This is a genomic window from Pseudomonas sp. OV546 (genome assembly GCF_900116845.1).
Lineage (GTDB): Bacteria > Pseudomonadota > Gammaproteobacteria > Pseudomonadales > Pseudomonadaceae > Aquipseudomonas > Aquipseudomonas petroselini.
Genome location: NZ_FPCE01000011.1, coordinates 1 through 57671, shown reverse-complemented (window position 1 = coordinate 57671; position 57671 = coordinate 1). Strand labels below are relative to the sequence as shown.

52 protein-coding genes and 1 rRNA gene (1 of these 53 running past the window's edge) are annotated in these 57671 nt (G+C 60.8%); 28 read left to right on the top strand and 25 right to left on the bottom strand.

Annotated features, from left to right (window positions below; genetic code table 11):
* The 9 genes from BM403_RS22845 to codA all read left to right on the top strand — a co-directional run.
* Nucleotides 1-439: the 3' end of a hypothetical protein gene (locus tag BM403_RS22845; protein ID WP_093544999.1), read on the top strand. Its footprint begins 641 nt before the window's first position; only the last 439 of its 1080 coding nucleotides appear in the window; the start codon falls outside the window, past its left edge; it ends in the stop codon at nt 437-439.
* 1115 nt (nt 440-1554) lie between these two features.
* The gene (gene queD / locus BM403_RS22840) at nt 1555-1911 is read left to right on the top strand and encodes a 6-carboxytetrahydropterin synthase QueD (RefSeq protein ID WP_003190259.1); all 357 of its coding nucleotides are present in this window, start codon (nt 1555-1557) and stop codon (nt 1909-1911) included.
* 125 nt (nt 1912-2036) lie between these two features.
* Nucleotides 2037-2411, top strand: coding sequence for a hypothetical protein (locus BM403_RS22835; protein ID WP_043205127.1), 375 nt, complete (start codon nt 2037-2039; stop codon nt 2409-2411).
* Nucleotides 2408-2605: a helix-turn-helix transcriptional regulator gene (locus BM403_RS22830; protein ID WP_012723357.1), complete on the top strand. Its 198-nt coding sequence runs from the start codon at nt 2408-2410 to the stop codon at nt 2603-2605. The genes BM403_RS22835 and BM403_RS22830 overlap by 4 nt, the downstream gene beginning before the upstream one ends.
* 26 nt (nt 2606-2631) lie before the next feature.
* Complete coding sequence (locus BM403_RS22825) at nt 2632-3078, top strand: GNAT family N-acetyltransferase (protein WP_064055462.1); 447 nt, start codon at nt 2632-2634, stop codon at nt 3076-3078.
* Between the two features lie 3 nt (nt 3079-3081).
* Complete coding sequence (locus BM403_RS22820) at nt 3082-3705, top strand: NUDIX hydrolase (protein ID WP_093544997.1); 624 nt, start codon at nt 3082-3084, stop codon at nt 3703-3705.
* A gap of 191 nt (nt 3706-3896) precedes the next feature.
* Nucleotides 3897-5165, top strand: coding sequence for a cytosine permease (gene codB / locus BM403_RS22815; protein ID WP_093544994.1), 1269 nt, complete (start codon nt 3897-3899; stop codon nt 5163-5165).
* The gene (locus tag BM403_RS22810) at nt 5162-6367 is read left to right on the top strand and encodes a PucR family transcriptional regulator (protein ID WP_093544991.1); all 1206 of its coding nucleotides are present in this window, start codon (nt 5162-5164) and stop codon (nt 6365-6367) included. Before codB ends, BM403_RS22810 begins: the two co-directional genes overlap by 4 nt.
* A 27-nt stretch (nt 6368-6394) precedes the next feature.
* On the top strand, nt 6395-7630 hold the full coding sequence (gene codA, locus BM403_RS22805) for a cytosine deaminase (RefSeq protein WP_046036762.1): 1236 nt from the start codon (nt 6395-6397) through the stop codon (nt 7628-7630).
* Between the two features lie 9 nt (nt 7631-7639).
* Here the strand turns inward: codA and BM403_RS22800 are convergent, their stop codons facing one another.
* The 5 genes from BM403_RS22800 to BM403_RS22780 all read right to left on the bottom strand — a co-directional run bounded on the left by BM403_RS22800 (nt 7640) and on the right by BM403_RS22780 (nt 14720).
* On the bottom strand, nt 7640-9790 hold the full coding sequence (locus tag BM403_RS22800; protein ID WP_093544988.1) for a lipase family protein: 2151 nt from the start codon (nt 9788-9790) through the stop codon (nt 7640-7642).
* A 14-nt stretch (nt 9791-9804) separates the two neighbouring features.
* Nucleotides 9805-10584, bottom strand: a complete 780-nt coding sequence (locus BM403_RS22795; protein ID WP_093544985.1) for a hypothetical protein — start codon at nt 10582-10584, stop codon at nt 9805-9807.
* Nucleotides 10577-11413 carry a DUF4123 domain-containing protein gene (locus BM403_RS22790; protein WP_093544982.1) on the bottom strand — a complete coding sequence of 279 codons (837 nt, stop codon included), beginning with the start codon at nt 11411-11413 and terminating at the stop codon, nt 10577-10579. The genes BM403_RS22795 and BM403_RS22790 overlap by 8 nt, the downstream gene beginning before the upstream one ends.
* Nucleotides 11413-13431, bottom strand: coding sequence for a type VI secretion system tip protein TssI/VgrG (tssI, locus tag BM403_RS22785; RefSeq protein ID WP_093544979.1), 2019 nt, complete (start codon nt 13429-13431; stop codon nt 11413-11415). The genes BM403_RS22790 and tssI overlap by 1 nt, the downstream gene beginning before the upstream one ends.
* 302 nt (nt 13432-13733) lie before the next feature.
* A complete protein-coding gene (locus BM403_RS22780) occupies nt 13734-14720 on the bottom strand; it encodes a diaminopimelate epimerase (RefSeq protein WP_093544976.1) in 987 nt (328 codons plus the stop codon).
* A 349-nt stretch (nt 14721-15069) separates the two neighbouring features.
* On the opposite strand from BM403_RS22780, the gene BM403_RS22775 reads away from it, so the two are divergent.
* Nucleotides 15070-16221 (top strand): MFS transporter, encoded by a 1152-nt coding sequence (locus BM403_RS22775; RefSeq protein WP_093544973.1) that lies wholly within the window; start codon nt 15070-15072, stop codon nt 16219-16221.
* 58 nt (nt 16222-16279) lie between these two features.
* Here the strand turns inward: BM403_RS22775 and BM403_RS22770 are convergent, their stop codons facing one another.
* From BM403_RS22770 to BM403_RS22715, 11 genes are all read right to left on the bottom strand, one after another.
* A complete protein-coding gene (locus BM403_RS22770) occupies nt 16280-17209 on the bottom strand; it encodes a hypothetical protein (protein WP_012723345.1) in 930 nt (309 codons plus the stop codon).
* 644 nt (nt 17210-17853) lie between these two features.
* Nucleotides 17854-18663 carry a hypothetical protein gene (locus tag BM403_RS22760; RefSeq protein WP_080943356.1) on the bottom strand — a complete coding sequence of 270 codons (810 nt, stop codon included), beginning with the start codon at nt 18661-18663 and terminating at the stop codon, nt 17854-17856.
* 269 nt (nt 18664-18932) lie between these two features.
* A complete protein-coding gene (locus tag BM403_RS22755) occupies nt 18933-19577 on the bottom strand; it encodes a CGNR zinc finger domain-containing protein (RefSeq protein ID WP_012723342.1) in 645 nt (214 codons plus the stop codon).
* A gap of 96 nt (nt 19578-19673) precedes the next feature.
* Nucleotides 19674-20288, bottom strand: coding sequence for an adenylyl-sulfate kinase (cysC, locus tag BM403_RS22750; protein ID WP_012723341.1), 615 nt, complete (start codon nt 20286-20288; stop codon nt 19674-19676).
* Entirely contained in the window at nt 20285-21514 is a 1230-nt protein-coding gene (locus tag BM403_RS22745) for an MFS transporter (RefSeq protein ID WP_012723340.1), read from the bottom strand. The genes cysC and BM403_RS22745 overlap by 4 nt, the downstream gene beginning before the upstream one ends.
* 9 nt (nt 21515-21523) lie before the next feature.
* Entirely contained in the window at nt 21524-22294 is a 771-nt protein-coding gene (locus tag BM403_RS22740) for a class I SAM-dependent methyltransferase (RefSeq protein WP_093544970.1), read from the bottom strand.
* 7 nt (nt 22295-22301) lie between these two features.
* Nucleotides 22302-23438 carry a Rossmann-fold NAD(P)-binding domain-containing protein gene (locus BM403_RS22735; protein ID WP_012723338.1) on the bottom strand — a complete coding sequence of 379 codons (1137 nt, stop codon included), beginning with the start codon at nt 23436-23438 and terminating at the stop codon, nt 22302-22304.
* On the bottom strand, nt 23435-24160 hold the full coding sequence (locus tag BM403_RS22730; protein WP_093544967.1) for an SDR family NAD(P)-dependent oxidoreductase: 726 nt from the start codon (nt 24158-24160) through the stop codon (nt 23435-23437). The genes BM403_RS22735 and BM403_RS22730 overlap by 4 nt, the downstream gene beginning before the upstream one ends.
* 10 nt (nt 24161-24170) lie before the next feature.
* Nucleotides 24171-24899 carry a sulfotransferase-like domain-containing protein gene (locus tag BM403_RS22725; protein ID WP_012723336.1) on the bottom strand — a complete coding sequence of 243 codons (729 nt, stop codon included), beginning with the start codon at nt 24897-24899 and terminating at the stop codon, nt 24171-24173.
* Nucleotides 24896-26119 carry a transaldolase family protein gene (locus tag BM403_RS22720; protein ID WP_093544965.1) on the bottom strand — a complete coding sequence of 408 codons (1224 nt, stop codon included), beginning with the start codon at nt 26117-26119 and terminating at the stop codon, nt 24896-24898. Before BM403_RS22720 ends, BM403_RS22725 begins: the two co-directional genes overlap by 4 nt.
* A gap of 25 nt (nt 26120-26144) precedes the next feature.
* On the bottom strand, nt 26145-26849 hold the full coding sequence (locus tag BM403_RS22715) for an HAD family hydrolase (RefSeq protein ID WP_093544962.1): 705 nt from the start codon (nt 26847-26849) through the stop codon (nt 26145-26147).
* A 253-nt stretch (nt 26850-27102) separates the two neighbouring features.
* Between BM403_RS22715 and BM403_RS22710 the strand changes: the two genes are divergently transcribed.
* The 3 genes from BM403_RS22710 (at nt 27103) to BM403_RS22700 (ending at nt 30761) form a co-directional block, all read left to right on the top strand.
* Nucleotides 27103-27903 carry a glucose 1-dehydrogenase gene (locus BM403_RS22710; protein ID WP_012723333.1) on the top strand — a complete coding sequence of 267 codons (801 nt, stop codon included), beginning with the start codon at nt 27103-27105 and terminating at the stop codon, nt 27901-27903.
* Nucleotides 27896-29722 carry a glycoside hydrolase family 15 protein gene (locus BM403_RS22705; protein WP_043205120.1) on the top strand — a complete coding sequence of 609 codons (1827 nt, stop codon included), beginning with the start codon at nt 27896-27898 and terminating at the stop codon, nt 29720-29722. Before BM403_RS22710 ends, BM403_RS22705 begins: the two co-directional genes overlap by 8 nt.
* A 124-nt stretch (nt 29723-29846) precedes the next feature.
* Nucleotides 29847-30761, top strand: a complete 915-nt coding sequence (locus BM403_RS22700) for an alpha/beta fold hydrolase (RefSeq protein WP_093544959.1) — start codon at nt 29847-29849, stop codon at nt 30759-30761.
* Here BM403_RS22700 and BM403_RS22695 read toward each other — a convergent pair.
* Complete coding sequence (locus tag BM403_RS22695; protein WP_043205119.1) at nt 30695-31699, bottom strand: GlxA family transcriptional regulator; 1005 nt, start codon at nt 31697-31699, stop codon at nt 30695-30697. The genes BM403_RS22700 and BM403_RS22695 overlap by 67 nt on opposite strands.
* Before the next feature lie 90 nt (nt 31700-31789).
* On the opposite strand from BM403_RS22695, the gene BM403_RS22690 reads away from it, so the two are divergent.
* Nucleotides 31790-32470, top strand: a complete 681-nt coding sequence (locus BM403_RS22690) for a DJ-1/PfpI family protein (protein ID WP_093544956.1) — start codon at nt 31790-31792, stop codon at nt 32468-32470.
* A 635-nt stretch (nt 32471-33105) separates the two neighbouring features.
* On the opposite strand, the gene BM403_RS22680 is transcribed toward BM403_RS22690, so the two are convergent.
* Nucleotides 33106-33735 (bottom strand): LysE family translocator, encoded by a 630-nt coding sequence (locus BM403_RS22680; protein ID WP_093544953.1) that lies wholly within the window; start codon nt 33733-33735, stop codon nt 33106-33108.
* A 167-nt stretch (nt 33736-33902) separates the two neighbouring features.
* Here BM403_RS22680 and BM403_RS32605 point away from each other — a divergent pair, with 167 nt between their 5' ends.
* The 13 genes from BM403_RS32605 to BM403_RS22615 all read left to right on the top strand — a co-directional run bounded on the left by BM403_RS32605 (nt 33903) and on the right by BM403_RS22615 (nt 49832).
* Complete coding sequence (locus BM403_RS32605; RefSeq protein WP_093544950.1) at nt 33903-34175, top strand: TonB-dependent receptor; 273 nt, start codon at nt 33903-33905, stop codon at nt 34173-34175.
* Between the two features lie 292 nt (nt 34176-34467).
* Complete coding sequence (locus tag BM403_RS22670; RefSeq protein ID WP_046036744.1) at nt 34468-35907, top strand: undecaprenyl-phosphate glucose phosphotransferase; 1440 nt, start codon at nt 34468-34470, stop codon at nt 35905-35907.
* On the top strand, nt 35907-37367 hold the full coding sequence (locus BM403_RS22665; protein ID WP_012723326.1) for a mannose-1-phosphate guanylyltransferase/mannose-6-phosphate isomerase: 1461 nt from the start codon (nt 35907-35909) through the stop codon (nt 37365-37367). The genes BM403_RS22670 and BM403_RS22665 overlap by 1 nt, the downstream gene beginning before the upstream one ends.
* 1 nt (nt 37368) lies before the next feature.
* Nucleotides 37369-38280: a glycosyltransferase family 2 protein gene (locus BM403_RS22660; protein ID WP_012723325.1), complete on the top strand. Its 912-nt coding sequence runs from the start codon at nt 37369-37371 to the stop codon at nt 38278-38280.
* A gap of 29 nt (nt 38281-38309) precedes the next feature.
* The gene (locus BM403_RS22655) at nt 38310-39086 is read left to right on the top strand and encodes a polysaccharide biosynthesis/export family protein (protein WP_093544947.1); all 777 of its coding nucleotides are present in this window, start codon (nt 38310-38312) and stop codon (nt 39084-39086) included.
* Between the two features lie 15 nt (nt 39087-39101).
* Nucleotides 39102-41093, top strand: coding sequence for a GumC family protein (locus tag BM403_RS22650; RefSeq protein WP_046036743.1), 1992 nt, complete (start codon nt 39102-39104; stop codon nt 41091-41093).
* The gene (locus BM403_RS22645) at nt 41093-42283 is read left to right on the top strand and encodes a glycosyltransferase (RefSeq protein ID WP_093544944.1); all 1191 of its coding nucleotides are present in this window, start codon (nt 41093-41095) and stop codon (nt 42281-42283) included. The genes BM403_RS22650 and BM403_RS22645 overlap by 1 nt, the downstream gene beginning before the upstream one ends.
* Entirely contained in the window at nt 42273-43601 is a 1329-nt protein-coding gene (locus tag BM403_RS22640) for a GH39 family glycosyl hydrolase (RefSeq protein WP_093544940.1), read from the top strand. The genes BM403_RS22645 and BM403_RS22640 overlap by 11 nt, the downstream gene beginning before the upstream one ends.
* 8 nt (nt 43602-43609) lie before the next feature.
* On the top strand, nt 43610-44827 hold the full coding sequence (locus BM403_RS22635) for a glycosyltransferase family 4 protein (RefSeq protein WP_093544937.1): 1218 nt from the start codon (nt 43610-43612) through the stop codon (nt 44825-44827).
* A complete protein-coding gene (locus BM403_RS22630) occupies nt 44818-45921 on the top strand; it encodes a glycosyltransferase family 4 protein (RefSeq protein WP_093544934.1) in 1104 nt (367 codons plus the stop codon). Before BM403_RS22635 ends, BM403_RS22630 begins: the two co-directional genes overlap by 10 nt.
* A gap of 2 nt (nt 45922-45923) precedes the next feature.
* The gene (locus tag BM403_RS22625) at nt 45924-47351 is read left to right on the top strand and encodes an O-antigen ligase family protein (RefSeq protein ID WP_093545243.1); all 1428 of its coding nucleotides are present in this window, start codon (nt 45924-45926) and stop codon (nt 47349-47351) included.
* Nucleotides 47351-48760 carry a lipid II flippase MurJ gene (locus tag BM403_RS22620; protein ID WP_093544931.1) on the top strand — a complete coding sequence of 470 codons (1410 nt, stop codon included), beginning with the start codon at nt 47351-47353 and terminating at the stop codon, nt 48758-48760. The genes BM403_RS22625 and BM403_RS22620 overlap by 1 nt, the downstream gene beginning before the upstream one ends.
* A 22-nt stretch (nt 48761-48782) precedes the next feature.
* Nucleotides 48783-49832 (top strand): acyltransferase family protein, encoded by a 1050-nt coding sequence (locus tag BM403_RS22615; protein WP_012723316.1) that lies wholly within the window; start codon nt 48783-48785, stop codon nt 49830-49832.
* A 59-nt stretch (nt 49833-49891) separates the two neighbouring features.
* On the opposite strand, the gene BM403_RS22610 is transcribed toward BM403_RS22615, so the two are convergent.
* From BM403_RS22610 to BM403_RS22590, 5 genes are all read right to left on the bottom strand, one after another.
* Complete coding sequence (locus BM403_RS22610; RefSeq protein ID WP_093544928.1) at nt 49892-50467, bottom strand: DUF4174 domain-containing protein; 576 nt, start codon at nt 50465-50467, stop codon at nt 49892-49894.
* Nucleotides 50468-50631: 164 nt separating this feature from the next.
* Nucleotides 50632-51264: a glutathione S-transferase N-terminal domain-containing protein gene (locus BM403_RS22605; RefSeq protein ID WP_012723314.1), complete on the bottom strand. Its 633-nt coding sequence runs from the start codon at nt 51262-51264 to the stop codon at nt 50632-50634.
* A 12-nt stretch (nt 51265-51276) separates the two neighbouring features.
* A complete protein-coding gene (locus BM403_RS22600; RefSeq protein WP_093544925.1) occupies nt 51277-51855 on the bottom strand; it encodes a GNAT family N-acetyltransferase in 579 nt (192 codons plus the stop codon).
* Nucleotides 51856-51924: 69 nt separating this feature from the next.
* Nucleotides 51925-54282, bottom strand: coding sequence for a DNA polymerase II (locus tag BM403_RS22595; RefSeq protein ID WP_012723312.1), 2358 nt, complete (start codon nt 54280-54282; stop codon nt 51925-51927).
* A 131-nt stretch (nt 54283-54413) separates the two neighbouring features.
* Nucleotides 54414-54881, bottom strand: coding sequence for an SRPBCC family protein (locus BM403_RS22590; RefSeq protein ID WP_012723311.1), 468 nt, complete (start codon nt 54879-54881; stop codon nt 54414-54416).
* Between the two features lie 98 nt (nt 54882-54979).
* On the opposite strand from BM403_RS22590, the gene BM403_RS22585 reads away from it, so the two are divergent.
* Nucleotides 54980-55381: a GFA family protein gene (locus BM403_RS22585; RefSeq protein ID WP_093545240.1), complete on the top strand. Its 402-nt coding sequence runs from the start codon at nt 54980-54982 to the stop codon at nt 55379-55381.
* Nucleotide 55382: 1 nt separating this feature from the next.
* Here the strand turns inward: BM403_RS22585 and mrdA are convergent, their stop codons facing one another.
* Together mrdA and rrf are read right to left on the bottom strand one after the other, a co-directional pair.
* On the bottom strand, nt 55383-57275 hold the full coding sequence (gene mrdA, locus BM403_RS22580) for a penicillin-binding protein 2 (RefSeq protein ID WP_093544922.1): 1893 nt from the start codon (nt 57273-57275) through the stop codon (nt 55383-55385).
* A gap of 303 nt (nt 57276-57578) precedes the next feature.
* Nucleotides 57579-57671 (bottom strand): 5S ribosomal RNA (rrf, locus tag BM403_RS22575); the annotation flags it as partial.

The following is a 57671-nucleotide window of genomic DNA, read 5'->3' as shown; positions in this document are numbered from 1 at the left end:
GGCACTGCTGGCATCGGGCTCAATCCCGATGGTCATGCAAGGCGTGCGCGACCTGCCCGGCGCGGGCGCCGGCACCTACCGCGACGGCGGCCTGCTGGACTACCACCTCGACCTGCCCTACCACGGCGATGACATCGTGCTGTACCCGCACTTCACCGACCGGGTCATCCCCGGCTGGTTCGACAAGGGCCTGCCGTGGCGGCGCAGCAATCCACAGGGCCTGCAGGACGTGTTACTGCTGGCGCCATCCAAGGACTACCTCGCCCGTCTGCCCCACGGCAAACTCCCGGACCGCAGCGACTTCAAGCGCTTCATGGGCGACGACCCAAGCCGCAACAAATACTGGCAGACAGCGATGAGCGAAAGCCGGCGGCTAGGGGATGAGTTTCTGGCATTGGCGGATAACGGTGCATTGGGCGAGAGACTACAAGTCTTGTAGACGGCGGCTTACCAGCGATAACCAACGTTATCGACACAACTGTGCAGCCCCTCAACCACTAACCACGATGCGAAGCGAGCCGCTCTTGATCGTGATCTTGATCTCGCTTTTGATCTCAGGCGCCCCGTCAAACACGCTGGCCGGAATTCGACAGGGATTTGGGGGGTAAACCGGCAGGGATGCCGGTTTAGCCGCCCCGCGCCATGGATGGCGCGTGGCGGCGGCCCCCCAAATCCCTGTCGGATTACGGGCACACCGAGCCTAGGCGAGGTGCCGAGTGTTGGGGCGAAGCGTTTTTGGTTACTTTTGGCGCTCTTCCAAAAGTGACCCGCTGTAAAAGCGGAACCCATAGTGGCCGTTACCCAAATAACGGATATGTACCCGGTCTGATCCAACATCCTGGTCGTCTGCCAGGCAGCCAGCGGGAGCAAGCTCCCTCGCCACAGGTCCTGCGCCATAGCCAGAATTGTGTAGATACCGAGGCCCCGATGGCGCTGAATCAGTCGCCTGATGAATCGACTGACACAGCGCTATCGGGGGCAAGCCCCCTCCCACATTTGGATCGCAGCCTAACCGTTAGATGGCGCTCGGCTGTCAGGCCGTCAGCGGGAGCAAGCTCCCTCGCCACAGGTCCAGCGCCATAACCAGAATTGTGTAGATACCGATGTCCCGATGGCGCTGAATCAGTCACCTGATGAATCGACTGACACACCGCTATCGAGGGCAAGCCCCCTCCCACATTTGGATCGCGGGGTTACAGTTAGATGGCGGTCAGCTGTCAGGCCGCCAGCGGGAGCAAGCTCCCTCGCCACAGGTCCAGCGCCATACCCAGAATTGTGTAGATACCGAGGCCACGATGGCGCTGAATCAGTCGCCTGATGAATCGACTGACACAGCGCTATCGGGGGCAAGCCCCCTCCCACATTTGGATCGCGGGGTTACAGGTAGATAGCGATAGGCTGTCAGGCCGCCGGCGGGAGCAAGCTCCCTCAACACAGGTCCAGCGCCATACCCCGAGTCGTGTAGATACCTATACAGCGAGGGACGGTATGCGCGCCAAGGGATCAAGCTGTTAAACTCGCCGCCTGCCAGACACCGACCGAGCTGAAAACACTGTGGAAATCTTCAAGGAATTTACATTCGAATCCGCCCACCGCCTGCCCCACGTACCGGAAGGCCATAAATGCGGGCGCCTGCACGGGCATTCGTTCAAGGTGGCGATCCACCTGAGCGGCGACCTCGATCCCCATACCGGCTGGATTCGCGACTTCTCGGAGATCAAGGCGATTTTCAAACCGCTCTATGAACGTCTCGACCACAACTACCTCAATGACATCCCAGGCCTGGAAAACCCGACCAGCGAAGTGCTGGCCAAGTGGATCTGGAATGAGCTGAAACCCCTGCTGCCTGAGCTCAGTGCGATTCGCATCCACGAGACTTGCACCAGCGGTTGCATCTATCGCGGCGAGTAAGCGATTGCGCGTTGAAGAACCACCTGCGGGTGGTTTTTTACGTCTGCCACCCCCAATGTAAAGCACCCTTGACACGGCAATAACCCAAACCTAATGTAAAGCACCCTTTACTTGTGGAGATGGTCATGTCGGTCAAACGCTTTCTGGTGGAATTCGCGGTGATAATGCTGGCGTACATGCTGTGCGTCGTCATTTCCAGCGCCTATGTGTCGTCCATGTCCGACGGCGCCGCAAAAATCGCCTTGGCCTTGCTGCCAGTGATTCCGATGATCGCGATGGCGGTTACGATCATCCGCAGGCTGAACGCCATGGATGAAATGGGCCGCAAGATCCAGTTGGACGCGCTGGCCGTGGCGTTTGTGTGCACGGCGCTCACGACCTTCAGCTACGGCTTCCTGGAAACTGCCGGCTTCCCACGCTTGTCGGCCTTTATGGTGTGGCCGATCATGGGTGGCGTCTGGTGCGTGGCCACGATCATCGGCACAAGGCGCTACCAATGAATAACCTGATGCGTCAGTTACGCTCGGAACTGGGCTGGTCCCAGGCCGACCTTGCCGAGCGCCTTGGCGTATCGCGCCAGACCATCAATGCCATCGAGACCGGCCGCTACGACCCAAGCTTGCCGTTGGCGTTCAAGATTGCCAAGGTGTTCGAACGGCCTATCGAAGGGATCTTCGAAGCGCCGACAGATTGATCGACTGTCCAAAGGAGCACATTGCAATGATGCGCCTCGCCACTGCTGCTGATGTTGCTGCCATCGAGGCTATCGTCCAGGCGGCCTACTCGCCGTACATCGAACGGATCGGCCGCAAGCCAGGGCCGATGCTGGAGGATTATCACCAACAAGTGAAAGCCGGAGGCGTACACGTGCTGGAGAATGCCGGGCGGGTTCAGGGTTTTATCATCCTGCTGGATGCTGATGGCGCACTGCTGCTGGATAATCTGGCCGTCGCCCCGGATGCCCAGGGCCTGGGCCTCGGGCGGTTGCTGATGGATTTTGCCGAACAACAGGCGCTCGCCGCAGGCTTCGCCGCCATTCGCCTGTACACAAATGAAACCATGGCCGAGAACATCAGGCTGTACACGCGCCGTGGCTATGTCGAAACCCACCGGGCCGAAGAACATGGCCTGCACCGCGTATACATGACCAAACAACTCCAGGAGTAACCCATGGAAAACACCTGGCTGGCCCAGGCCAAACGCCTGCAGGCGCTGGCCTCCACGGGCCTGCATTTTTGCACCGACGATTTCGAGCGCGAGCGCCTGGAAGAAATTGCCGAGATTGCCCACAGCATGCTCGCGCAATTGGGCAATGTGCCCTTGGAGCGCATCACCGGGTTAGTCACCGACTTTGCCCAGCGCTATTCGACACCGATGATCGACGTACGGGGCGCAATCATCGAGGACGACCGAATTCTGCTGGTGCGCGAGTTGACCGATGGCTGCTGGGCGTTGCCGGGCGGTTATGCCGATATCGGTTTGTCGGCAGCGGAAAACATCGTCAAGGAGATTCGCGAGGAAGCCGGGTTGACGGTCACCGCGCGGGCGCTGTACAGCGTCACGCACAAGGCCAAGGGCTTGTATCGGCCGGACGTGCGGGACTTCTACAAGCTGTACTTCCTGTGTGAACCGGTGGATCAGTGCGCACCGATGGCGGGGTTCGAGACTACGGAAGTGGGCTTTTTCCGCCTCGATGCGCTGCCGCCGCTGTCCCGTGGGCGCACCATCGAAAGTGATCTGGAGGCGGCATTCGCCTTTCATCGCGGCGAGACGACCTACACGCTGTTCGACTGATCCAATTTGTATCACCGCTGCACCGCTTTCGTGCCCGACTGGGCACGGCGTACAACTCTTCCTGCGTTTCTCCCGTGTTTGGCTATAAATAGTGTGCACGATGCACAGCGTCGACCGTGCGCCTGTCACTACCGCCGGTTTGGCACGCACGGTGCAGTAGGCCTGCGTCACTCATTCAGGGAGCAAGGCACATGACGCAGCAAGAACCGGGCAATGATTACCCCCTCAGCGAAGTCCCGATGCATGCGCGCAAAGGCCTGGCGTCGACCGCCATGGTGCTGCTGGGCTTTACGTTTTTTACCGCGACCATGTTTGCCGGCGGCAAGCTGGGGGTGGCGTTCAGCTTTATCGACATGCTCGGCGTCGTGGCCCTGGGTAACCTGTTGTTGGGTATCTACGCCGCAGGCCTGGGTTACATCGCGTTCAAGAGCGGGCTGAATTCGGTGCTGATGGGCCGCTTCTGCTTCGGCGAACTGGGCAGCAAGCTCAGCGACTTGATCCTCGGTTTTACCCAGATTGGCTGGTACGCCTGGGGTACCGCCACGGCCGCCGTGGTGCTGGGCAAGTATTTCGAACTGAGCCAGGGCAGCGTGCTGGCGTTGATGGTGCTGTTTGGCCTAGTGTTTTGCGCCACGGCCTATATTGGTTATCGCGGGCTGGAGATTCTGTCCTACATCGCGGTGCCGGCGATGGGCATCCTGCTGTGTCTGTCGATGTGGGTGGCGACCGTGAAAGTCGGCGGGCTGGAGGGGTTGTTGGCGGTGGTGCCGAGCGGTGCATTGGACTTGTCCACGGCAATCACTCTGGTGTTCGGCACCTTTGTCAGCGGCGCGACCCAGGCCACCAATTGGACGCGCTTTTCGCGTTCGGCCAAGGTGGCGGTGCTGGCCAGCCTGATCGGTTTCTTTATCGGCAACGGCTTGATGGTGCTGATCGGCGCCTACGGTGCGATCGTCTATCAACAACCGGATGTGGTCGAAGTGTTACTGCTGCAGGGCTTTGCCATGGCGGCGATGGCCATGTTGCTGCTCAACATCTGGAGCACCCAGGACAACACCATTTATAACTTCGCGGTGGCCGGCTGCAACCTGCTGCGCACTAAGCGGCGCAAGACCGTGACCCTGGCCGGCGCGGTGATCGGCACCCTGCTGGCGTTGCTTGGCATGTACGACCTGCTGGTGCCTTACTTGATCCTGCTGGGCACGGTGATCCCACCGATTGGCGGGGTGATCATGGCGGACTTCTTCTACCGTTACCGCGGCCACTATCCGCGCCTGGCCGACGCTCGCCTGCCGGCGTTCAACTGGCCTGGGCTGGTAGCGTATGCGGTGGGCACGGTGCTGGCCTTCAGTTCGCCCTGGGTCGCGCCGTTGGTGGGCATCGTTGCTGCGTCGTTGACCTACATCGTGCTCACCGCCGTACTCCGGGTGCGCGCGCCGCTGGCTGACGCCCGCGCATGAGCCTGAGCCTTGCCGATGTACTGGCCCTGCCGGGCTTGGAATCAATGCGCCTGCGGGCCGGCGCCGTTGGCCTGGATAATACCGTGCGCTGGCCCTATGTCGCGGAGAACAGCGGGATTGCCGAATGGGTCTTGGGCGGCGAGCTGGTGTTCGTGACCGGGATCAATCACCCACGGGATGAAGCCAACTTGCTGCAATTGCTGGATGAAGCCTGTCAGCGCCAAGTGGCTGGGTTGGTGATACTCACGGGGCCGGCATATATCCAGGCGATTCCCCCGCGTTTGCTGGAGGCTGCCGAAGCCGCCGGCATGCCACTGATCGAACAGCCTTATTCGCTGAAAATGGTGCTGGTGACCCAGGCCATTGGCTCGGCGCTGATCCAGTCCGAGCAATTGGGGCGCTCGCGGCACGATGTGTTGGAGCGCTTGCTGACCGGCGATTACCAATCCCTGGATTTGCTGCTGCATCGTGCAGTGCAATTGGGCCTGTCGCTGGCCGGGCACTGGCAGGTTGTGCAACTGCAATTGGAAGGCAGCGAATGGCTGTTTGCCCAGGGCGATGCCGCCTATGTAGAGGCGCAGCTGGCGCGGCAACATGACGCTATCAGTCGGCGTTTGCGTCAGGTGTCTGCCGGGTTGCCGGTACTCGGACGGGCCGGGCAATGGACACTGCTGCTGCCGGCGCCGGACGCTGTCGCCGCCTTGGCCAACCGCCAGCAATTGGCCAACTGGCTCAACCCGCTGAACCTGCGCCTGGCGCCGCTCAAACTGTTTATCGGCCTCAGCGCCGCCGCGCACCCACCGGTACGCCTGGCCCAGGCGCAGGATGAAGCGCGCCAGGCGTTGGCCGCTGCGCGGCGTTTCAGCGAGCGGGCCGGGCTCTGCATGTACGACGAACTGGGCGTGCTCAAACTGCTCAGCGGTGTGCGTGATCGCGCCCTGCTCGACCAATTCCTGAATGAACGCCTCGGCCCATTACTGCGCCACGACGTGCACCATGGCCCCAGCCTGATGCCGACCCTGGAAGCCTGGTTTCACGAGAATGGTAACCTTGTGGCCGCCGCCCAACGGCTGGCCGTGCACCGCAATACCCTGACACACCGTGTCCAGCGCATCGAAGCCCTGTGCGGCCTGACGCTGGATAACGCTTATGACCGCCTGGACATTGGCATTGCGCTGATGATCTGGCGGCTGTCTGCCTGATTGTTTTTAGCCAAGAGGAACTTGCCCATGCACATCATCAACGCCCGCCTGCGCAACCGTGAAGGCCTGCATGATCTGCACCTGGAACATGGCCGGATCGCCAGCATCACCCCCCAATCGGGTACAACGACTGCCGCGGCCGACGACCTGGACGCCGCCGGCAATCTGGTGATTCCGCCCTTCGTCGAACCCCATATCCACCTCGACGCCACACTGACCGCAGGCGAGCCGCGCTGGAACATGAGCGGCACCCTGTTCGAAGGCATCGAATGCTGGGGCGAACGTAAGGCCACCATCACCCAGGCAGACACCAAGACCCGCGCCAAAAAAACGATCCAGGCCCTGGCCGCCCACGGCATCCAACATGTGCGCACCCACGTCGACGTCACCGACCCGGACCTCACGGCGCTCAAGGCCATGCTGGAAGTGCGCCAGGAAAGTACGCACCTGATCGACCTGCAGATCGTCGCGTTCCCCCAGGAAGGCATCGAGTCATACCGCAACGGTCGCGAACTGATGGAAGAAGCCATTCGCCTCGGCGCCGATGTAATCGGCGGCATCCCTCACTTTGAGTACACCCGCGACCAGGGCGTGAGTTCGGTGAAGTTCCTGATGGACCTGGCCGAACGCACCGGCTGCCTGGTGGACGTGCACTGCGACGAAACCGACGACCCGCATTCGCGCTTTCTCGAAGTGCTGGCCGAAGAAGCCCGCAGCCGTGACATGGGCGCTCGCGTTACCGCCAGCCACACCACCGCCATGGGCTCCTATGACAATGCCTACTGCGCCAAGCTCTTCCGCCTGTTGGGGCACTCCGGTATCAGCTTCGTTTCCTGCCCCACCGAGAGCATTCACCTGCAAGGCCGCTTCGATACGTTCCCGAAACGCCGTGGCGTCACTCGGGTCAACGAACTGCTGGAGGCCGGCATGAACGTGTGCTTCGGCCAAGACTCCATCGTTGATCCCTGGTACCCCTTGGGCAACGGCAACATCCTGCGGGTGCTGGAAGCCGGTTTGCACATCTGCCACATGCTTGGCTACCGCAACCTGCAAAGCGCGCTGGACCTGGTGACCGACAACAGCGCCAAAGCCATGGCCCTGGGCGAACGATACGGCCTGGAGCCTGGACGGCCAGCCAACCTGCTGATCCTTTCGGCGGACAGCGACTACGAGGTCATCCGTAGCCAGGGCCTGCCGCTTTACTCGATCCGCAACGGCAAGGTCTTGATGAAACGTCAGCCGGCGCAGGTGGAGTTTGTGTAAAGGCTCTGTTCAGGCAATCGAGTCGATATCCAGTGTTTGCGCCCTCCCCCATTCGCCAGGCATGGCGGGAGGGATACTGGCGACCTGGGCCAGCTCGCGGTTTTCAGGGTGACTGAACCAGCGCCTGAGGCTCGGTTGCAAGCTGGCGCTGTGGGCTTGACTGCCGTAGACATCACGCGCTTCCAAACGGCGCCAGCGCAGGGTCGCAAGGCGCTCACGACTGGTGTGCAAGCGGTCGATCTCGGCGTTCAAGGCTTCGTTGTGCTCATAGCCCCGATCGTTGGCGGGCTTCAGGCGGACCAGTTCGCGGCGTTTGTTGCGCAGTTGCTGGCGCATGGTTTCGAGTGCGTGATCGAGCCGTTCAAATTCTCTCGGTGTGACCAAGGGCCCGCTGCTTTCCTGGGTTTGTTGCCACCGACGTAGCGTCGCCCAGGCGGCTGGGATATAGCTGGCGGTCATGAAGTGCTGATTGGCCTGAAACAGCTGTTTCAGCAGATTGTCACGGTCAGGCATGTCACCGTGGAGTTGCAACGCTCGGTTGCAGCCGGCTTCCTGGATGGACTCACAACCGGGTTTCCACAACACTGAAGAATGCGTGCCATCTGCGAGCATGATCGGCATGAAGTGTTGCTGTTCGCCATGGTGCTGGTAGGGATTGCCACCGAAACGTACCAGGCCGGCCGCAAACAACAGGCCACCGGACGCGGGGGCGCTGAAGAGTGTAACGGCGCCGGGGATCCAGAGTTTGGCGGTGGTGTTCATCCACGGAGCCGGGACGCTGGGGACTGGATCGTTGTGATTGACGATGCGGTGGTGGACCAGGCTTGAGGCACCGAGGGTGAATTCGGAGTCGGCGGCGCGCGGGGCACCGTAGGTGTAGAGGAGGATGTTGTAGTTCCCCTCCGGCGCTCGGCGCAGGCCTTCTGCCAAGAGCAAAGCGATTGCGCCACCCAGGCTGTGGCCGCAGATGATTATTCGTTGGCCGGTGTGAAACTGAGTGAGGTAATGCAGCACGAAATCACGCATCGCCCGATAAGCCTGATAAAACCCTTCGTGCGCCTTGCCGATACCCTCGGCGAAAGCCACCTGATGAGCGTCTGCATCCCGTAGCCCATCTGCAGCGCTGGCAGTACCCCGTACCGCAATCAGGATCACCTCATCGTGATGACTGATAAATGCCTGCGTGTCAGTACCAAATTCTTCATCATCAAAAAAATGCAAACTCGCGGGGTGCTCCTGCTTCTCCGCCAATTCCGGTCGGTTTTGGGGGTACAGCGTGGGATCGAAAGGCAAAATCTCGAAGCGCCGGGAATACGGGACCTCTTCGTAGAGCGGATAGAACCGTTGCTGTTGGTCTGCATCGACTCGCCAGGCTTCGTGATAACCCGAGAGCTTTTCAGCAAAAAAATGACCGACGCTTGGGTCGAAGGGGAATCGAACTGCGTCCCGAGGCCGTTGAGGTGGCTCCTGGCCGAAATTGCAATAACTCAAGGTGGCCATCAACGCCAGCTGATACAGGTTCAAGGCACAGAAGCTGTCTTCGGTTGAAAGCATCGGACGCAACGCTCGCAGTGGCCGAACCTCCAGGACGGTATGGATGTTGGGAAATAATACGATCCCCGCCAAGGTCGATTGGGGCGGCCCGAAGCCAAGGTCCGCCAGCATCTTTAACGCGTGCCGCTGGGGTTGATGAGTTCGCTGCGCAACCGGTGGCAAGTGGGCGACATGACGGACCAAGTCGCGAACTTCAACTTGATAAAACCGACTGGTTGTTGGTTGAGCCGGATCCCCCTCGGTACGCCGACCGTCGGAGCGAGCAAATCGAGTGTGTTCCGCCCGAATTTGAAGCTCGGTGATAGGGAGCTTGTAAGCTCGGCGCGACATCAGTTGCTGATACAACGGCTCCGTTCCTGAATACAGGTCGTCAAAAACAAGGGCCACAGGCCCACAGTAAATATCTTTGAGTGTGGCGAATCCATTTCCGTCCAGCCTGCCTTTGTATTCTTGCCCCGCGCTATCGTGAAGGGTGTAAGGCAATCCACCGTAGGCCGTCCCAACGCCGAGTTCATCTGCCAGGCAAAAACTCACCCAATGCCCGCGCAATGGACAAGCCGGCTTGTTATCACTGAAAAAAGGTTGCTTCCGTGCGTCCAACATCATGAGTTTGCTCCTTGTTACTTGCACGATGGGTAGACATCACAGATGCGACCATCGGGCATTTTTATAGGCTTAAAGTCGGTGGTATTACCGTTGCAAAACGCGTAAAGGTCTTCAAAGCTGCTACCTTTACAACGCTTCCATCCGCCAGGTACTGCCACCCAGGTACCGTCAAAATACGGTTCTTCCTCGTCAATTAAAGTCAGCGTCACCCTGAGTGTCTTTCCCGGCAACTGATCCCGCTGCACCACGTGTCCTGATCCCTGTCCGTGTGGTTGACGGGCCACCTCAAAAGCCTTGCATGAAAGAACCTTGATGATCGCGTGTTGCGGCCCCGCCGTCCGAAACAACCACTGACATTGCTTGTGCAATTCCTGAACGCCCGAATCTGGCATCCCAGGTATATCGGCGTTCGAGGGATCTGTGATTGAGAAACCTGCCAGGTCTCCCCCGACGTCTGAATATCGAGTCCCCCACTTCGCATACGTTCTAAAATCCACACTGCGCAAAACCGTAGGGCACCCTTCAATGATCTCCGTCAGCGGTAGCTCAAAACTCACGCGTTCAGCCACCGGTTTGTAACGCGCAATAAAGATTTTCCTCTCGGGCCTTTTGCCTCGACGTCTCGGCAAAGTGCACGTTTCCCCAGTCGCGGGACCATAGTTGGCGCCGCCGATGAAGCGAAACTCCGCCGGCAAATCCACCTCCAACGTAAACCGTTCAACCGGTTTGCTCACGCACCCCGCCAGCCCTATCATCGCCAGCACAATCAACACGCCCCACCTTCGCCTAGCCATTTTTTCCTCCTATCAATTCCCACTGGGCTGCCACCCGTTCAAAATGCTCTCCCGGTGCCTCCCCAACCCGCGGCCCCCACTGAACGACGGTGCCCCGTGTGGCCTCCTCCAACCGTCGTACCACCAGAAACTCCAGTTGCTCGGGCCTTCGCCACTGCCAGGTGCGAGCCTGCTCCAATACCTGCGCCAGCCAGATTCTCGGGTCCTGGAATTCCGCTAACACGACCAGGTCTTCACTGTGCTCGGTCAACAGGTAACGCAGGATATTGGCCTGCAGGATGGCTTCAGCGTTCGGGTTGGGGGTGTTCAGCCAAGGCGCGGGGTTGGGCACCGGATGTTCACCGGGGGCCGGGTTGTCAGCCGTGCGCCAGCGCCCTTCGTGCCAGTAGCAAACGCTGAACAACGGGCCGAGGAATTGCGGCCAATGTTCCACGAGCAGATAGGCCAGTGCGCGTGCCAGGGTGCGGTTGTCGTGAAAGCGGTACATCGATTGCGCACCTTCCGGGCCCACCAGCAGCCTGTCACGCCAGTGCCGAGTCACGACGTACAGGTCTTCGCTTGGCAGGCTGCCCAGCCAGCCCCAGTTGTTCTCGGGCTGCTGCAAAAGGCCGAGCAATGCAGGCTCGTTCATCTGCTCCAGCAACAGAATCACTGGGCCTTGCCCCGCCAGTTCCGCCAAGTCGGTCTCGGCGTAGAGGCTGCGATACTGTGAAACATCGCGCATCGCCAGCAGTGGCTGACAGGCTTCATGCTGCCCCTCAAGGATCAAACACAACCGATGTCCTGCCTGATGCTGTTGATCCATCCATTGGCCTGGCATGTTCTGCATCAAGCAGCCCTCCCCGGCAGATCACACAGGCCTTCGCGGCAGCGCTCGCACACCGGGCAGTAGTCGGCCCCCAGTTGGCTGGCCAGGTTCATGAGGGTGCCTTGCACCACGGAGATCGCTGGCCTGTCGGCCGCCGCTAACGCATTCGCCGCTCGGGTCACGGAGGGTGAACCGCCCAGGGTGATGGGCCGACTGCTGAAGATGCCCCCCGCCTGGATGACCAGGTGCTCGCCGCCCGCCTTGAGGCTCAGTTGCGCCCCGGCATCGATCACCAGGCTGGCACCGGACTTGAGGTGAAGCTGCTGCCCCGCTTCGACGAACAAAGTCTGGCCAACGTGGGTCCGGCTATCGCCGTGTACCTCGAGGTGATCGCTGGCCTTGAGTACGACGCTGCGATCACCCGTGACCTGGCGATGCTCCTCGCTGCCCAGGTGAGTGGTGCTCATACCCTGGATGACTTCCCGGCGTTCGCCCGCCACCTCCAACCGGCTGTCATGGCCGACCTGCTGCTCCAGGTCCCGCTGTGCGCGAAGATAAATCAACTCCTCGCCACGGCGGTCCTCCAGGTACAGCTCATTGGCGCCCGCGCCGCCGAGGGAACTGCAGCTGCGCAAGACACTGCGGGTCTTGTGCTGCGGGAGGGGATAGGCCGACCTGTGCGACGCATTCGGCAGGCAACCGTTGATCAACGGTTGGTCCGGGTCCCCTTCCAGGAAGGTCACCAGCACCTCCATGCCCACACGCGGAATCAGCGTTGCACCGAACCCGTCACCGGCCCATCCGGACGCCACCCGGACCCAGCAACTGCTTGTATCATCCGACGTATTCAGGCGGTCCCAGTGAAAGCGCACCTTAACCCTGCCATAAGCGTCGCAATGCACCTCCTCTCCGGGCGGCCCGGTCACGGTTGCGGTCTGGCTGCCATGGATGCTCGGCTTGGGATGTTTGAGGGACGGTCGATGTACCGCTTGCCAAGGGGTCGCCGTGAAGCGATTGCGATACCCCAGGAACCGGTCAGTCGCGGGCGCAGCCTCCTCCAGCACCTGCGGTTGATACCCCTCGTGACGCACCGAAGTGATGAGCCACAAATCGTTGCAGGACGGGTCGGGGTGATCGCGTAATTCAAGAAAATGTCCACTGCGCAGCGCGGGTTGATCACTCCTGCCCAATGCCCGAAGACGGTCACGTTGGTGACGCTCCAACCCCCGCCGCGCCAAGCGCTTACCCCGGACATGGCCGCTGAATCCTGCTGGGTAGTGATAATCCTCAAGAGGATGCGCCGGAGCAGAACCGGCGGTGTCCTGCAGAAGCAACGAAGGGTGTTCGAAATCATGATCGCGGCGCACCGTCGCCTGGCTGCGTGTGCCCAAACGCACCTCGAAACGCTGGATAACCTGCGTTTCGGCCTGCGGCCCGCCAGCCGGGTAATAGCGCTGCACCGGCAAGCGGCGAAACACCGTCTGGTCGTCACCGAACACCAACAGATGAGCGTCCGTGCTGTGACGAAAATGGTAGTGAATGCCCTCCTCTTCACACAGCCGCTGGATGAAGTGCAGGTCACTTTCCGCGTACTGCACACAGAACGTGCGCGGCGGATAAACCACGGGGCCCAGCTCGAACACGTAGGCGTCCGCCAGAATGCCATGCTGTTCGAGGACGGCGGCGATGATCTGCGGCACGCTGCGCCGCTGGAAAATCCTTTGGTCGCGCCGATGCGCAAGATAGGCCAGCCGAGGTGCCAGGGTCAGGTGGTAGCGCGTGGTGCGCTGACCTGGGTCATCTCGGCCTATCGCGTAGATATGCCCATGCAGGCCTTCGTTCGCGTCACCGAAATCCAGGTAGGCGGGTTGGTGGAGCAACGTCTCCAGCGCTAGGGAGGGGTTTTCACTCACGACCTGTACGTGGATGAAAAACGCTTGATCAAGGACCTCGCTGCCGTTGAATGCCAGCACTTGGAAGTCGATATTTATGCGTGGAAGAATAAGTTTGAAACGTGACGAAACAAACGCGTTAACCATCCGTTGTTACCCGCCGCTAATGAATGACCGCTCTGAAATACTCTCTCTCGCTAAAGAATAAGTGACCGAGAAAAAAGCGCCTGAACGCCTCAAAGCTTAGCGATTACGGGGAAGAATCGGCCGCGCAAAAATAAAAAAGAAGTTTCGTACGAAGAAGTTGGAAGTGTCTTTTACCAAATGAAAAAACGAGGCAATGCGCCACTTCTTAGTCATAAGAAATGCCCTACATTAAAGTTCGTCACGATAACTAACTAACAGAGAAACAGCCGACGCCAAATCACAGCGTCAGCCGTTAAGAAACCTCACCCTTGCAGCCGCGCTGCACCGAACAGACTGACGCTCAGCAACGTCTTGTCCTGAGTGTGCAAGCGCACTGGCGCAATGCCACCAGGCATGACCACGGCAATATCACCGCTCTCAACCCAGCCTGCACGCCATGCCGCGCATGCCACGGCACTGGCGCTGGTTCCGGAAGACGCAGTGGGCCCCTCTCCGCGTTCGAACACCCGCGCGATGAGTCGATCGCGGGACTCTCGCGCCGCCCATTGCAGGTTGACCCCAGCCGCACAGGGTTGCCCGCCGCCTGCGGGAGGTGCAAAGGCAATCGCCTTCAAGGCTTCGAACAGGGCGGGCTGCTGCATTTGTGCGTTGTCGGGCAATACCGACACCCGCTCGACCAACGTCACACAATGGGGGTTGCCCACCCGTACAAATTGACTGGTGGCCCACTGAGGGTTGATCGCCGTCAGCTCATTGATGTGGCTCAGTTCGGCCCCCTCCAGAAAGGCTTGATCAACCCCTTGGGCCCCCACCGCCGAGGGTCCGAACGTGGGCAACCCCAGTTCAAGCCAGAACCCCGCAACGTCCTCACGAACGGACGGCTCCACCCGAGTGGCGACGGGCGATACCGCATCCGTTTTGTCGTGGTGTACGCGCAATTCACAGGCGTCAGTCATCAGGGCCTGTTCGGTCAGTGCCTGGGCAAAAATCGTCAAGCCATTGCCGCTGCGCTCGGCCAAAGAGCCATCCGTGTTAACGATCAACAGGTCAAACGGCGGCTCGGCCTGGAACGGCCCGACCAACAAACCATCACAGCGATGCGCCTTGGCATCAGCCGGGCGTGGTATCGCGCCCCAGCCGCATTCGGAAGCGACGGCCGATGCCGTCCAACGACTGCGAGTACGCGCGGCCAACGCCGCGCTGTCGGGCACCTCAATGCCCTTGTTTCTTAACAAAGCTGGGCTGACCACGCCATAGACGTTGCCGCGGGCATCGTAGAACAGGGTCATAGCGTGGTTTGCCTGAACAGCTTCATCGGGTCGTCCGTTTGGTTGCCTGCACATTCAGGCAACAGCGTATTACAGAACCTACCGACAATGGGAGGCGGCCTGGAAGGTGGTAATCACCGTGAGCACGAAGGGGTTCAAAAGCCCTCACGGAGATTACGCACCTTCCAGGCCGCCTCCTACACACCCGATACTTCTTACGTGGCTGCAAACTGCCCAGCCGTTCCAAGTGTGTAAAAATAAAATTCACGCCCGGCAAAACGCCAAGGGAACCCCGCTCGCGAACCAACGCCTGATATGCAAGGATGTCGCGCCGGACATCGTTCGTTGAACGCCAAACCAAGGACTTTTCATGACTGCCATCTCCACCTCAGCGCCCGTGGTTCCCGGGCGGCTGGAGCAAATGTCGACCCGTATCGCTTTCTTCATTGCCGGCTTCGGCATTGCCGCCTGGGCACCGCTGGTGCCGTATGCCAAAGCCCGTGCCGAACTGAGTGAAGGCACACTGGGCCTGCTGCTGTTGTGCCTGGGCGTCGGCTCGATCATTGCCATGCCCGCAGCGGGCGCCTTGGCATCGCGCTTTGGCTGCCGACGCGTGCTGAGTGCCGGGACGATCATGATCTGCCTGGCTTTGCCGGTGTTGGCGACGGTCAGTTCGATTCCGTTGCTGATGGCGGGTTTGTTCCTGTTTGGTGCCGGTTTAGGCACGGTGGATTCCACCGTCAATCTGCAGGCCGTGATCGTCGAACGTGCCAGTGGCAAGACGATGATGTCCGGTTTTCACGGGCTGTTCAGCCTGGGTGGGATTATCGGCGCGGCGGGGGTCTCGGGATTGCTCGGGTTGGGCCTTTCGCCACTGCAGGCTACCCTGGTGGTGATCGTCATCACGCTGGCGGCACTGCTCAAGGCGGCACCGCACCTGCTGCCGTACGGCAGTCAAAGTTCGGGCCCGGCGTTTGCCGTTCCGCGTGGCGTGGTGCTGTTTATCGGTTGCCTGTGCTTTATTGTGTTTCTGGCCGAAGGCGCAGTGCTCGACTGGAGCGCGGTGTTCCTCAGTGCCGAGCGCGGCCTGGACGAAGCCTATGCAGGCTTGGGTTACGCAGCCTTTGCCTTGACCATGACGCTCGGACGGTTGACCGGTGACGCCATCGTGCGCCGGCTGGGCGCTACTCGGGTGATTGTGGCCGGCGGTGCACTGGCAGCGGTCGGCACATTCCTCGCCACCTTGTCACCGGCTTGGGAAATGGCCTTGCTGGGTTATGCGCTTGTAGGTGCCGGGTGCTCGAATATCGTCCCGGTGCTGTATACCGCTGTCGGCAAACAGAACGTCATGCCAGAGCACATTGCCGTGCCGGCCATTACCACCCTGGGCTATGCGGGGATATTGGCCGGGCCGGCCTTGATCGGGTTCATCGCCCATGGCAGCAGCCTCGCTACGGCCTTCCTGTTGATCGCGGGGTTGCTGGCAGCGGTGGCGGTGAGTGGAAAAATACTGCGGGTATGAACGTTAAGCAGCACGAGCGGCTTGAGTATTTCAAGCAACTCGTGCCCCTTGAGCGTCTTTAAATTCCCCTCTCTTGCTTGTCCTCTTGCAGCCAGCGATCAAGGCTGTAGTTCTTCAACCACCCATCGTCGTTACGGCTGCCGAACAGGCTGAAACCATTGGCCTTGTGACTGTCCAGAGAGTCCATTAACCCGGGTCGCTCCGTGAGATTCTTGGCCAGGTACACCTCTTGCTCAGTGTATTTTTTCAACGGAAACCCGGTGCGCGGATCCCGTACAGCTTCACCGTTGTTGTCCGTTACGTTAGGGTCCTTGCTGATCTCGGCAATCGTTTCCCTTTTCACGTACCGGTGTTTTTCTGAGCCAAAAAAGGCACTGAAGTCTTCCGACTTGTCCCGCCAATCATCAAATTTCCCCCTGAATGCCTGCACGACCTGCGCATCGGTTTTCGCATGGAACGGATCGGCGCTCTGGATATTGGGGTTGGTATTGCCGATCTGTGAGTCGCCCGCTTTGGCAAGGCTTTCATGGGTGATTTCACCGCCTTTGGCAACAATGGCATCGTTCAGCCGGGGACGGTTGAGTATCTCTCGCGCCAACATGATGGTGCGCTCCGACACCTTGCTGCTGCTGGGTTCTTCTTTGGCTATTTCCTGCAAAGATCCCTGGGTCAGTCGGCCATCTTTCTTGAAGGCATCCAGTAATTGCAGGTTGTTTTTGAGGTCGGTCGCCAGCAAGTGGTCGTCTGAGCTGACAAAGGGGTTCCCAACCTTCGACATGCCTCCATACAGGTTCTGGCCGTCAAAGTGACGATCGGCGCCGTTCGCGAAACGGGTGTTGAATGTCTGCAACGCTGGCAACGGCTTACCCAATGCTCGGTTATCTACCTCATGGCGAAACTGACCATTACCCGCACCTGCTGAGGGATTGTTCGGTGCATTTAATGCCGCTATTTGCGTGCGGCCCAGATTATTGACAATTTCCGCCATGATTCACCTCTACCCTATCTAGATTTTCGTAGCCTGGGCCTTGATTACCTGATCCGCAAAACCGACTCGAAATCAACATGGCACAAGCACCGATTGAGTGGTGCTCAGAAAACAATGGTTCCGAAGACTGCCGTCCAAAACCCCGGACTTACCCCAGTGAATCTTGAGCATTTGTAACCCGCGCACCTGGCCGGACCATTCCTGGCGTGGAACAGCCCACTAGCGGCTGGACAACTTGTGCCAAAGGTTGGCAAATAGGCAGAGCAAAGGATTGGACCCTGGCTCCTCAGTGATCGCTCGAGAGCCTTTGTCAAAATCTTCGGCGGTGGGCGCCTTGAAGCTGAACTTAGGCGAGGATGTGAGGTTAAGCCCCTGTGGCTGGGACGTTCCCGGGGTCTCTGGCTGTTGCGCAAGCGTAGCCATTGCCGAGACGTCGTACTGGGAGTGACGGGATTCAAATGATGTCGAGTTCATGGTCCAGACCTAATCCGGTAGATGAAGGCCCCCATCGGTAGTCAATGACCGGTGGATATTTACTCTGTGGTGCGTTTTTGAAAACGGTTCCTGCGGGTGGATCTGTATTTCCTGTACCACGCGTTTGCCAACCTCTGCCGCGCAGTCCGCGACAGAGGGCCGCCCCACGCCTAACGAAGCAGTTGGTACAACTCCTGCTGAGAGATCTTTCCATCGCGACGCCAACTGTCAACGTTGTCCATCATCGACCTGAGGTCCGAACGGGCCATCACTTCCCTCGACAGCTGGGTGAGATGGTCGCTGAATGGGTTGCCGGTCAACGCTTGCGACGCACGTGCGCTGAGTTCGCGGAGCTTGATCGTGCTGCTGAAGTAGCCGCCCTTCAGCGAATTGAAATGGGTCAGCATTTCTCGCACGAGTTGCTTGTCGTTATTCAACTTCAACGGGTTATCGGAACGAACAACGCTACTGATGTCGTCCTTGGACAAACGGCCATCCAATGCCCCCGTACTGCCATTTCTATCGAGCGCTTGCATCAGACCGGGACGCCGCAACAGTTCCTTCGCCAGTCGGATATTCGGGTCCAGGGAGGGGTTGCCGGTCAACGGTCGATTGGCCATTTTCTGCACGCTCTGGGGCGTCACACTGCGTGAAGGCCAGCGGCCCTTGAACGCCCCATAATTATCCAGAAGCCCCTGGGCCAATTGCTCATTACTTTGTTTGGAGTAATAGGGGTCCGGTAACGTCGGGTCTGGACGCGGCGGCGGGCCGGGGTTCGGGCGCACACCGTCCGGCACTGGGCGCGGCGGCGGACCACCGAATACCGGGCCGCTTTGGCTGGACTGCGATGTGAAACTGACACCTACCGTGATCTGGGCACTTGATGAGGTACCAGACCGCTCAGTATTGGGTTTTGCCTCTGCAAGAGGGGCATTATCGGTGGAGGGAGCGACGCTCTGATTGAATGCTGATACCGACATTTGGTTCTCCAGTTCGGTGTGTTCAGGCGCCTGACCTCACCGTCCCAGCGACCCTGACGCTCAATAAGCCGTCCAGGCAACCAGCAGAGGCAGGCATATCCTGTGTGGCAGAACGGTGGGAAGCGGTTCCTGAGACAGCTGAAAACTTCCAGAACCCAAGTAGGAAGAGCATCGGCAGGGTTGAGAGATAACCCCATATGTTGGACAGCATTACCGCCCAACCTGAGCAGGAAGCGCGGCAATGTGGTGAGTCAACGGCGGATCAGAACCTAATGGGGAGCGCTCACCTGTTTGAGACGGCTGAGTTTTTCGCGGCTGCCGCACACGCTCATCTGGCACCATTTGCGCTGTTTGTTCTTGGAAATGTCCATGAACACCCAATCGCAGTCCGTGGCACTGCAACTGCGTAGCGCGTGCAGATCACCCGACACCAGCAGTTGCGTGGCCTCGATAGCCAGGCGTCCCAGCACCATGGCCGTCAGTTCCTGCGCCGTGGTGCAGGCTTTCCACGCCCAGGCGGGCTTACCGTCGACCGACCGCAGCACCCGCCAGGCGACGCCTTGCTGGAACATCTGGTTGATCTGCTGCAAGGCCTCGTCGGGGGCGGCGTGGTTCATTGATAACGGATAGAACACCTCATACAGGCATTCCCTGAACGCAATAACCGCGTCCAGGTCCGGTTGGTAGGCGATCGACGACTCGAACACCATGGGCTTGTAGTCATCAAACTCTCGGGCTGAGATCAATGACGCATGCAAGGCCCATTCGAAGAAAAACTGAAAACTGGTGAGCCGCTCTTCGATGACCTTGAGTGCGGTGCCGGGACGCCGGCCATTGGTGGTATTGATAAAGTCCAATACCCGGGCCCCACCAATCAGACGGATCGATTTTGCAGTGCCCGTAAAATGTGTCATGCCTGCTCCTGAAAAAACACGTTCTCCCTGCGATGGCGCAGATTACCTTGTTTTTTCGAGTTGCAGACATTGGCATCTCGGCGCAAAGACCAACGGCTAAGTGCGAGCGTCGTTGCGCGCCACCCAGTCCAGAATCGTCTCGACAGACTGCGCCACTGAAAGCGCCTGGGTATTCAAGTGCACTTCCGGAAACACCGGCACGTCATAGCGGGAGTCAATCCCGGTGAAGTGCTTGATCAAGCCTGCGCGGGCTTTTTTATACAGCCCCTTGGGGTCACGCTCTTCGGCGGTTTCCAACGGCGCATCCACATGCACTTCGACAAAAAACTCATTGCCGATGATCGAGCGCGCGTAATGCCGGCTGGCCGACGAAGGTGAAATCAACGCCACGATCACCAGCAACCCCGCCTCCAGCATCAACCGCGCCACTTCGGCGACCCGGCGGATATTCTCATCGCGGTCGCTGTCGGTAAAACCCAGGTCACGGCACAGCCCGCCACGCACCGAATCGCCGTCGATAATGGCGGTGAGCCGCCCTTGTTCCTGCAGGGCAATATCCAGCGCATCGGCAATGGTCGACTTGCCTGACGCAGAGATACCCGTCATCCAGATCACGGCTGGCTTATGGTTCGTTTGCGCGTGTTCGGTGCGCCGGTGGTTGAACGCAAACGCATGCAGATTCTGGTTTGGACTGTCTGGAAAATAACTCATGGCCGCTCACCCTCCGTCACCGAAACAGGTTGTTTACCCAGCATGAACACCATCACGCATTGCACGAACAGCAGCAGCGCAACCACCCAATACACGGTCGAGAACGACCCGGTCAGGTCCTTGGAAAAACCGCCGAGGAAATTGCCGCACACCCCACCCAGGCCGATCAATACGTTGGCAATACCGAAGGCCTGGGTCAGTCGGCTGACCGGCACAATTTGCCCGATGTAACTGGGGACCAGCCCGAAGATGGGATAGAACGCCAGCGCAAACAAAAACGCGGCCAGGTAGAACAGCGGGAGGCTGTTGAAACTGAACACCAGGGTGGCGGCCAGCCCCGCACTCAGGAAACACATCGCCAGCGACGCCCGCACCCCCACCTTGTCGGCAATCCAGCCCACCAAAAAGCCCGACGCCATGCCCACGGCGCCGATGGTGGTCCAGATAAACCCGGCATCCTGGACCGACACGCCCAGTTCATCGCGAAGGAACGGCGCCAGGTAAGTCTGGAACGGCAGCAGCGCCATGCCATTGAGGAAGGCGATGGCCCAGGTCAGGTACAACGAGCGGCTGAGCCAGGGCTGGCGGCTGTCAAATGCAGTGGCTCGCTCCCCGGCAAACCCGCGGTCCTGGCTTGCCGCCAGGTTGCGCAACAGAAACCAGGCCACCACGCACAGGGCCACCGAGATCAGCCCGGCGGTGAGCCAGATCGAGCGCCAGCCACCATTCAGGGTCAGGAACGACACCAGCAGGCCGTTGATAAACACGCCATAGCTGGTGCCGCTGGAGATCAGCCCCATGACCCGCGAGCGATTGCCGGGGCTGAAGCCCTTGGTGACGATTTCCGCCAACGGGATGTACACCGAGGCGGAACAGCCGCCGAGCAGGATCAGCAGGGCTCCCGATAACCAGATGCTGTCACTGACACTCAGGCCCAACAGCGCCAGGGAGGTCATCACCGTGGACACCAGGCTGATTTTCCAGCCCTCGAAATACCGGCTGATCACGCTGGTGACCGATGAAAACAGCAGGAAGCCGATCTGCGCGCCGCCGGTGATCAGGCCCACCGTGGTGTAGTCGAAACCGATGTCGCGACGCATGTCCACCACCAGGTTGGCGAACAGGTAAACGCCAAAGCCATAGGTACTGGCCACGAACCCTGTGAGGACCACCGCCAGCACGACGCTGTCCAATGGGCGGGCATTGCTCTGTACAAGTGTGCTCATCAAGCCTCCTTATTCGGCGCGCGCAGTGTGGATGACGAAATCACAATCCATCATGTCGTAGTCACGTTCGAAATCACCGTAGCTCTCATGGTCGGTAAACCCGGACTTGAGCACCTCCCCCTTCAATTCCCCCGGCAACAGCGGGTAAACCTGCAGCCTGTACTGCTCCTCGTTATCGAACGAATAGATGAACTCACACAGGTGCTCATCAACCTGCCCCAGGCTGACCGAAGCCTTCGCACCGCAGTAGTAGTAATGACCGCTGGCTTTGAATTTGCCGGCACGGATGGCGAAGAAATTGCGCTGATCCACAATCAGCAGGCCACCTGGCTTGAGCAAGGCCCTGAATTTCGCCAGCACCCGCAACCGATCGTGCGCGGCGAACACATGGCACAGTGAACTGCCCAGGCACACCACCGCATCGAACTGGCCAAGCTCCTGGGAATCCAGTGAATGCCAGTCGCGGTAATGGGACTGGATGTCCAAACCGTGTTTGCGAAAGTTCGCTCGCGCCTTGGTCAACATGGTGCTGCTGCCATCCGTGGCAACGACATCGAAGCCCGCCTGCTTGAGCTGCACCGCATGAAAGCCACTGCCCGTCGACACATCGATCACCGACTGCACGCCGTGGCGTCGCAGCAGCTTTTCAAAGAACCCGTCCTCCCCTTCCTTGCGTTTTTCCCAATCAATCAACTCATCCCAACGCTCGACGAAATCCGCCGAATACTGCGTGGCATAACTGGCGACTTCGTTGTGCTTACGCCCCGACATCTGATTCATCACACACCTACCAGGTTGAATTCTTGAAGGACAGGTACTTGCTCGCCAGCTCGTAGGCGAACTCGGCGGACTGCTCGATCGACATGGTGTGCTTGGAATAGCCCAGCATCGATTGCATGACGGCCATGCACTGCGGGTTGTACGTGACGGAACCATCGCAATGGATTTCGTCGATGCCATCCTGGCTCTGGCAGATCGTGTTGATGCGTACCGCCTCGTCCATTGGGCAAGCCTCGGAGAACTGCACCTCGATCCGCCCGTCCTGCAACTGCACCGGATAGCCGCCCGGAAGCCCGAGAGGGCCTGGCGCATGCACCAACACCGGCGTGGACGAAAACAGCCCTTCGATGACGGTGACGGCGGAGCACGCGGTGAGGAACTGCCCGTCCACCCCACCCAGGCGGCGGTACTCGGATTTCACCGTAGAAAAAATCGCCTCGGCCGGCAGGCGAGCCACCTCCGGCCGGTCGCGCACCTCATACAACAGGCGGTAGCTGGCGCGTGGAGGCAGGCCACCGCGTGGCACGTAATGGCTGAAGTAATGCTGGGCATACAGCTGCACCTGCACATCGGCGGGCGCACATTCGAGCAACCGCGCAATGGAAAAACGCACGGCGGGAATCAGGTTGGCCACATTGCCCACGCCGATGTCCGGCGCCAGACCGATGCGCGCCAGGATCGGGTTGACCGCATCCGGGAACGCTGCGTTCACGGTTTTGGTGGTGATGCCGGACGCTTTTACTGCTTGCATCAGGCAATGCATCAACGTCAGGTGCATCGGCAGCCAGGGGCCGAACTGGGCCTGGTCGAGCTTTTCAAAGGACAGCTTGGGCAACCCGGTGATGACCCGCCATGACTGCAGCGATGCACAGTTCACCAGCATGTCCGGGGCTTCTTCACGCAGCAGCCGCGCCACCTTGCCGATGTCGGTCAGGTCGGCAATCACCGGCTTTATTGCGATGAACTGCCCCAGCTGTGCGCACGACAACGCCACCAGGTTGCATAACCGAATCGTTGCTTCTTCAGTGCGGCCCAGCACTACAAATTCGAAGGCGTTCTTCGGCGCCAGAATCTTGAGGATCTGCAGGCACAGGTTGCCGGCGCCCACCAGCAGCAGTTTTTTCTTGCGCACTGGATGGCTCATCGTGGGTAGGCTCCGTTGTCGACCGGAATCACCCGGCCGGTGATGTGCCGCATGGCATCACCGACCAGCAGCAAGATAACCTCAGCCACCCCACTCGGCAGGATCGACTCCTTGAGGACCTCCTGGCGGGCATATTCGGCGCGTCGGTATTCGGGGATGGTGCCGTAGATGGCGGTTTCATGAATCAGCGCCGGCGACACCACGTTCACCCTCACGAACGGGGCAAAGTTCCAGGCGTTGGCCTTGGTCAGGCCGATCACCGCCGCCTTGGTGGCGCCGTAGAGAGCGTCGCAGCTGCCCACTTCACCGGCCACCGAGGCGATATTGACGATGCTGCGCGGGGCTTCGTGCCGCATTTCCCGCTCGGCGAAATCCTTGGAGAGGTACACCAGGGCCTTGAGGTTGACGGTGAGGATCTCGTCTATCTGTTCGTCAGAATAGGCGTAGACACTTTTACCGTGGTAAATGCCGGCGTTATTGACCAACCCATAAATAGTCGCATGGCGCTCATACAGCGTAGGAATAAAACCCTTGATAACGTTCATGTCGGAAAAGTCCGCAACATGCGCCTCGAAGACATCGGCACCGTAAAGACCTTGCAGTACGTTCAGACCTTCGGCGTCCTTGTCGGCACCGATAACGAAGTAGCCCTGTTGAATCGCCATCTCTACAGTTGCCCGACCAATTCCGTTGGCTGCCCCGGTCACAATCAGCTTTTTCATACAACAATCCTTATTGACAAAACTCATTCATGCGCGCGTAAAAAGTTTGATGGTATTCGTACATTTCCTTTAATTTCGGAAACTGCTCGAATGCCCGCAAGTCGACCGATGTTTTTTCCGGCGACACAATACGCTCACTGTTTTCTGCAGCCACATGCCAACTGCGCCAGGTTTTCCATTGTTGTGGGCATTCGCGCTTCCACGTCATTGCGTGTGGCAGAAACTCAATACCCAAGTAATCACACAGTTTGCGAATCACCCGTTCCGGATCGGCGGCCAGGTCATCCGCATTAATCACATAAGGCACGTTGCCTGTCAGTTTGGTGACCACGCAGAAGATGTCGTACAACGCTTTATGCCCAATGGCCTGCAACGGCATATCAGGGTGCACCCGATGATGGGAAATAATGCTGCTGGCGGGTTCGCGAATAAGAAAGATATTGGCCTGTTGCGCGAGAAAACCACTGTCCACTTTTAAATCGTCCAGGCAGTGGTAACACATATCTTTGTGAAACACGTTAGTGCGTTCGCGGGCCTTGAGTAGATGCTCTTTTATACCCTGGTAAGTCGTGGGCAAACTGTGGTCCCACTCATCCGAAGGAATCGCCGAATCCGCTGAAAACGCCATATGCGCAAAGGGCTCGTGGAAAACCTCGAAATCCCCCCGCTCGATAAACACCCGCTCCAGCACGGTGGAGCGCGAACGTGGATGTGCCCACAACCCGATCATCCGGTTCATGCGATCACCCCGAATTCGGCCGCCAGCAACGCGTTGAGGGCGCGCTTGAAGGGTTTTGTCACCGGGCAGAGCCGAACGCAGTAGTCGGCCAGGCGCCGGTGTGCGCTGTTGGCCTCATTGCAGGCATTGAGGAAGGCCTCGTGGTTGCCAAAGTCGTACGGCTCGATGCTGTCGACAAAGTAGGCTTCATAGAAGTACGGGATGCGAATCAGCTTCGCGAACGTCGACGCAGGCGGCTTCTGTGGTCCCACGGCGGGCACTACCGGTTTACCGTGGCTTTCACGCTCGACCAGAAACTCCACGATGTCGGGGGTCAGCGTGTAGCAGGTCGCGGTCTGCCCGGTCTTTTCCAGGTGCCAGCAGTGCTTGTTGCCCCGCTCGTCCACGTCGACCTTTATGCTCGACAGCAGGGTTTTGACCGGCACGGTCGAGGCCGCCACCAGCGCCTGGATCTGCTCGTAAATCATCAACTCGGCCCAGCGCAGTTCCTCGGCGCTCAATGCCAGGCCGCGTTCGGCCGCTTGCAGCGTGAATTCAGGCTGGCAGGCGAAACGCCCAATCATGAAGGTGATAACGTGTTTGCAGTGGGCGGTGTCGACACCGTTGCTGCGCGCCGTCGCCAGGCCGCGCTCGATGGCCTGGATGCCGGCCTGGAACTGAGCGACCGTGAAGCAGAAGGTGATATTGACCGACGCGCCTTGGGCCACCAGTTGTTCGACTGTTGCCATGCCTTCCAGGCTGCCCGGCACCTTGACCATCACGTTCGGTGCCAGGCGCTGCAGCTCCAGGCCCCTGGCCGTCATGCGCTCGGCGCAGCGCACATCCACCGGGTCGACCTGCGCGGAAATCCAGCCTTCGGCCTGTGCCGATTGCACCCAGCGCGGCTGGAGACTCGCGGCCCCTTCGATGATGACCTCGTTGTACAGCTGCTTGCGCAACTCATCCGGAGAGAGGCTGGCAAGGTTGAAGCGTGAAGACCAATACTCACGCTTTTCGAGGATAACGGCCGTCACCAATCGGGGGTTGGTGGTCACACTGCACAAGCCCCAGGGTTTGGAAAAATCATCCGGCATCAACCTTTCTATATAGGTAGCCGCCGCCGGGTACTTTTCCAGCAAGTGGTGTTTGTAAGGCAGGTACACAGCAGGCGATGAATCCCACCAAACTTGCGAACATTGATCGTTGCGCTTAAGTTGTTCCAGGTAACCAAGTGTGTTCACGACGCCTCCTCCCTGAGTAATGAGATCAATTAAAAATGGTCAGTAATTCACGTATATCGGTAATCGGCACTGCGCCGACTGCGACCAACTGTGAATGCCGATACGTCGGACCAAACCCGATAACACTAATATGGGCAGCGACCGCCGCCTGAATACCCGTAACACTGTCTTCAATCACCAACGCGTCACTGACATCGACGTTGTAAGTGTCACACGCCGTCAGGAACACCAACGGATCAGGCTTCCAGCGACCGACTTCATAACAACTGAATATTCGCCCTTCAAAATAAGAAAACAGTCCAGCAATACGCAGACAGTGTTCTATCTTATTGCGCGGCGCACTCGAGGCGACGCAATAGGGAACCTTCAGGCTTTCCAATACTTCAACCATCCCCTCAGTCGCCTTCAAACTGAGTGTCAGTGCTTCCAGGGCCTGCTGGCGAAAACGCTGTTCAAACTCAGTGTCCAGCGTGAGATTTAATATCTGTTCAGCTTCGCGCAGACAATCCGCAATCTTGCGACCACGGAAGTGTTCAATAAAGCGGGTTACATCAAGCAACCTGTCGCGCGAAGCAAGCGCATTAAGCATGGAGATCAACACAGACAGGGTTATTTCTTCACTTTGGACGAGTACGCCGTCGCAATCGAAGATAATTAACTTAGGCACGCCAACTAAGGCCGCTGCTTTTACCTGACCAGGTAGTTCCCCTATATCGGCCGAAAGGCACATAGGTATCTCTTATAGGTGGCCCCGCGATGACTTCCGAACTACCAACGGAGCGGGTTGAGGTGTGCCTATAAGACACGTGGCGAAAAAGCCTGTCAAACGCTTTTGAGCGGTTTTTTAGTATCTTATGGTTATTTTTTATAGTTCTGTTATTCCATTTTTCACCATGGTTGTAGTCGCTAAAATCACACGGATGAACTTCCCCTGCGCGCGGCCAGTCAGCTACTGGAACTCACGTATTTAAGGTCGGTGAGCAATGCGTATCTCTTTGGAGCAACAAGTGGCCCTGGTGACAGGCGCCAGTTCAGGAATCGGCGCTGGCGCGGCCAAGGCCCTGGCGCAAGCCGGAGCAGCCGTGGTGCTGAATTACAACAGCCAGGCCGCGCCGGCCGAGGCCCTGGCGAAGCAGATCAACGCCGAGGGTGGCCGGGCAATTGCCATCGGCGCCAACGTCTCAATAGAAGAAGATGTAGAACGGCTGTTTGCCCAGACCCTGGATGCCTTCGGCCACTTGGACATTCTGGTGGCCAACTCCGGCATGCAGAAGGACGCCAACCTGGTGGACATGACCCTTGACGACTGGAATGCGGTGATCGGCGTCAACCTGACGGGCCAGTTCCTGTGTGCCCGCGCTGCGGTGCGCATCTTCAATCGCCAGGGCGTGCGCGAAGGCGTGTCGCGGGCTGCCGGCAAAATCATCCACATGAGCTCGGTGCACCAATTGATCCCGTGGGCCGGGCACGTGAATTACGCAGCATCCAAGGGCGGCGTGGAAATGCTGATGCGCACCCTCGCCCAGGAAGTCAGCGAACAGCGCATCCGCATCAACGGCATTGCGCCGGGGGCAATCCGTACGGCGATCAATCGTGCCGCCACCGAAGGCGCGGCAGAAAAAGAGCTGCTCAAGCTGATTCCGTATGGCCGCATCGGTGATGTGGAAGACGTGGCCAACGCCGTGGTGTGGCTGGCCAGCGATGCCTCCGACTATGTCGTAGGCAGCACACTCTTTATTGACGGCGGCATGAGCCTTTATCCGGAGTTCCGTGGCAATGGTTGATTTGAAGAACGAACCACAGAGCGCCATCGATGCCCACGGCATCATTGGCGATATGCGCAGTGCCGCATTGGTAAACGACAAAGGCAGTATCGACTTCTTCTGCTGGCCGGAATTCGACAGCCCGTCGATCTTCTGCTCGCTGCTGGACAGCCCTGATGCCGGGATTTTCCAACTCACCCCGGACCTGCCCAACGCGCGCCGTGAACAGATCTACCTGCCCGACACCAACGTGCTGCAAACCCGCTGGCTCAGCGACGAAGCCGTGGTGGAGATCACTGACCTGCTGGCCATCAGCGAAGAAATCGATGACCTGCCGTTGCTGATCCGCCGGGTGCGAGTAGTCAGTGGCAAGGCCAATATCCATCTGCGCTGCGCGGTACGGCATGACTACGCCCGCACGCCGACCCACGCCAACCTCGACGACGGCACCGTCGTCTTCAGTGCCGACGGCCAACCCGGCCTGCGCCTGTCCGGCAGCCATCCGCTGCAGATCAAGGACGGCGCCGCCGTGGCCAGCTTTGTCCTGGACCAGGAAGAAGGCGCCGAGTTCGTCCTCGGCGGCCAGGACGATGAACGCGTGGACAGCCGTTGCACCGACCTGGCACTGGCCCACACCTTGAAATACTGGCGCGGCTGGATAGCGCAGTCGAACTACCGTGGGCGCTGGCGCGAAATGGTCAACCGCTCGGCGCTGGCCCTCAAGCTGCTGACCTCGCGCAAACACGGCGCGATTATCGCCGCCGCCACCTTCGGCTTGCCCGAAACGCCGGGCGGCGAACGCAACTGGGACTACCGCTACACCTGGATCCGCGATGCGTCGTTCACCGTCTACGCTTTCATGCGCCTGGGCTTTGTCGAAGAAGCCAACGCCTATATGCGCTGGCTCAAAGGACGGGTCAGCGATTGCTGCAGCCAGCCGACCAAGATCAATATCCTGTACGGCATCGACGGTCGCCAGGAATTGCCGGAGGCCGAACTCGATCATTTTACCGGCCACGGCGGCGCCAAACCGGTGCGCATCGGCAACGAGGCGTTCGACCAGATCCAGCTGGACATCTATGGCGAGCTGATGGACGCGGTGTACCTGGTCAACAAGTACGGGGAAGCCATCTCCCACGAGGGTTGGAAACACACCGTCGATGTCGCCGACCAGGTCTGCGAAATCTGGAACACCGAGGACGTGGGCATCTGGGAAATGCGCGGCGAGCAGCATCACTTCCTGCACTCGCGGCTGATGTGCTGGGTCGCGCTGGACCGCGCCATCCGCCTGGCGTCCAAGCGTTCGCTACCGGCGCCATTCGCGCGCTGGGACCAAACCCGCCAAGCGATCTACGCCGACATCTGGAGCAATTTCTGGAACGAAGAACGCGGGCATTTCGTGCAGCATACCGGCAGCACCGCGCTCGACGGTTCGATGCTGCTGATGCCATTGGTGCGCTTTGTCGCGGCGACCGACCCACGCTGGCTTTCGACCTTGGAAGCCATCCAGAAAAGCCTGGTACGCGACGGTATGGTCTACCGCTACCGCAACGACGACAGCCAGATCGACGGCCTGCAAGGCACCGAAGGCGCGTTTGCGGCCTGCTCATTCTGGTACGTCGAATGCCTGGCCCGTGCCGGTCAAGTGGAAAAGGCCCACCTGGAATTCGAACAACTGCTGCGCTACGCCAATCCCTTGGGTTTGTACGCCGAAGAATTCGACAGCCAGGCCCGCCACCTGGGCAATACGCCCCAGGCCTTGAGCCATCTGGCGCTGATCAGCGCGGCGACCTTCCTGGACCGTAAGCTCAGCGGCGAGAAAACCACCTGGCAACCCTGAGGTGGCGTGTGCATGATGGGCAGGCCCTCGACCACGGTCTCGACACGTCACGCTACGGCCTTCAATCGTGCGCCATCCCGTCACGCCCATCGGCTAGCGTTCCAGCACCTGAAAGGAGCCCACCATGACCACCGCGTTCCCCCTGCACTCCGTGCGCACTTCCATGCTCGACATGGCGTATGAAGCCCACGGCCCTGCCGAGGGTGCGCCGGTGATCCTGCTGCATGGTTTCCCCTACGACCCGCGCGCCTATGACGAGATCGCGCCGGTGCTGGCCGCGCGCGGTTGTCGGGTGTGGGTGCCGTATCTGCGCGGTTATGGCCCGACGCGGTTTATCAATGAGCAGGTGATGCGTTCCGGGCAGCAGGCCGCGTTGGCCAAGGACCTGTTGGAGTTCATGGATGCGCTGGGCATTGCGCAAGCCACCCTCGCCGGCTATGACTGGGGTGGGCGTGCCGCGTGTATCGTCGCGGCGCTATGGCCCGAACGGGTGCGTGGGTTGGTGACCGGCGATGGCTACAACATCCAGGACATCGGCAAATCCCTCACGCCACGCACGCCTGCGACGGAGCATCGCTTGTGGTACCAGTTCTACTTTCACACCCAGCGCGGTGTCGACGGTTTGACTGCCAACCGCCGTGAGCTCTGCAAGCTATTGTGGTCACTGTGGTCGCCGTCCTGGGCCGAAGGGCCGGGCCTGTATGACCAGACGGCGGCGTCGTTCGATAACCCGGATTTTGTCGAGGTGGTGATTCACTCCTATCGCCACCGTTTCATGTATGCGCCCGGCGACCCGGCGTTGGAATCCATCGAGCAGGCCCTGGCACTGCAACCGACGATTTCGGTGCCGAGCATTTCGTTGTGCGGCGCCGATGACGGCGTAGGTCCGCCGCCCGAGGTGGATGATGACGTCGAGCATTTCAGCGGGTTTTACCGGCGCCAGGTGTTGCCAGGCGTGGGCCACAATATTCCTCAGGAAGCGCCGCAAGCCACGCTTGATGCGCTGCTGGCGTTGCTGGGCGAAAAGCGCTCGCGGTAGGCCTGGGGCGTCACGTCCAGCGCGCGCAGGAAGCTGCGCCGCAACGTTTCTTCACAGCCAAACCCGCACTGCACAGCGATGCGTTTGATCGACGCCGTGCTGTCGGCCAGTTGTCGGCGCGCGGTTTCGACGCGGATCAATTCGACGGCACGCGCCGGAGTCTGGCCGGTTTCGGCGCGGTAATGGCGCACGAAGCTGCGCTCGCTCATGCCCGCTTGGGCGGCCAGGGTGGGAATGTTCAGGTCCAACGTCAGGTTTTCGGCCATCCAGGCGTGGAGCTCGGCGAAACGGTTGTCATCTTTTTGCAGGGACAGCGTCACGCTGAATTGCGACTGGCCACCGGGGCGCTTGAGGAACACCACCAAGTGCCGCGCCACTTCCAAGGCCACCGCGCGGCCCAGGTCTTCTTCCACCAGCGCCAGGCACAGGTCGATGCCGGCGGTGACACCGGCGGAGGTCCAGACGGCGCCCTGCTGGATGAAAATCGGGTTGGACTCCACCGTCAACGAGGGGAACTTGCGCGCCAGCTCTTCGCAACGCGTCCAGTGGGTGGCCACGCGGCAACCGTCGAGCAGGCCACTGGCGGCCAGCAGGAAGGCGCCGGTGCACACCGACGCCATGCGCCGCGTGTGCTCGGCTTTTTCCCGCACCCAATCGACCAGCGCCGGGTCTTCGGCGGCGCCGTATACACCCCAGCCCCCTGCGATCACCAGCGTGTCGCACGGCGTATCGACGGCAGGCAGCGGCTCAGCCACCAGCGCCAGACCGGCGGAAGTCATCACCGGCTGCGCCTGCGCGGCGATCACCGAGACGGCATACGGCAAGGGTTCGCCGCGCTGGCGCGCCAGGTCATTGGTGGAGGCGAACACTTGCAGCGGCCCGGTGACATCGAGCACTTGGGCGTTATCGAAAGCGAGTACATGGACGATTCGAGGCATGATTGGCGTGATTCGTGGGCTCAATGGCGTATTCGCCAAAGCCTAGGCCTCTAGAGTGAAGCCGTCCACCCCTTTGACGGAGCTTCATTCATGACCTTGCAGATCGGCTTTCTGTTGTTCCCCGGCATCCAGCAGCTGGACCTCACCGGCCCTTATGACGTACTGGGTTCGTTGCCGGATGTGAAACTGCACCTGGTGTGGAAAGACCGGGAACCCGTCACCTCCAGCACCGGCCTGGTGTTCACCCCGACCATGACCTATGCCGAGTGCCCACGCCTGGATGTGATCTGCGTGCCCGGCGGTTCCGGCGTGGGCGCACTGATGGAAGACCCGCAGACCCTGGATTTCCTCAAGGCCCAGGCGCAAACCGCGCGCTACGTGACCTCGGTGTGCACCGGCTCGCTGGTACTGGGCGCGGCGGGTTTACTGCGTGGCCGCCAGGCGACGACCCACTGGGCCTACCACGACATGCTCGCCCCGCTCGGCGCCATCCCCGTGCAGGCACGCGTGGTGCGTGACGGCAACCTGCTGACCGGCGGCGGCATCACCGCCGGCATCGACTTCGCCCTGAGCCTGGCGGCCGAGCTGTACAGCGAAGCGGCGGCGCAGCTGGTGCAATTGCAGATCGAATACGCGCCGGCGCCCCCCTTCAACTCCGGCCGCCCGGACACCGCGCCCCAGCACGTGCTGGAAGAAGCCAACAAACGCACCACCGAATCGCGCAGGGTGCGCGGCGAGATCGTCGCACGCGCGGCTGCACGGTTAGGCTGATTCTGCAAAACACCTGCAAGCGCCGGCTCGCCGGCGATAACCCCAGGTACCCACACGCAGCCCACGCTAACCACGATGCGAAGCGAGCCGCTCTTGATCCTGATCCTGATCCTGATCCTGATCCTGATCTTGATCCTGATCTTGATCTAGCTTTTGATCTCAGGCGCCCCGTCAAACACGCTGGCCGGAATTCGACAGGGATTTGGGGGGTAAACCGGCAGGGATGCCGGTTTAGCCGCCCCGCGCCATGGATGGCGCGTGGCGGCGGCCCCCCAAATACCTGTCGGATTACGGGCACACCGAGCGTGAGCGAGGTGCCGAGTGTTGGGGCAAGAGCCTTTTTGGTTACTTTTGGGGCTCTTTTCCAAAAGTGACCCGCCGTAAGGGCGGAACCCATAGCAGCCGTGACCTAAATAACGGATATGTACCCGGCCTGACCCAACACCCACATAGCCCGCCAGGCCGTCTTCGCGGGCAAGCCCACTCCCACATTTTGATCGCGGTGCAACAGTCAGATTGCGGTCGGCCCGCGGGAGCAAGCTCCCTCGCCACAGGTCCACGGTGAACCTCATACACCGAGGTGCCCCCATCGCAGGCTAGCCAGCTCCCACATTTGGCTAAGCCGTGTTCTCAAGTCACGCAGGCCGAGACATCACCGCCAAGCGCACCGCCAGTAAGGTCAGCACCGTCGCCAAGCCCCATTTCTGTAGCCAGGCGCCTTCTGAGCGACCAGCAAAAAACCGCCTCAGCGCACCCCCAAAAATACCCAGCAGCATATGAAATACAGCTGCAATCAAGGTCAACACCCCCCCAAGCACCATCAACTGCACCGCAATGGCCCCTGCTTCCGGACGTACAAACTGCGGCAAAAACACCACAAAAAACAACAACGCCTTGGGGTTGAGCAGGCTATTGAGCATGGCCTGCAGAAACACCCGGCCCAAGGGCACGCGGTTGATGTGCGCCGCGTCCGGCCCAGGGCTTTTCTGCAAGGTCTTGAACACCAGCCACAACAGGTAGACCACCCCCGCATACCGGATCACATCAAAGGACGGCGGCCAACTGGCAACCAACGCCGTCACCCCGGTAGCGGTCAAGGCCGTCAACAGCACGTCGGCCACGCCGATACCCAGGGCCGATGCCATCCCCCCGCGCCAACCGTGGGTGACGCCATGGCTGATCACAAAGGCCATGTTCGGCCCCGGGGACAACAGCAACAACAGCACAGCACCGGAAAAAACCGCCAGGGTCGCGAGGTCGATCATGCTCAAGCCTTCCACCGGGAAAAGCCTGCAGATTAGTCCGTGCACCCAGGGCGGACAAAAAATTGTGCTGGATACATTGCGCTGCGGCACTTGCGAAGGGTTACGCCCAACGACGGTGTGATGCGAAACATTATTAATTAAGACGGCTGCGCCAGGATGCCTGGACCGTGGCACTCAACGGCAACAATTTGTTCGACAAAAGCTATTACAACACGGTCGGCACCGCCTCCTGGGGCAACTTCTACGGTGAACCACGCAATTTTACAGTGAGTTTGAAAAGCAACTTCTGCTCCGGCGAAAGCCCCGGTGGCAGGGCACTAAGTGCGCCTTTCCACACTCTCTTTGTCCCCCTTTTCTACCTCGTTTCGAAAAAGGTTTCACCTTTAAGCAGGCAAAATCCTGCATTTGTTCCTACACTCAAAAACACAGCCAATGACTGAGTTTTCAGACAAGGAACGTCAATAAAATGCCTCAAAAAAGACTGGTTAACCTATCTAGCACGACACTCCCGCAGCATCGTCAATCAATTGACTAACCATACAAGGAACACTCCTTTAGTCACTACCCCCGCAAGATCAATTCAAATGGTTAGTTGTTTTTGTATCGTGCATTTGAATTGGAAAGTTGCGTATTACCCAGAGTAGTCGTTCGGCCTACGTTCTAAAGCGGCTCGCCGCCTTATTGAGCCAATAGCCGAACAGTGGAATCTGGAGTGCAATGAGGGATGTTTATATGCGAGATAAGTCGTCCGTCGACAGCCTGTTTTTAACGCGCGCCGGTTTTGTTGAGTTCTTTGTTGTATTCGTCAAGTTGATCCATGGCTTGAGTGCCATTTTACCCCCACTGGTCCTGGTGCTCATCCTGGACCCGATGGACCCCGAGCTGCGCGCCCACTTCCTGGGCCTGCTGGTTTTTTTCGCGGTCCTGACCATTATTCTGTTCCAGGCTCTGGGCATCTATTCCGAGGAATTGTTCAGCAACCGCCTGCGCCTGAAAATCAAGATCAAGGCCTGGACCGCGGCGTTTTGCATTCTGCTGTTCATGTACCAGATCCTGCAGTTTTTCCCGCAATTGACCCCGCGTAACCTAGTGGTCTGGTACATCGCCAGCCTGGGCTTGTTTTGCCTTGAGCGCCTGGTGATGCTGCGCCTGTACAGCCGGCTGATGCGCGCCGGCAAATACCTGCAACGCACGGTGATCCTGGGGTTTACCGACACCGCTGTGCATGTCGCCGATCACCTGCAGCGCAACGGTGATATCCGCTCCGGGTTGGTGGGGTTTATCGACGACCGCACCGAGCGCATTCCCAAGGAACTGAGCAACCTGCCCCTGCTGGGCAACACCCGCGACCTGGAAAAGCTGATCCGCGCCGAGCAGGTCAATCAGGTGATGATCTGCCTGCCCTGGGCCGCCGAGCAGCGCATCCACGGGCTGGTCAACCGCCTGCGGCAGCTGTCGGTGAATGTCATGCTGGTGCCGGACATGGCTGCCCTGCGCTACGGCCATAGCAAGATCACCGATGTGGGCGGCATCTTGATGTTCAACACCTCGCAGTTGCCGCTGCGCGGCTGGTCGCCGGTGATCAAACGCTGTGAGGACTTACTGTTGGCCAGCCTGGCGCTGGTGTGCCTGTCACCAGTGATGCTGGCGACGGCGATTGCGATCAAGCTCGACTCCAAGGGCCCGGTGCTGTTTCGCCAGAACCGCTATGGCTACAACGACAACGAAATCCGCGTGTTCAAATTCCGCTCGATGTACACCGACCAGAGCGACTTCACCGCCGAACGCCAGACCACCCGCGAAGACCCGCGCATCACCCGCGTGGGCCGCATCATCCGCAAGACCAGCATCGACGAGCTGCCACAGTTGTTCAACGTGCTACTGGGCAACATGTCCATGGTCGGCCCGCGCCCGCATGCCACCGCGACCAAGGCGGCAGGCGTTCCCTTCGAGGTGGCGGTGAGCGAATACAGCTCACGGCACCGGGTAAAACCGGGCATCACCGGCTGGGCGCAGATCAATGGTTACCGGGGCGAGACCGACACCCTGTTCAAGATCCAGAAACGTGTCGAGTACGACTTGGAGTACATCTCCAAGTGGTCGGTGTGGTTTGACTTGTACATCGTCTTCATGACGGTCCCCGCCGTCCTTTCCACCAAGGAAGTGTATTGATGAACACACTCAACGGATTAATTCCCTGCATCATTTCCGGTGGTTCGGGCACGCGGCTGTGGCCGGTGTCGCGGCAGAACATGCCCAAGCCGTTCATGCGCATGCGCGATGGCCAGAGCCTGCTGCAGAAAACCTTCCAGCGCGCGGCCAAATTGCCCGGCGTGGAAAGCGTGTTGACGGTGACCAACCGCGACCTGCTGTTCCGCACCCTGGATGACTACCGCCTGGTCAACAAGGCCCACCTGCCCCTGGACCTGTTGCTCGAACCGTTCGGCCGCAACACGGCGGCAGCGATTGCCGTGGCGGCGCTGCATGTGCAGGAACATTTCGGCGGTGAGGCGCAGTTGCTGGTGATGCCCGCCGACCATCTGATCCTCAATGAAGTGGCGTTCGCCGAGGCCGTGGCCCAGGCCCGCGACCTGGCCGAAGCCGGCTACCTGGTGACCTTCGGCATCCAGCCCGATCACGCGGAAACCGGCTTTGGCTATATCGAACAGGGCGAGCCGCTGAGCACCGGCAACCGGGTCAAGCGCTTCGTGGAAAAACCCGACTTGGCCACCGCCCAGGGCTACCTCGACGGCGGCAAGCACCTGTGGAACGCCGGCATGTTCTGCTTCAAGGCCAGCACCCTGGTGGAGGAACTCGCCGCCCATGCCCCCGACGTGCTGGAATCCGCCCGCGCCGCGCTGGACCACAGCCAGAGCCTGCAAAACAAAACCTCACGCCAGCGTGAACTCGACTCGGAAGCATTCGGCAGCGCGCCGGATGTGTCCATCGACGTGGCGCTGATGGAGAAGTCCAAGCAAGTCGCCGTGGTGCCCTGCGACATCGGCTGGAGCGATATCGGCTCGTGGGAGGCCCTGCGCCAGCTCACCCCCAGCGATGCGCATGGCAACCAAGTCAATGGCGAAGCGATTTTGCATGACGTGCACAACTGCTACATCGACTCGCCCAAGCGCGTACTCGGCGCCGTGGGCGTGCGCGACCTGATCATCGTCGACACCCCCGATGCGCTATTGATCGCCGACGCCCACCGCAGCCAGGACGTGCGCTACATCGTTGCCGAGCTCAAGCGTCAGAACCATCCGGCGTACAGCCTGCACCGCACGGTCACACGGCCGTGGGGCACCTACACCGTGCTGGAGGAAAGCAGTCGCTTCAAGATCAAGCGCATCGTGGTCAAGCCCCAGGCGTCGTTGTCGCTGCAAATGCATCACCACCGCAGCGAACACTGGGTGGTGGTCAGCGGCGCGGCGCAGATCACCAACGGCGAGCGTGAGTTTTTGATCAACGCCAACGAGTCCACCTACATCCCGGCCGGGCACAAACACCGGCTGACCAACCCCGGCATCATCGACTTGGTGATGATCGAGGTGCAGAGCGGCGAGTACCTGGGCGAGGACGACATCGTGCGCTTCGACGACATCTACGGGCGCGCCCCGGCAGACGTGAAAAAATGACATGCGCACTTCATTGATCATCCCGACCCGTAACGCCTCCAGCCACCTGGCCCGCTTGCTGCCGGCGCTGAAGATGCAAACCCTGCAACCTGACGAAACGCTCGTGGTGGACAGCGCCTCCAGCGATGACACCGTGGCGCGCTTTCGCGCGTTTGGTGCACGGGTCGAGGTGATCGACGCGCGCGACTTCAACCACGGCGGCACCCGGCGCTGGGCCAGCGAACAGGTGAGCGGCGACGCGTTGATCGTGATGACCCAGGACGCGATTCCCGCCACCCCGGAAACCTTCGCCAACCTGCTCGCGGAGTTGCAGCAGGACCCGCTCAACGGCGTGGCCTACGGGCGCCAGTTGCCCCACCCCGATGCGGGCGTGTTGGGCGCGCAATCGCGGCACTTCAACTACCCGGAACAGAGCCGCAGCAAAAGCCTGGCCGATGCGCCGGAACTGGGGATCAAGACCTGCTTCAGTTCCGACTCGTTTTCCGTGTACCGGCGCAGCGTGCTGCAAGCGGTGGGCGGGTTCCCGGCCGACGTGATCGGCAGCGAAGACGCTTTCGTGGCGGCGCGCATGCTGCTCGACGGCTACAAGGTGCGCTACGCCGCCACGGCGCTGGTGCATCACTCCCACGATTACAAGCTCATGGATGAGTTTCACCGCTACTTCGACATTGGTGTGTTCTATGGCCGCGAGCCGTGGATCAAGCAGGCCTTTGGCGATGCGGGGGGCGAAGGCAAGCGCTATGTGCTGGCCGAACTCGCAGCCTTGCGCAAGGCCGGCGCCTTGCACCGCGTCCCCGAAGTGCTGGTGCGCAGTGCGTTCAAACTGCTCGGCTATCGGCTGGGCCATCTGGAGCGTCGCCTCCCCCTCGCCCTCAAGCGGCGCATCAGCATGTTTCCCGGTTATTGGAGGTGAGCATCATGACCTACAGGAAGTCCCCCTTGATGAAACAAACCCTGCTCGTCGTGGCCATGATGGCCCTGGCCGCCTGCAATACACCGGCGCGCATCGTCTCGCCGGACAGCGACACCGTCGAGGCCGGCAAGCGCGCCCTCGACCAGCTTGCCCAGCTGCCACCGGCGGTGGAGCGCATCCGCATCGGCGACCAGTTGCGCATCGTGCGCGATGCCGGCGAGATGCCGACGCTGTCAGCGTTCAACGTCAGCACCATCTACGAGCTGACGCTGTACACCGTGCAGACCGACGGCAAGATCAACTACCCGTTCCTGGGGCCGATCCAGGTCGCCGGGCGCCAGCCTTCGGAGCTGGCCACGGAGCTGACCAGCAAGCTCGCCCCGGTGTACCGCGAGCCACGCGTGACGGTGAACATCAACCAGGCGCCCGCCAGTTCAATCATTGTCGGCGGCGCGGTGAACAACCCGACGGCGGTGCAAATCGCCACGGCCAATACCCTGGAGCAGGCGATTATCGGTGCCGGCGGGGTCAGCCCGGCAGGCAATGCCAGCATGGTCGCACTGCTGCGCGAAGACGCCCAGGGCGCGTATCGCGCGTATTTCCTGGACTTCAGCCAACTGCTTAACACCGGCCCCAATGGCCGCAAACCCGTGCACCTGCAACGTGGCGATGTGGTGTTCGTGCCCAAGTCGAACGTGGGCGAGCGGATCCAAGGGGTGGACACCTACATGAACCAACTGATCCCGTTCACCAAGTCCATTGGGGTTGGCTACAACTACACCCGAACCAGCGGCGGCAACAACTAAAGGAGCGACATCCCAATGATCGAGATCCGTTCTTTTCGTGATCTTCTGCGCTTGTTCTTCATCTTCCGGCACGAGTTCAAACTGGCGGCGATTGCCGCGCTGGTGATCATCCTGCTGGGGGCGTTCCTGCTGCCGGCCAAGTACGAATCCACTGCGCGGCTGTTGGTGAAACCAGGGCGTGATTCGACCCTGCCGATCGAGATCAGCAACCGCCAGGCGCTGGTGATGCCCAGCACCCAGCGTGACCCGATTGTCGACGAGGAGCGTTTGCTCACCGGTCGCCCCATCGTGCGCGCCGTGGCTGAACATTACCTGGAAGTGATCGACAACGCGCCGCCGCCGGAAGGCTTCTGGAAGCGCACCAAATACTACGTCAAGAGCGGCGTGGGGGCGGTGTTCGACGGCATCCGCGTGGTGCTGGAAACCGTCGGTGTGGTTGAGAAAACCACCCCGGTGGAACGCCTGGCCGCCGGCCTGGAAAAGAACTTTGAGGTGAGCCACGCCGCCGGTTCCACGGTGATGGACATCAGCTTCAAGTGGGGCGACCCGGAGATCGCCCAGGCGGTGGTCAAGGATTGGGTCGAAACCTACATCAACGAACGCACCCAGGCCCTGGGCCGCAAGAGCCTGTACGCCTTCTACGAAGGCCAGGCGGCCAACAGCGCCACTGAGATCAAGAGCTACAAGCAGCAGATCCTCATCCACCTGAATGAGATCGGCGCCGCCAGCATCACCGACCGTTTGGAAGACCTGTCCGAGCGCATCAACGTGCTGCGCGGCGAGACCTTCAACACCACGCGACTGATCGCTTCGTCCGACAGCGCCATCCAGAGCACGCGCAGCCAGCTCAAGGGCCAGCCCAAGGAAGTCACCACGGTGCGCCAGATCGCACTGAACCCGCAGCAGCAGGATTTGCGTCGCCTGCTTAACCAGAAGCTGCTGGAAAAGGCCGACATGATGCGCACCTACACCGACAACGCGCCGCCGGTCAAAGCCCTCGATGCCTCGATCCGTGCGATGCAGGTTCAGGTCGCCAATGAGAGCAACACGGTGCAAGCCTCGGAGAACCGCGCGCCGAACACCCTGGAAATCCACCTGCAGCGCGTGCTGCTGGACGAAACCAGCAACAACCAGGCGCTGCGTACCCAGTTGGTCCAACAGCAAAAACAACTGTTGAACCTCGAAGAACAACGCAAGCAAGCCCTGGAAATCGAACCCGAACTGGCGCGCCTCTCCCGCGAGCTGAACACCACCGAGCGCAACTACGCGCTGTACGTGGACAACCTGGAAAAATCGCGCATCGACCGCGAGCTGGACAACAGCCAGATCAGCAACATCGCCGTGATCGAAGAAGCCACCCTGAACCCGGGCCGGATTTTCCCGAAAACCCTGGTGATGCTGTTCCTGGCGATCCCGTTTGCCATCGTCGTCGGCTTGCTGGTGATCTACCTGTGCTACCTGCTCGACCAGCGCATTCACGACGGTGGCCTGGTGGAACGCAAGTTCGGCCTGCCGCTGTGGACCACCCTGCCGGAGCTGGACACCACCACCGCGCAAAGCGCCAACGCGTTCAATGCGAGCATCTACCGGCTGTACAGTTTGCTGCAGCCCGACCGCATCGCCGAAGAGGGCCTGGTGCTGGGGCTGACGTCGGCACGCCACGGCGAAGGGGTGACGTTTGTGGTCGAGCAACTGCGCCAACTGCTGCGTGAGAATGGCGTCAATGTGCGCGTGGGCGGGTTGGAGCCGGCTGCACCGGGTGAAGTGGTGCTGCTGGACGCCTCGGCCCTGCTGGACAACCGCGAAGCGTTTATCGCGCTGCGCCGCGCCGACCTGATCGGGCTGGTGGTGGAGGCGCGCAAAAGTACCGTGCCGGTGGTCGAGCATGCGCTGTCGATCCTCAACACCGCGTTCGGCAAGGTGGACGGCATCATCATCAACCGGCGCAAGTTCGAAGTGCCGAGCAAGGTGCTGCAGACCATCGGTAAATACCGGGGGGCGTTCTGATGCGGATCGCCCTGCTCGCACCCTTGCCGCCGGAGAAAAACGGGATCGCCGACTACGCGAACCATTTCCGCACGGCCTTGGAACACCTTGGTGTGACGGTGCTGACGCCGTTGGCCGGTGTCGCGGGCAACTCCGAGGCGATCCAGCCAGCCATCCGCGCGTTCGACTGGCAAGCCGTCGACCTGGTACACGCCGAGCTGGGCGGTGGGCGGCTGGGGGAATTCCTGGCCTTGCGTGAACTGCGCAAGGCGTACCCCCGATTGCCATTGACGGCCACCGTGCATGATCCGGAGCGCATGGTGTGGCGGCGTGAGCACCTGCCGTTTCCGCTGAACCTGCTGGAGCGCCTGCCCAGCCCATTGCCCCAGGCCGCCGTGGTGCTGGCCGACCCGCTGACCGTGCGCGAAGAACGCCAGGTTGCCAAGGGGCTGACCCGGCTGGTGACCCTCACCCGCCTGGGCGCCGACTGCCTGATCCAGCGCATGCAACTGCCTGCCGGCAAAGTGGCGGTGATCAACCACGCCAACCTCGCCGTTCCACCGGCCCCGTTGCCGTCGCTCGACACGCTGCACCTGCTGTACTTTGGGTTTATCTACCGTGGCAAAGGCATCGAAGACCTGGTGCAGGCCCTGGCGGATGTGTTCAAGCAAGCCCCCGAATTGCGCGACCGCGTGCGCCTGACCCTGGCCGGTGGCACCGCCGCGGAAATGGCGTTTGGCGCGGGCGGTAACTACCTGGAGCAGTTGACCGCGCAGATCGCCGCGCTGGGCCTGACCGGTTGCATCGACTGGCGGCTGAACCTGCCCGCCGATGAAATTGCCCAGACCATCCAGGCGCACCATGTGATGGTGCTGCCGTATCGCGAATCGAAAAAACTCGGCCTGCTGGGGCGCCAGCGCGGCACCAGCGGCGCGTTGTCCTGGGCCACCGCCTGCGGGCGCGGCGCGATCACCTCCGATGCGCGCGCGTTCGCCGAGGAGGTCGCCAGCGGCAACGGTGCGATCTACCCCGAAGGTGATGTGGCCGCGCTCAGCGAACAACTGTTACGCCTGGCACGCACGCCGCTATTGGCCAGGGACTGGGCCGAACGCGCCGGGGAGATTGGCCGCGAACGTCTTTGGCCGTTGACGGCGCAGAAATTCAAGCAGCTCTTCGAAGAGGCCATTGCAGGGTCGACCTATGGCACGTAAACGCACCTACCTTGCCACCTTCGCGGTGGTCGCGGCCCTGGGCCTCAGCGCATTTTTGTGGGGTCGCCAGGCGGACGCCGAAAGCCATGTGCTCAAGGGCAGCAAGGAGGTGGTGTGGAAGGATTTCCTGGGGGTGAACGCGCAGTTCTTGTGGTTCAGCCCCGAGCGCTACCAGAAGCAGATCGACCGTCTCAAGGCCCTGGGCCTGGAGTGGGTACGCCTGGATTTGCACTGGGATCAGCTGGAGACTGCGCAGAATCAATACAAGCTCGCCACCCTCGATGAACTGGTAGGCAAGCTGCAACAGAACCAGATCAAGTCGGTGTTTTACCTGGTCGGTTCGGCGCGTTTTATCACCAGTGCCCCGCCGCTGTCGATGTACCCGGACCAGTACCCACCGAAAGACCCCAACGTGTTCGCCAACCGCATGGCGTTGCTGTCCCAGCGCTACCCCAGCGTCGATGCCTGGCAAGTCTGGAACGAACCGAACCTGCTGGGCTTCTGGCGCCCGGCGGCAGACCCGGCGGGTTACGCCAAACTGCTCACCGCCACCACCCAAGCGTTGCGGGTGGTAAACCCGAACAAACCCGTGGTGGCCGCCGGCATGGCATTCTTCAGCGAAATGCCCAATGGCCAGACCATGTTCGACGCGTTGGGCGCGCTGGGCGTGGCCAGCCTGAATACGGTGGTGTCCTATCACCCCTACACCCAATTGCCCGAAGGCAACGACCCGGCCAACCTGGACTTCATCGCCAAGACCACCCAGCTCAACCAGGCCCTGCGCAACGGCGGCGTGAATACCCTGTGGAGCACCGAGTGGGGCTGGTCAACCTACAAGGGGCCCAAAGACGCCCAGGACATCATCACGCCCCAGGCACAGGCCGACTACGTGGTTCGCCGCCTGGCGCTGATGAGTGCGATGGATTACGACAAGATCTTCCTGTTCACCTTGAGCGACCTGGACCAGCGCGCCAGCATCCGTGATCAGTCCTATGGCTTGTTGGATATCGACACTAACCCCAAGCCCGTCTACACCGCATTGAAGAATTTCCTCGACGTCAGCGGACCGAAGCTCACGCCGGGCGATCCGCCGGTCGCCGACCAGCTGCCGGACGGCCTGTTCAGCATCGGCTGGACCCGCGCCGACGGCCGCAAGCTGTGGTTTTTCTGGTCAGCCCAGGGTGGCAGCGCGCACTTGCCGGGCCTGGCCAGCGCCACCCTGTACGACCCGCTGCGCGGCACACAAACGCCGGTGAGCGGTACCAATGGCCTGACCGTACCGGTCAAGTCGAACCTGCAAATTCTGTTATGGGAGTGAGGCCTGCCATGCGCATTCTGTGGATTTTGCCCTACTCACCCTGGCCCGCCACCAGCGGCGGCAAGACGCGCCAGTTCCATCTGCTGCGCAGCCTGGCCGCACGTGGGCACCAGATCACCCTGCTGCTGCAGGACAAACACCCGGTGTCACTCACCGACCGCAAGGTGCTGGAAGCGTTTCTCGAACAACTGATCATCCTGCCGCGCCGCCCGCTGCGCAGCGCCACAACGCTGCTGGCCGGGCTGTTCGCGCCCTACCCGCTGCTGGCCAGCGTGAATGGGCTGTCGGGTGAATTGCAGGACACTTTCAATTGGTTGCTGGGTGAGCGCTGGGACGTGGTGCAGATCGAGCACAGCTACAGCTTCCAGCCGTACGAAGCGGCGCTGGCGCGTAAATCCCAACCCTTTGTGCTGACGGAACACAACGTTGAATCAGCCCTTGGCGCCGCCACCTACGACCGCTTGCCGGGTTGGTCGCTGCCATTCATTCGCTACGATCAATGGCGCTACACCCGCTGGGAACGTCGCGTGATGCGCCAGGCCACGCAGGTGGTCGCAGTGACCGACAGCGATGCACAGACCCTGGCAAAGATCGCCGGCAAACCGGTGTCGGTGGTCGTCAATGGCGTGGACTGCGACCACTTCGCTGCCGCCCGCCCTGACCCGTCGGCACGCCGCGTGCTGTTCCTCGGCAATTATGAATACGCCCCCAACGTGGACGCCATCGAGTGGGCCCTGGACGAGATCCTGCCCAAGGTCTGGGAGCGTTGCCCGGACGCGCGCATGAGCGTGTGCGGCTTCGGCATGCCCGACACCTGGCGGGAACGCTGGCAGGACCCGCGCATTGAGTGGCAGGGGTTTGTGCCCAACCTGCTGAGCCTGCAATCGAGTTCCTCGGTGTTTCTGGCGCCGTTGCGCCATGGCGGCGGTTCCAAGCTCAAGGTGCTCGAAGCGCTGGCGGCCGGCTTGCCGCTGGCGAGTACCGAGCAAGGTGTATCGGGGCTGGACCTGGTGGAAGGCCTGGACTACCTCGGAGGCCAAACCGCCGCCAAGCTGGCGGATGCCGTGGTGCGCCTGCTGCAATTTCCCGACGCCGCCGCGCCCATGGGCGAAGCCGGCCGCGCCTATGTGCGTCGCGCCCATGACTGGAGCGTCGCCGCCAGCCAACTGGAAACGGTGTACGCCGCCCTTTCACCGCAGAATCAAAAGGAGCCCGCATGCGTGTAGGCCTGGATTACCGCACCGTCGGCACCTCGCCGCAATCGGGCATCAGCCGCCAGGTGTACGCGCTGGAAAGCGCCCTGCACAGCCTGCCGGGCATTGAGCTTGAGCGGTTTACCGTGGCGCCCCTGGGCGATGAAACCCGCTTGCAGGCCCACTGCCCGGCCTGGGGCTGTGCCAAGACCGCCATGCACCAGCCGCAGAATCGCCTGCGTTTCGAGGCCGGTTTTCTACCGCGCGCCTTGCGTGAGCAGCGTATCGATCTGTACATCAGCACCTTCAACATGGGCCTGCCCTTGCCGCCCAAGCCGAAGGGGCTGCGCACCGTGGTGCTGTTGCACGACCTGTTCCAGATCACCCTGAACAACTACCACGCCAACCGTTTGAAGGCGCTGATCTACAAGACCAGCGATCGCCTGTCGATTGCCTACGCGGTGCACAGCGCCGACCGTGTGTGGACGCCGTCGCAGTACAGCGCCGATGAAACCGCGCGGTTGTTCCCCAAGGCAGCCGGCAAGATTCGCGTGCTGCCCAACCAGGTCGATGGTTTTTCCGCACTGGCAGCGGACCTCAGCGCACGGCAATTGCCCGAGCGCTATTGGTTGCTGGTGGGCACCCGCGAGCTGCGCAAGAACGTGCCGTTCCTGGTGGAGGCCTGGCAACAGGCGCGGCGTCAGTCCCCCGCCGTTCCGGAGTTGGTGCTGGTGGGCAGCCTCGACCATCTGCCTGAAGCGCAGCGCGCACTGCCGGGCATTCGCGCGCTGAGTGGCGTGTCGGATGCCGAACTGCACGCGCTGTACCGCCGGGCCTCGCGCCTGTGGCAACCGTCGTACGCCGAAGGCTTTGGCCTGCCGGTGATCGAAGCCCTGAGCGTCGGCACCCCGGTGGCGGTGGCCAGCGGCACGTCGCTGGATGAGATCACGCCACCGTCGGCACCGCGCTTTTCGCCCACCGATGGCCCGGCGTTGACGCAGTTGATGGTCAGCCTGAGCGAACAGGCCGATGAAGCATCGCCCGAGCAACGCCGGCAATGGGCGGAACGCTTCAACCATCACGCTTATCAACGGCGCCTGGCCGAACTGATCAAGGAGCTGACGTGAACGTGAACCTGCCCAGTCTCGTCGCGATCCTCTTTGGGCTGCTGTTTGGCGCCCTCGCCCTGCTGCTGTCACCGGCCAAGGCGTTCCTCGCCGTGATCGGCCTGGCCGGGGCAGTGACCATCCTGCGCTTTCCGTTCTGGGGCCTGTTGTTGTTTGCCCTGGTCGCCACGTTCATGCCGTACTCCACCGTTAACCTGGGCATTCGCAGCACCGTCAGCGAAGCCATCCTGGCACTGACCTGGGGCGCGGTGCTGTGGCACAACTTGCTGACACGCCTGCCTGACCCACCGAGCCTCACCCGCCGCCCCACCGACCAGATGCTGTTGTGGCTGATGCTGTTCAGCGTGTTCCCGTTTATCGTCGGCCAGATCACCATTCACGCCGACACCAGCGGCGTGGCCAATTGGTTGCGCTGGCTGCTGAGCCTGTCGTCGGTGTTCCTCTGCGCCAAATTGCTGGTGGACCACAAGCACCGCGAATCCCTGGTGATCGCCTTGCTGCTGGGCAGCCTGGCGATGCTGGTGCTGTCGATCGCGGTGTTCGTGCGCACGCGCTCCGGGGCCGGTATTGCGCCGATCCTGGCGCTGTTCAATTACGGCAACTTCGACATGCTGAAATTCGGCCTGGAGGCCATGTCTTCGCGCATGGGCTCACCGTGGATGCACCCGAATGCCATCGGCGGGATCATGGCGTTGCTGCTGCCCCTGGCCTTTTGCTTCGGCATGACCGAGCAAGGCTGGAAACGCGCATTGGGGCTGAGCGTGGCCTGCCTCGGTGCGGCGGCGTTGCTGCTGGCCAGTAGCCGTGGCGCGATGGTCAGCCTGGCGCTGGTGCTGCTGTGGATGGCCACGCGCCGGGTGCCGTACACCGGGCGTTTGCTGATGATCGGCGCGGCGCTGACGGTGGCGCTGGTGATCGCGTATCCGCCGTTGCAGGAACGCCTGGCGACGATTTTTTCTTCGAGCAACGCCAGTACCGAAGTGCGTTTCGACGAATACCGCATGTTCCCGCAGGCGGTGTTGGCGTATCCGTTCGGCATCGGTTTCAAGGTCGACCCGCCGGTGCCGGGCACCGACTTGTTGGGCATCTCCAACCTGTGGCTGAACTTCATCTACAAGACCGGCATCGTCGGCATGCTGTTCTTTGTGGCGGTGACGGTACGCTGGTGGCGTGAAGCGCGCCCGGACAGCGGCCCGATCCGCCTGACCAAGGACAATGCACTGTGGCTGGGCACCACCGCCGGGATTCTCTCGGCGCTGGTCAGCGGTCTGTTCGACCATTACTTCAGCTTTGCGGTGGTGATGGTTGCGCTGTTCTGGCTGATGGTCGGGATCAATGTGCTGGAGGCGCGGCGACTGTTTCCGGCGCGCCTGCCGCAGGTGAAAAGCGTGGCCGTTCGCGAATCCGTGCTTGATGGCGCGCAGCCCTGATGCTGGGCTCCGCCGTCTGGCTGACGCTGGCGACGCTGCTCGGCCTGTGCCTGGGCTTTGCCCGTGAATGGCTGCTGGTGGCGGCCTGGGGCGCAGGAGAGCGCAGCGATGCGTTCCTGATCGCCCTGTTTTTACCGGAGGCGCTGCGCATGTCGTTGGCCGGCGGCGTGCTGAGCGCCGCTGCGCTACCGCTGTACCTGGCGCGCAAGGACGACGAGCGACTAGGCTGGTTGGCGGTGTTGTTCCCGGCGTTGCTGCTGATCGCGCTGGTCACCAGCCTGCTGCTGACACTGTTGGCGCCGTGGCTGGTGCAATTGCTCGGGCCGGGCTTGGCGGCCAGTGCCACGGCGCTCGCCAGCAATAACTTGCAGATTGTCGCCTGGTGCGTGCCGGGGCTGATGCTGCATGCGCTGTTCAGCATTCCTTTGCAGGCCAGCGAACGTTTTGTGCTGGCAGGCTTGGGCTCGTTGTTGTTCAACCTGCCGCCGGTGACCTACCTCGCACTGGCCGGCACCGCCACCCAACCGCATTCGCTGGCGCTGGCCTGTCTGGCGGGCAGCCTGTTGATGCCGTTGGCGCTGTTGCCATCGATGTGGCGCCAGGGCTGGCGGCCGTGGCATGGGCAGCTGTCGTTGGCGCCGCTGCGGGAATTGGGCCAACGCATCGGTCCCTTGTTATTGAGCAATGGTGCCAGCCAGGGATTGGCGTTGATCGAACGGCTGGTGGCGTCGTTACTGGGCGAAGGCGCGGTGACCTGGGTCAACCTGGCGCGCAAGTTGATGAACCTGCCGCTGATTGCGCTGATGAGCCTCAACCAGGTGCTGCTGGGCATGATGAGCCGCCGCCAGGGCGATGAGCGCCTGGCCCTGCTCAAGCGTGGCCTGGAGACCGCCAGCGTGCTGACCCTGCCCGCCGGCGTCGGCCTGGTGGCGGCGGCCCCGAGCCTGGTGGCGTTGCTGCTGCCCGCGCAATCGCTGGACTCACCGTTGCCGCTGCTGCTGGCCTGGTTTGCCGTGCCGCTGGTATTCGGCGCCTGGAACGCCCTGCTCGCACGTTATGCCTACGCCGCCGGTGACACGCGCCAACCACTGCGCTGCGAGCTGCTCGGCAGCCTGGTCAATGTGCTGTTGCTGGGGGTACTGCCGTTTGTATTCGGGCTGGCGGGCATTCCGTTGGCGGCCCTGGCGGGAGTGCTCTGCACCGCGTTGCTGTTGATGCAACGCCAGGGCTTGCTGGGTGCCCTGCCCTGGGCGCGGCAATGGTTGCTCAGTGGCGTGCTGATGGGCGCGGCGGCGTTGGCACTGTTTCGGATTGAGGGCGTGTGGCTGCAATTGGGGCTGAGCACCCTGGCCGGCGCCGTGGTGTTGCTCGGGATGGGGCTGTGGCTGAAGCCGTGGCGCAAGGCATGAACGATCGATCGGGACGACTCAGATGAAACATCGCTGGATTCAAATGGATATCGCCAAAGGCATCGGCATCCTGGTGATCGTGTATGCACACAGCTGGTTCGTCGCCACCTCGCCGGACGTGCTGTATCCGATACTGGCGTCGTTCATTTTGCCGTTGTTCTTCTTTTTGTCCGGGGTGTTCTTCAAGCCTGAACAACCCTTTGTAGAGATGGCCGTGCGCAAGGCTGACGGCCTGCTCAAGCCGTTTTTCTTCACCATGCTCACCTATGTGATCGTGCGCAGTATCCTGCGTGGCCAGCCGCTGCTGCCGGATATTGGCGGCGTGCTGTATGCCTCGGTGGACACCATCCCGTGGCAGGCGCTGTGGTTTTTGCCACACTTCTGGGTGGCGATCCTGTTCAGTTGGGTCGTGCTCCGACTGATCCAGCGCCTGCCGCTGGCCGTGCGTTGCCTGGTAATGCTGGTGCCCTTGCTGATCGGCATCTGGACGCTGCCGTGGTTCTGGCAACGGCCGGTGACCCTGGGCGGCAGCACTTGGGTACTGCCGGGCCTACCGTTCAGCCTGGATATCACCCTGATCAGCAGCACCTGTTTCATCTACGGCTATCTGCTGCGGGACTGGCTGCGCACCCATGCGGGTTCACTGCTGACCCTGTTGGTGTCGGTCGTGCTGTTTGCCGCCGTGTTCCTCTACCGAGGTGACACCATGGACCTGGCGCAGCGTCGCTACGATCACTGGCTGTGGACCAGCCTGATGGCGGTGATTGGGGTGTACGCGTGCTGGGCGCTGGCGCGGGTGCTGATGGTGTCGGCGCTGATCACGCGCGGGATGACCTACATCGGCCAGTCGACGCTGATCCTGCTGATCTTCCACGGCGAAATCCAACACAAGACCTTCGACCTGATGGAGCGTCTGGGGCTGCCCGCGCTTATCGCGGCCTGCATCGGTTTTGTGGTGGCGGTGGTGGTGCCGTTGTTGATCGGGGAAGTGATCAAGCGGGTGGCGTTCCTGCGGTTTTTCTACTTTCCGTTTCCGGTGCGTAAGGCGGTTGGGGAAAAGGCACCGACTTAAGGACGCAGCAGATCCAACTGTGGGAGCGGCGCCGCAGCTCCCACCTGGAGATTTGTATTTCAGTCGTCGAGGGGCTGAGGGGCTGGCTTGCTGCCGTGCTTGGCAGGCTTGGCGCCCTTGGCTGGCGGCGGTGCTGCAGGTTCAGGTTCCGGGGCGGCGGCGGCCTCTTTTTCAGCCATCGGCATCTGGTCGATAGCGCTGAAAAATTCCTTCAGGTCGAGGGTATCCGGTGGCACGGTCTTCTCGAGTTTCTTCTCGCCGTCCTTGCCCACCAGGATCACCTTGGTGCCGCTGCCCGCACCCAGCTTGAGGGCGCGTATCAGCGCGTTGGTTTCTGGCGGCGTGAGCTTTTTGTTGTCCTTGGGGTCCTTGGCGAACTTCTCGCCTTCGGCACCGATGCTGCCGAACTTCACGGTGTAGAACACCATGCTGCGTTCTTCAAAGGACTGCTTGGTCGCAGGCTCGTCCAACTGTTTCTTGAGGGTCGCCAAGGTGTCGTTGCCGGAATCAAGCTCCACCACCACCAGCGGCCGGGCTTTGCCCAAGTCCTGCTTGAGCGGGTTGATATCATCAGCAGCCAACAGCGGCCCCGTAAAAGCCATCAAGGTAGCCAGGGTCAGCGACCGGATGAGCATGCGCACCTCCTTTAAATTCCATGCAGGGTTCTTGAGTTTCATGTCTGCGACAGTCAAATTCAAGGATGATTCCTACACCACTTTAAGAAAGCGTAGGTCAGGACGCCCGCTACGCAAGGGTTTGGTGGATGTGGCTGTCATTGTTTCCACTGATTGCGGAAACATTATGAGACCTTCCATTCCGGCCAATGCCGAGCAAATACGGGCGCTACGAGGGGGTCGGCATCCACTTGCGCGAGTGTCTGGGCAAAGCCCGGCGCCAGGCCATTCAACGCCTCCCGCGCCTCGTCCCAGCGCGACACTGCAGCCGCCATCAAGCCCAGCGCATTGGGCGCGTTGTTGGCGGCAAACAACTGGTCGGCAAACTGATCGGCGAACACCACCCAGGCCTGGTGCAGGTAGCGCCGGGTGCCGGTGACCAGTTGCGCCTGCACAGTTTCGTTGACGTCGCCCAGCCAGCGTTGCGGGTAGTCGATGATGCCTATCGCCGAATAGCAATTGGCAGCGATGTACACCAGGCCGCGAATGATCTGCGCGCGGTTGCCCGCCAGTAGGTTAGAAGCGGGAAACTCCAGGCCCAGGTGGATCAGGATCGCGGCGCTTTCCGACAGCACCTGGCCGTCGGGGGTGACCAGGGTGGGCACTTGTTTGAGCGGGTTGATGCGGGCCAGTTCGTCGCTGCCCTCGCCGTCGGCCCAAGAGGCTGCGTCTACCCGTCGCCATGGCACCGCACAGCGCTGCAGGGCGATTTCGATCATGCAGGAGCCGGACTCGTCGATGCCATAAAGCGTGTACATGGGCTTTTCCTCCTAGCGTTGCAGTTTGGCCTGCACGTTGGCTTTCACCTGCGGCCATTCCGAATCGATGATGCTGAAGCGCACCGAGTTGCGCTTGCGGCCGTCAGGCATGATGCGTTCGTGGCGCACGATGCCTTCCTGCACGGCACCGAGCCGCAGGATCGCCGCGCGGGATTTTTCGTTGAGTTCGTCTGTGGTGAATTGCACGCGCACGCAGTCGAGCACGTCGAAAGCGTAGGTCAGCAACAGCAGCTTGGCTTCAGTATTGATGCCGCTTTTCTGCGCGGACAGCGCCAGCCAGGTATGGCCGATTTCCAGCTTGCGATTGACCCGGTCGACCTTCCAGAACCGCGTGCTGCCGACCACGTGGCCGGTATCGCGACGCACCAGGGTGAAGGGGATCATGGTGCCAGCGTCGCGGCCCGCCAAGGCGGTGTCGATGTATTGATCGACGGCGTCCGGGCCCGGTACGTGGGTGACCTTGAGGTTCCACAGTTCGCCATCGGCGGCGGCCTCGAGCAAGGCGGCCTTGTGTGCCCTTTGCAGGGGCAGGAGTTCGACCGTGGTGCCGGTCAGTGTGATCTGGGTCATGGAAGCGGCGCCGTGTTTGGGTCGTCAGTACCCAAGAGTGCAGGCACTCACACAAACGAGGCAAGCGTTTTAAAACAGGCCCATTTGCCCACCGACCAGGGTGCTGAAATCGTCATTCACGAACGGCAGGATCGCATCGGCCACCGGCTGCAATTGCCGGGTGACGTAGTGGTCGTAGTCGATGGGCGCCTGGCGCACTTCCAACGGTTCCGGGCCGTTAACGCTGATCACGTAGCTGATCCAGCCACCCCGCTGGTATTGGCGCGGCCGGTTCAAGCGGTCGTTGTACTCATCGGCCAGGCGCGCAGCGCGCACATGGGGCGGGACGTTGCGTTCGTAATCATCCAGCCGGCGGCGCAGGCGTTTGCGGTAGATCAGCAACTCATCGAACTCGCCGCTCAAGGTGCGGCGTACGTAGTCGCGTATGTAGTCTTGATGGGGCTGGCGATGGAAGATGCGCTGGTAGAGTTCCTGCTGGAACCGGCGGGCCAGCGGTGACCAGTCGCTACGTACGGTTTCCAGGCCTTTGTAGACCATGTCTTCGCTGCCATCGCTGCGAACCACCAGGCCGGCGTAGCGCTTTTTGCTGCCCTCCTCCGCACCACGGATGGTTGGCATGAGGAAGCGCGTGAAGTGGGTTTCGTACTGTAATTCCAAGGCGCTTTGCAGGCCGAACGTGGTGTGCAGGTGCTCGCGCCACCAGTCATTGACGTGCTGCACCAACCCTCGGCCGATGCGGCTGGCCTCCTCCTGGGAGTGCGCGCTGCCGAGCCAGACGAACGTGGAGTCGGTGTCGCCGTAGATCACCTCGTAGCCCTGGGCTTCGACCAGTTCGCGGGTCTGACGCATGATCTGGTGGCCGCGCATCGTGATCGACGAGGCCAGTCGGGTGTCGAAGAAACGGCACCCGCTGGAACCGAGTACGCCGTAGAAGGCGTTCATGATGATTTTCAGGGCTTGGGACAGCGGTGCATTGTGTTCGCGCTTGGCCACTTCACGGCCCTCGGAGACCCGCGCGACGATGGCGGGCAAACAGTGCCGGGTGCGGGAAAAACGTGCGCCACGAAAGCCTTCCACCGAGTCGCTGTCATCCGGGTACTTGAGGCCTTCGATCAGGCCGACCGGGTCGATCAGGAAGCTGCGGATGATCGACGGGTAGAGGCTTTTGTAATCGAGCACCAGCACCGACTCGTAGAGACCGGGGCGTGAGTCCATGACAAAGCCGCCGGGGCTGGCCTGGGGTGGTTTGTCACCCAGGTTCGGCGCGACGAAGCCCTGGCGGTGCATCAACGGCATATACAAATGGGTGAACGCGGCGACGGAGCCACCGTTGCGGTCGGCCGGCAATCCCGTAACGCTGGCGCGCTCCAGCAGGAATTTGAGCAGTTCGGTCTTCTCGAAAATCCGCGTAACCAGTTCGCAATCCTTGAGGTTGTAGCGCGCCAGGGCGGGCTTGTCCTCGGCGAACATGCGGTTGATCTCATCCATGCGCTGGTACGGTGTGGAGATGTCCTTACCCTCGCCCAGCAGGGTTTGCGCGACGTTTTCCAGGCTGAAGGATTCGAAGCTCCAAGTGGCCGAGCGCAGGGCTTCGATACCATCAATGATCAGCCGCCCCGCGGCCGCGGCGAAGTAATGGTTGCGGCTGCCGTGCTCGCGCCAAGCCATCGGCTCGTCGCCACGCCCGAGCATGAGCGGCACGTTGAGGCGCTGGGCATGTTCGTGGAGGACGCGCAGGTCGAATTGCACCACGTTCCAGCCGATGATCGCGTCGGGGTCATGCTGGGCGAGCCACTCGTTGAGGCGCTCGAGCAATTGGGCGCGGGTGTCGCAGTAGTCGAGCTTAAAGTCCACCGCGTCAGTTTTGTTCGGCGGGCCGAGCATGTACACCTGGCGCTCGCCGCAGCCTTCGAGGGCAATCGAATAGAGATCGCCCTGGGCGGTGGTCTCGATGTCGAGAGACACCAGTTTCAGCGGCGGGCGGTAGTCGGGCGCGGGCTTCATCTGTGCGTCGCAGAGCACACCGCTGGTATCGGGCGTGCCGCCAAACCACACGGGCGCCGTGATGAAACGCTCCATCATGTAGCGCTCGGGTGGGCGCACGTCGCCTTCGTAGACATCGACACCCGCGGCGCGCAGGCGCTTTTCCACGTCCATCGCCTGGCGATGCTGACGCGTATACAAGCCCAGGACGGGACGGTGGTGGAAATCGCATAGCTGCAACGGGCGCAATTCGATATCGCGCTCCCCCTTGAGCAACCAATCCAGCGGCTTGCGATGGGCTTCGGGGACGAACATCACGGAGGTCTGCACGGGTAGGCGGATAAACCTCGGGCCCTGGTCGGTGGCCAGCCAGAAACTGACCTCCGTGCCCGTCGGCGTATCGCGCCAATGCCGGGTCAGGACAAAACCCTGCTGTAAATCCACCGTACCGCACCTCAGGAATCGCTTTCAGGGCGTGATTCTACTCGGCATCCGCGTGCGCAGATCTTAATCTCGTAAATTTGTTGCGAGGCTTCGACAGGAAAAACGGGCATCAACCCTGATGCCCATCGGGGTTAGGCCTGGCGGGCCTGGTTCAGGTAGGTTTCGATGTTGCCCATCTGCTCGTCCCACCCACGGGAATTCATCTTGAAGGCCTTTTGCCGACGGGCCTGAGGCACGGCGTCAAAGCCCGATTCGACCACTCGCAGCAGAATGCCCGGCGCTCGGTCTTCAATGGTGAATTCCACCAGTGTCGGGGTTTCCTGGTCGTAGTCGACGCCCTTCTCGACCGCGAAGGGGTGCCACCAGAAAGAGAACAGCGTTTGCGGCAGGATGCGTTCGATTTTGGCCTTCCAGATCACGTGTTCGTACCCCGGATAAGTGATAGGCGCCTCGAGCGTTTGCCCAGCAACGAAGGTTTTGCCTTTTAGAGCGATACCAAACCAGCTGCCGAATTGCTCGGCATCGGTGAGGGCTTCCCACACCTTTTTACGTGACGCGTTGAGCAGGACTTTTCGTTCTATGCGATCTAATACGTGCATAAGTCACCTCCTCAATTGACAGTAGGCGACATCAAATAATGCGCAACCTTAGGTTGTAAGCAATGATGATGACCCCATCCTTGAACCGGCAATACGTTATGACTGACCCATTGAATGGAAGTTGCTTCTGCAAAGGCGTGCGCTACCAGGTAGACGGCCTCGACATGCCCATCAGCCACTGCCACTGCAACAGCTGCCGCAAGGTGCATGCGGCGGCATTCGTAGCGACAGCCGGTGTGATGCGTGAGCACTTTCGCTGGACCCAGGGCGCGGAGCTGTTGGCGTCCTTTGAATCGTCGCCAGGTAAATTCAGGCATTTCTGCTCGCGCTGCGGCTCGCATCTGATGGCGGAGCGTGGGCATCAACCGCACGTCATCGTGCGGGTGGCGACGCTGGATGTTGATCCGGGCGCCAGGCCCACCGCGCACATCTGGACAGCCCATGATGTGCCCTGGCTTGTCTATGAGGACGTAGAGCGCTGGGACGAGTGGACGGTTTGATTTAAACCTTTGGGTCTCCTGGCGCTTTGGCCGGGGTCGCATATTGCGGTTTCAAGTGGCCTTCCTGATCGAGTAACCAGGCGTCCATGATCTGGCGCACGACCGGTCCTGCAACGCGACCACCGGCCTCGCCGTTTTCGATCATTACCGAAATCACGATTTTCGGGTGTTCAGCTGGCGCGAAGCCGACAAACAACGCGTTATCACGATGTCGTTCCAGGGTCTTTTCACGGTTGTAACGCTCGCCCTGTTTGATCGCCACCACTTGCGCCGTACCACTCTTACCAGCGATGCGGTATTGCGCGCCTTGTGCGGCGGCACGGGCAATACCGCGAGGATCGTGCATCACCAGTTGCATGCCGTGGTTGACCTGCTCCCAGTCGTGCGGGTTCTTGAGGACTACGTTGGGCATGGGATTTTCGTCCACCGGCGGCACGCCATTAATGGTCTTGGCCAGGTGGGGTCGATTCCACACCCCCTTGTTGGCGATCAACGCGGTGGCTTGGGCCAATTGCAGCGGCGTGACCTGCATATAGCCCTGGCCGATGCCGAGGATCACCGTTTCGCCCGGGAACCACGGTTGACGGCGGGTGGCACGCTTCCATGCCTGGGAAGGCATCAGGCCAGCTGACTCTTCGAACATATCCAGCGACACTTTCTGACCCAGGCCGAACTCAGCCAAGTAGTTGTGCAGGCGGTCGATGCCGAGCTTGTGGGCGAGGTCGTAAAAATAGGTGTCGTTGGAGCGCATAATCGCCGCGTCCATGTCTACCCAGCCGTCACCGCTGTGGTTCCAGTTGCGGTATTTGTGGTCAAAGTCCGGCAGTTGGTAGTAACCGGGATCGAACACGCGGGTTTGGGCGGTGACGACGCCACTGTCCAGGCCGGCGATGGCGACTTCCGGCTTGATGGTCGAGCCAGGCGCATAGAGCCCTCTGAGAACGCGGTTGAACAGCGGTCGGTCGATGGAGTCATGCAGCGCAGCATATTCCTTGAAGCTGATACCGGTAACGAACAGGTTCGGGTCAAAGCTCGGCTTGCTGACCATCGCCAGTACTTCACCGGTTTGCGGGTCGAGGGCAACCACCGAACCTCGGCGATCGCCCAGGGCTTCTTCTGCCGCTTCCTGGAGATGGACGTCGAGGCTCAGGACGATGTTTTTGCCGGGAATCGGGTCGGTGTGCTTGAGCACGCGAAGTACGCGGCCCTGGGCATTGGTCTCGACTTCCTCATAGCCTACGTGGCCATGCAGCTCGGACTCGTAGAAGCGCTCAATACCGGTCTTGCCGATGGACTGGGTACCGCGGTACTCCACCGAGTCGAGGGCTTTGGATTCTTTCTCGTTGATCCGTCCTACGTAACCGATCGAATGGGCAAAGTGAGCGCCCAAGGGGTAGTGGCGAACGAATTGCGGTTCTACGTCTACCCCAGGCAGACGGAATTCGTTTACGGCCAGCAGCGCGATCTGCTCTTCGGTGAGTTCATAAAACAATGTCACAGGCACGAAAGGGTGACGCGCCTGTTTCAGCGCCTTGTCGAATACAGCGCGGTCTTCGGCGGGCAGACGCAGCAAGTTGACAATGGCGTCCAGTTCGCCCTTGAGGTCGGTGGTGCGCTCACGGGTGATGGTCAAGTTGTAGCTGGGACGGTTATCGGCCAGTACGACGCCATTACGGTCATAGATCAACCCACGCGTCGGCGTGATGGGCAGCACGTGGACGCGGTTGTTCTCGGAAATCGTGGAGTGGTAGTCGAACTGTACGACCTGCAGGAAGTACATGCGCCCCACCAGCGCACAGGTGATGCCAATCACGAGCAACGCGCAGGCGAGCAGGCGCTTGTTGACCAGGCGGTTCTCTTTTTCGTGATCCTTGATCGTTATCGGTTCAGGCATTTCTACAGCATCTCGTTGAAGAAGGTCGACGCCGCGTCCTGCGGATGAAAGATCAATCCCTGTGAAAATGTGCTGCACCATACCAAAAATGCAGAAACACTTTGTATCCATTTGCCCAACGGCAGGTTGGAGCATGATTTGGTAGGCCGTAACGGGTAAGCGTGGGCTCTTGAAGATACCGTATTCACAGACGATGCCGGTTTGCTTGAAGCCAACAGAGGAAGCGTGGAATTGCCACGCCCGTTTTTCGACCGCCCAAAACAAAACCCCATCTGCTTTCGCAAATGGGGTTTCGGAATTCAATCTTGACGATGACCTACTCTCACATGGGGAAACCCCACACTACCATCGGCGATGCATCGTTTCACTACTGAGTTCGGGATGGGATCAGGTGGT

What these genes read in the sequence shown, in the direction of transcription:
- BM403_RS22835 (WP_043205127.1), top strand. Translation starts at nt 2,037, where the DNA reads ATGTCGGTCAAACGCTTTCTGGTGGAATTCGCGGTGATAATGCTGGCG.
- BM403_RS22830 (WP_012723357.1), top strand. Translation starts at nt 2,408, where the DNA reads ATGAATAACCTGATGCGTCAGTTACGCTCGGAACTGGGCTGGTCCCAG.
- BM403_RS22825 (WP_064055462.1), top strand. Translation starts at nt 2,632, where the DNA reads ATGATGCGCCTCGCCACTGCTGCTGATGTTGCTGCCATCGAGGCTATC.
- BM403_RS22820 (WP_093544997.1), top strand. Translation starts at nt 3,082, where the DNA reads ATGGAAAACACCTGGCTGGCCCAGGCCAAACGCCTGCAGGCGCTGGCC.
- codB (WP_093544994.1), top strand. Translation starts at nt 3,897, where the DNA reads ATGACGCAGCAAGAACCGGGCAATGATTACCCCCTCAGCGAAGTCCCG.
- BM403_RS22810 (WP_093544991.1), top strand. Translation starts at nt 5,162, where the DNA reads ATGAGCCTGAGCCTTGCCGATGTACTGGCCCTGCCGGGCTTGGAATCA.
- codA (WP_046036762.1), top strand. Translation starts at nt 6,395, where the DNA reads ATGCACATCATCAACGCCCGCCTGCGCAACCGTGAAGGCCTGCATGAT.
- BM403_RS22800 (WP_093544988.1), bottom strand. Translation starts at nt 9,790, where the DNA reads ATGATGTTGGACGCACGGAAGCAACCTTTTTTCAGTGATAACAAGCCG.
- BM403_RS22795 (WP_093544985.1), bottom strand. Translation starts at nt 10,584, where the DNA reads ATGGCTAGGCGAAGGTGGGGCGTGTTGATTGTGCTGGCGATGATAGGG.
- BM403_RS22790 (WP_093544982.1), bottom strand. Translation starts at nt 11,413, where the DNA reads ATGCAGAACATGCCAGGCCAATGGATGGATCAACAGCATCAGGCAGGA.
- tssI (WP_093544979.1), bottom strand. Translation starts at nt 13,431, where the DNA reads ATGGTTAACGCGTTTGTTTCGTCACGTTTCAAACTTATTCTTCCACGC.
- BM403_RS22780 (WP_093544976.1), bottom strand. Translation starts at nt 14,720, where the DNA reads ATGACCCTGTTCTACGATGCCCGCGGCAACGTCTATGGCGTGGTCAGC.
- BM403_RS22775 (WP_093544973.1), top strand. Translation starts at nt 15,070, where the DNA reads ATGACTGCCATCTCCACCTCAGCGCCCGTGGTTCCCGGGCGGCTGGAG.
- BM403_RS22770 (WP_012723345.1), bottom strand. Translation starts at nt 17,209, where the DNA reads ATGGCGGAAATTGTCAATAATCTGGGCCGCACGCAAATAGCGGCATTA.
- BM403_RS22760 (WP_080943356.1), bottom strand. Translation starts at nt 18,663, where the DNA reads ATGTCGGTATCAGCATTCAATCAGAGCGTCGCTCCCTCCACCGATAAT.
- BM403_RS22755 (WP_012723342.1), bottom strand. Translation starts at nt 19,577, where the DNA reads ATGACACATTTTACGGGCACTGCAAAATCGATCCGTCTGATTGGTGGG.
- cysC (WP_012723341.1), bottom strand. Translation starts at nt 20,288, where the DNA reads ATGAGTTATTTTCCAGACAGTCCAAACCAGAATCTGCATGCGTTTGCG.
- BM403_RS22745 (WP_012723340.1), bottom strand. Translation starts at nt 21,514, where the DNA reads ATGAGCACACTTGTACAGAGCAATGCCCGCCCATTGGACAGCGTCGTG.
- BM403_RS22740 (WP_093544970.1), bottom strand. Translation starts at nt 22,294, where the DNA reads ATGAATCAGATGTCGGGGCGTAAGCACAACGAAGTCGCCAGTTATGCC.
- BM403_RS22735 (WP_012723338.1), bottom strand. Translation starts at nt 23,438, where the DNA reads ATGAGCCATCCAGTGCGCAAGAAAAAACTGCTGCTGGTGGGCGCCGGC.
- BM403_RS22730 (WP_093544967.1), bottom strand. Translation starts at nt 24,160, where the DNA reads ATGAAAAAGCTGATTGTGACCGGGGCAGCCAACGGAATTGGTCGGGCA.
- BM403_RS22725 (WP_012723336.1), bottom strand. Translation starts at nt 24,899, where the DNA reads ATGAACCGGATGATCGGGTTGTGGGCACATCCACGTTCGCGCTCCACC.
- BM403_RS22715 (WP_093544962.1), bottom strand. Translation starts at nt 26,849, where the DNA reads ATGTGCCTTTCGGCCGATATAGGGGAACTACCTGGTCAGGTAAAAGCA.
- BM403_RS22710 (WP_012723333.1), top strand. Translation starts at nt 27,103, where the DNA reads ATGCGTATCTCTTTGGAGCAACAAGTGGCCCTGGTGACAGGCGCCAGT.
- BM403_RS22705 (WP_043205120.1), top strand. Translation starts at nt 27,896, where the DNA reads ATGGTTGATTTGAAGAACGAACCACAGAGCGCCATCGATGCCCACGGC.
- BM403_RS22700 (WP_093544959.1), top strand. Translation starts at nt 29,847, where the DNA reads ATGACCACCGCGTTCCCCCTGCACTCCGTGCGCACTTCCATGCTCGAC.
- BM403_RS22695 (WP_043205119.1), bottom strand. Translation starts at nt 31,699, where the DNA reads ATGCCTCGAATCGTCCATGTACTCGCTTTCGATAACGCCCAAGTGCTC.
- BM403_RS22690 (WP_093544956.1), top strand. Translation starts at nt 31,790, where the DNA reads ATGACCTTGCAGATCGGCTTTCTGTTGTTCCCCGGCATCCAGCAGCTG.
- BM403_RS22680 (WP_093544953.1), bottom strand. Translation starts at nt 33,735, where the DNA reads ATGATCGACCTCGCGACCCTGGCGGTTTTTTCCGGTGCTGTGCTGTTG.
- BM403_RS22670 (WP_046036744.1), top strand. Translation starts at nt 34,468, where the DNA reads ATGCGAGATAAGTCGTCCGTCGACAGCCTGTTTTTAACGCGCGCCGGT.
- BM403_RS22665 (WP_012723326.1), top strand. Translation starts at nt 35,907, where the DNA reads ATGAACACACTCAACGGATTAATTCCCTGCATCATTTCCGGTGGTTCG.
- BM403_RS22660 (WP_012723325.1), top strand. Translation starts at nt 37,369, where the DNA reads ATGCGCACTTCATTGATCATCCCGACCCGTAACGCCTCCAGCCACCTG.
- BM403_RS22655 (WP_093544947.1), top strand. Translation starts at nt 38,310, where the DNA reads ATGAAACAAACCCTGCTCGTCGTGGCCATGATGGCCCTGGCCGCCTGC.
- BM403_RS22650 (WP_046036743.1), top strand. Translation starts at nt 39,102, where the DNA reads ATGATCGAGATCCGTTCTTTTCGTGATCTTCTGCGCTTGTTCTTCATC.
- BM403_RS22645 (WP_093544944.1), top strand. Translation starts at nt 41,093, where the DNA reads ATGCGGATCGCCCTGCTCGCACCCTTGCCGCCGGAGAAAAACGGGATC.
- BM403_RS22640 (WP_093544940.1), top strand. Translation starts at nt 42,273, where the DNA reads ATGGCACGTAAACGCACCTACCTTGCCACCTTCGCGGTGGTCGCGGCC.
- BM403_RS22635 (WP_093544937.1), top strand. Translation starts at nt 43,610, where the DNA reads ATGCGCATTCTGTGGATTTTGCCCTACTCACCCTGGCCCGCCACCAGC.
- BM403_RS22630 (WP_093544934.1), top strand. Translation starts at nt 44,818, where the DNA reads ATGCGTGTAGGCCTGGATTACCGCACCGTCGGCACCTCGCCGCAATCG.
- BM403_RS22620 (WP_093544931.1), top strand. Translation starts at nt 47,351, where the DNA reads ATGCTGGGCTCCGCCGTCTGGCTGACGCTGGCGACGCTGCTCGGCCTG.
- BM403_RS22615 (WP_012723316.1), top strand. Translation starts at nt 48,783, where the DNA reads ATGAAACATCGCTGGATTCAAATGGATATCGCCAAAGGCATCGGCATC.
- BM403_RS22610 (WP_093544928.1), bottom strand. Translation starts at nt 50,467, where the DNA reads ATGCTCATCCGGTCGCTGACCCTGGCTACCTTGATGGCTTTTACGGGG.
- BM403_RS22605 (WP_012723314.1), bottom strand. Translation starts at nt 51,264, where the DNA reads ATGTACACGCTTTATGGCATCGACGAGTCCGGCTCCTGCATGATCGAA.
- BM403_RS22600 (WP_093544925.1), bottom strand. Translation starts at nt 51,855, where the DNA reads ATGACCCAGATCACACTGACCGGCACCACGGTCGAACTCCTGCCCCTG.
- BM403_RS22590 (WP_012723311.1), bottom strand. Translation starts at nt 54,881, where the DNA reads ATGCACGTATTAGATCGCATAGAACGAAAAGTCCTGCTCAACGCGTCA.
- BM403_RS22585 (WP_093545240.1), top strand. Translation starts at nt 54,980, where the DNA reads ATGACTGACCCATTGAATGGAAGTTGCTTCTGCAAAGGCGTGCGCTAC.
- mrdA (WP_093544922.1), bottom strand. Translation starts at nt 57,275, where the DNA reads ATGCCTGAACCGATAACGATCAAGGATCACGAAAAAGAGAACCGCCTG.